The sequence below is a fragment of the Vibrio sp. 10N.286.55.E10 genome (genome assembly GCF_002872555.1).
Classification (GTDB): Bacteria; Pseudomonadota; Gammaproteobacteria; order Enterobacterales; family Vibrionaceae; genus Vibrio; species Vibrio crassostreae.
On record NZ_MCSD01000023.1, the window covers coordinates 1 to 57,671 of the forward strand.

53 protein-coding genes (1 of these 53 running past the window's edge) are annotated in these 57,671 nt (G+C 45.8%); 33 read left to right on the forward strand and 20 right to left on the reverse strand.

Going from position 1 to position 57,671, the window contains the following annotated elements; genetic code table 11:
* Positions 1 to 79: 79 nt before the first annotated feature.
* From hemG to BCV39_RS13560, 3 genes are read right to left on the reverse strand one after another with little or no spacing between them, the layout of a single operon-like run.
* On the reverse strand, positions 80 to 607 hold the full coding sequence (gene hemG / locus BCV39_RS13550) for a menaquinone-dependent protoporphyrinogen IX dehydrogenase (protein ID WP_102432948.1): 528 nt from the start codon (positions 605 to 607) through the stop codon (positions 80 to 82).
* 9 nt (positions 608 to 616) lie between these two features.
* Positions 617 to 2,074, reverse strand: a complete 1,458-nt coding sequence (locus tag BCV39_RS13555; protein ID WP_012602960.1) for a TrkH family potassium uptake protein — start codon at positions 2,072 to 2,074, stop codon at positions 617 to 619.
* Between the two features lie 34 nt (positions 2,075 to 2,108).
* Positions 2,109 to 2,732 carry a YigZ family protein gene (locus tag BCV39_RS13560; RefSeq protein WP_102432947.1) on the reverse strand — a complete coding sequence of 208 codons (624 nt, stop codon included), beginning with the start codon at positions 2,730 to 2,732 and terminating at the stop codon, positions 2,109 to 2,111.
* A 227-nt stretch (positions 2,733 to 2,959) separates the two neighbouring features.
* Between BCV39_RS13560 and fadB the strand changes: the two genes are divergently transcribed.
* From fadB to BCV39_RS13575, 3 genes are all read left to right on the forward strand, one after another.
* On the forward strand, positions 2,960 to 5,131 hold the full coding sequence (gene fadB / locus BCV39_RS13565; protein WP_102432946.1) for a fatty acid oxidation complex subunit alpha FadB: 2,172 nt from the start codon (positions 2,960 to 2,962) through the stop codon (positions 5,129 to 5,131).
* Positions 5,132 to 5,157: 26 nt separating this feature from the next.
* The gene (gene fadA, locus BCV39_RS13570; RefSeq protein ID WP_017058821.1) at positions 5,158 to 6,321 is read left to right on the forward strand and encodes an acetyl-CoA C-acyltransferase FadA; all 1,164 of its coding nucleotides are present in this window, start codon (positions 5,158 to 5,160) and stop codon (positions 6,319 to 6,321) included.
* Positions 6,322 to 6,561: 240 nt separating this feature from the next.
* Positions 6,562 to 7,542 (forward strand): MDR family oxidoreductase, encoded by a 981-nt coding sequence (locus BCV39_RS13575; RefSeq protein WP_019825590.1) that lies wholly within the window; start codon positions 6,562 to 6,564, stop codon positions 7,540 to 7,542.
* Between the two features lie 135 nt (positions 7,543 to 7,677).
* On the opposite strand, the gene BCV39_RS13580 is transcribed toward BCV39_RS13575, so the two are convergent.
* Positions 7,678 to 8,619, reverse strand: coding sequence for a LysR family transcriptional regulator (locus BCV39_RS13580; protein WP_102432945.1), 942 nt, complete (start codon positions 8,617 to 8,619; stop codon positions 7,678 to 7,680).
* 156 nt (positions 8,620 to 8,775) lie between these two features.
* Positions 8,776 to 8,961, reverse strand: a complete 186-nt coding sequence (locus tag BCV39_RS13585) for a hypothetical protein (RefSeq protein ID WP_048657791.1) — start codon at positions 8,959 to 8,961, stop codon at positions 8,776 to 8,778.
* Between the two features lie 149 nt (positions 8,962 to 9,110).
* On the opposite strand from BCV39_RS13585, the gene tusA reads away from it, so the two are divergent.
* Positions 9,111 to 9,362 carry a sulfurtransferase TusA gene (tusA, locus tag BCV39_RS13590; RefSeq protein ID WP_004736675.1) on the forward strand — a complete coding sequence of 84 codons (252 nt, stop codon included), beginning with the start codon at positions 9,111 to 9,113 and terminating at the stop codon, positions 9,360 to 9,362.
* Positions 9,363 to 9,445: 83 nt separating this feature from the next.
* On the opposite strand, the gene BCV39_RS13595 is transcribed toward tusA, so the two are convergent.
* Together BCV39_RS13595 and BCV39_RS13600 are read right to left on the reverse strand one after the other, a co-directional pair.
* Positions 9,446 to 9,700 (reverse strand): hypothetical protein, encoded by a 255-nt coding sequence (locus tag BCV39_RS13595; protein WP_017058818.1) that lies wholly within the window; start codon positions 9,698 to 9,700, stop codon positions 9,446 to 9,448.
* 151 nt (positions 9,701 to 9,851) lie between these two features.
* Positions 9,852 to 10,406, reverse strand: coding sequence for a TMEM165/GDT1 family protein (locus BCV39_RS13600; RefSeq protein WP_017058817.1), 555 nt, complete (start codon positions 10,404 to 10,406; stop codon positions 9,852 to 9,854).
* Between the two features lie 420 nt (positions 10,407 to 10,826).
* Between BCV39_RS13600 and glyQ the strand changes: the two genes are divergently transcribed.
* The 4 genes from glyQ (at position 10,827) to BCV39_RS13620 (ending at position 17,604) form a co-directional block, all read left to right on the forward strand.
* Positions 10,827 to 11,741, forward strand: coding sequence for a glycine--tRNA ligase subunit alpha (gene glyQ / locus BCV39_RS13605; RefSeq protein WP_017632669.1), 915 nt, complete (start codon positions 10,827 to 10,829; stop codon positions 11,739 to 11,741).
* 2 nt (positions 11,742 to 11,743) lie between these two features.
* A complete protein-coding gene (glyS, locus tag BCV39_RS13610) occupies positions 11,744 to 13,810 on the forward strand; it encodes a glycine--tRNA ligase subunit beta (RefSeq protein ID WP_102432944.1) in 2,067 nt (688 codons plus the stop codon).
* A gap of 202 nt (positions 13,811 to 14,012) precedes the next feature.
* Complete coding sequence (locus tag BCV39_RS13615; RefSeq protein WP_102432943.1) at positions 14,013 to 16,100, forward strand: alpha-amylase; 2,088 nt, start codon at positions 14,013 to 14,015, stop codon at positions 16,098 to 16,100.
* 253 nt (positions 16,101 to 16,353) lie between these two features.
* Positions 16,354 to 17,604, forward strand: a complete 1,251-nt coding sequence (locus BCV39_RS13620) for a valine--pyruvate transaminase (protein ID WP_102432942.1) — start codon at positions 16,354 to 16,356, stop codon at positions 17,602 to 17,604.
* A 106-nt stretch (positions 17,605 to 17,710) separates the two neighbouring features.
* Here the strand turns inward: BCV39_RS13620 and BCV39_RS13625 are convergent, their stop codons facing one another.
* The 5 genes from BCV39_RS13625 to dnaA form a co-directional block, all read right to left on the reverse strand.
* Positions 17,711 to 18,145 carry an Hsp20 family protein gene (locus tag BCV39_RS13625; protein WP_009848140.1) on the reverse strand — a complete coding sequence of 145 codons (435 nt, stop codon included), beginning with the start codon at positions 18,143 to 18,145 and terminating at the stop codon, positions 17,711 to 17,713.
* A 403-nt stretch (positions 18,146 to 18,548) separates the two neighbouring features.
* Positions 18,549 to 20,966: a DNA topoisomerase (ATP-hydrolyzing) subunit B gene (gene gyrB, locus BCV39_RS13630; RefSeq protein WP_017058811.1), complete on the reverse strand. Its 2,418-nt coding sequence runs from the start codon at positions 20,964 to 20,966 to the stop codon at positions 18,549 to 18,551.
* A gap of 17 nt (positions 20,967 to 20,983) precedes the next feature.
* Positions 20,984 to 22,063, reverse strand: coding sequence for a DNA replication/repair protein RecF (recF, locus tag BCV39_RS13635; RefSeq protein WP_019825571.1), 1,080 nt, complete (start codon positions 22,061 to 22,063; stop codon positions 20,984 to 20,986).
* Between the two features lie 53 nt (positions 22,064 to 22,116).
* On the reverse strand, positions 22,117 to 23,217 hold the full coding sequence (gene dnaN / locus BCV39_RS13640) for a DNA polymerase III subunit beta (RefSeq protein WP_017058809.1): 1,101 nt from the start codon (positions 23,215 to 23,217) through the stop codon (positions 22,117 to 22,119).
* 81 nt (positions 23,218 to 23,298) lie between these two features.
* Positions 23,299 to 24,720 (reverse strand): chromosomal replication initiator protein DnaA, encoded by a 1,422-nt coding sequence (gene dnaA, locus BCV39_RS13645; protein ID WP_019825569.1) that lies wholly within the window; start codon positions 24,718 to 24,720, stop codon positions 23,299 to 23,301.
* Between the two features lie 310 nt (positions 24,721 to 25,030).
* Between dnaA and BCV39_RS13650 the strand changes: the two genes are divergently transcribed.
* The 23 genes from BCV39_RS13650 (at position 25,031) to glmU (ending at position 45,230) form a co-directional block, all read left to right on the forward strand.
* Entirely contained in the window at positions 25,031 to 25,780 is a 750-nt protein-coding gene (locus BCV39_RS13650) for an amino acid ABC transporter substrate-binding protein (protein WP_009848135.1), read from the forward strand.
* A 135-nt stretch (positions 25,781 to 25,915) separates the two neighbouring features.
* A complete protein-coding gene (locus BCV39_RS13655) occupies positions 25,916 to 26,587 on the forward strand; it encodes an amino acid ABC transporter permease (RefSeq protein ID WP_009848134.1) in 672 nt (223 codons plus the stop codon).
* Positions 26,584 to 27,321: an amino acid ABC transporter ATP-binding protein gene (locus BCV39_RS13660; protein WP_048657813.1), complete on the forward strand. Its 738-nt coding sequence runs from the start codon at positions 26,584 to 26,586 to the stop codon at positions 27,319 to 27,321. The genes BCV39_RS13655 and BCV39_RS13660 overlap by 4 nt, the downstream gene beginning before the upstream one ends.
* Before the next feature lie 207 nt (positions 27,322 to 27,528).
* Positions 27,529 to 27,663 (forward strand): 50S ribosomal protein L34, encoded by a 135-nt coding sequence (gene rpmH / locus BCV39_RS13665; RefSeq protein WP_004735800.1) that lies wholly within the window; start codon positions 27,529 to 27,531, stop codon positions 27,661 to 27,663.
* 45 nt (positions 27,664 to 27,708) lie between these two features.
* Positions 27,709 to 28,032 (forward strand): ribonuclease P protein component, encoded by a 324-nt coding sequence (gene rnpA / locus BCV39_RS13670; RefSeq protein ID WP_017055478.1) that lies wholly within the window; start codon positions 27,709 to 27,711, stop codon positions 28,030 to 28,032.
* Complete coding sequence (gene yidD, locus BCV39_RS13675) at positions 27,999 to 28,256, forward strand: membrane protein insertion efficiency factor YidD (RefSeq protein ID WP_004735802.1); 258 nt, start codon at positions 27,999 to 28,001, stop codon at positions 28,254 to 28,256. The genes rnpA and yidD overlap by 34 nt, the downstream gene beginning before the upstream one ends.
* Before the next feature lie 2 nt (positions 28,257 to 28,258).
* On the forward strand, positions 28,259 to 29,881 hold the full coding sequence (yidC, locus tag BCV39_RS13680; protein ID WP_048657814.1) for a membrane protein insertase YidC: 1,623 nt from the start codon (positions 28,259 to 28,261) through the stop codon (positions 29,879 to 29,881).
* Positions 29,882 to 30,011: 130 nt separating this feature from the next.
* Positions 30,012 to 31,373: a tRNA uridine-5-carboxymethylaminomethyl(34) synthesis GTPase MnmE gene (gene mnmE / locus BCV39_RS13685; RefSeq protein ID WP_048657844.1), complete on the forward strand. Its 1,362-nt coding sequence runs from the start codon at positions 30,012 to 30,014 to the stop codon at positions 31,371 to 31,373.
* A 50-nt stretch (positions 31,374 to 31,423) separates the two neighbouring features.
* A complete protein-coding gene (gene mioC / locus BCV39_RS13690; RefSeq protein WP_102432941.1) occupies positions 31,424 to 31,858 on the forward strand; it encodes an FMN-binding protein MioC in 435 nt (144 codons plus the stop codon).
* Between the two features lie 482 nt (positions 31,859 to 32,340).
* Positions 32,341 to 34,236 carry a tRNA uridine-5-carboxymethylaminomethyl(34) synthesis enzyme MnmG gene (gene mnmG, locus BCV39_RS13700; RefSeq protein ID WP_102432389.1) on the forward strand — a complete coding sequence of 632 codons (1,896 nt, stop codon included), beginning with the start codon at positions 32,341 to 32,343 and terminating at the stop codon, positions 34,234 to 34,236.
* Positions 34,236 to 34,868 carry a 16S rRNA (guanine(527)-N(7))-methyltransferase RsmG gene (rsmG, locus tag BCV39_RS13705; protein WP_017107525.1) on the forward strand — a complete coding sequence of 211 codons (633 nt, stop codon included), beginning with the start codon at positions 34,236 to 34,238 and terminating at the stop codon, positions 34,866 to 34,868. The genes mnmG and rsmG overlap by 1 nt, the downstream gene beginning before the upstream one ends.
* Positions 34,869 to 34,882: 14 nt before the next feature.
* Positions 34,883 to 35,656 carry a ParA family protein gene (locus BCV39_RS13710; RefSeq protein WP_019825554.1) on the forward strand — a complete coding sequence of 258 codons (774 nt, stop codon included), beginning with the start codon at positions 34,883 to 34,885 and terminating at the stop codon, positions 35,654 to 35,656.
* Positions 35,657 to 35,679: 23 nt separating this feature from the next.
* Positions 35,680 to 36,561: a ParB/RepB/Spo0J family partition protein gene (locus tag BCV39_RS13715; protein WP_048662696.1), complete on the forward strand. Its 882-nt coding sequence runs from the start codon at positions 35,680 to 35,682 to the stop codon at positions 36,559 to 36,561.
* Between the two features lie 192 nt (positions 36,562 to 36,753).
* Positions 36,754 to 37,143 (forward strand): F0F1 ATP synthase subunit I, encoded by a 390-nt coding sequence (locus tag BCV39_RS13720; protein WP_017058798.1) that lies wholly within the window; start codon positions 36,754 to 36,756, stop codon positions 37,141 to 37,143.
* Between the two features lie 8 nt (positions 37,144 to 37,151).
* Complete coding sequence (gene atpB / locus BCV39_RS13725) at positions 37,152 to 37,949, forward strand: F0F1 ATP synthase subunit A (RefSeq protein WP_017632650.1); 798 nt, start codon at positions 37,152 to 37,154, stop codon at positions 37,947 to 37,949.
* Positions 37,950 to 38,000: 51 nt separating this feature from the next.
* Complete coding sequence (atpE, locus tag BCV39_RS13730; protein WP_004411110.1) at positions 38,001 to 38,258, forward strand: F0F1 ATP synthase subunit C; 258 nt, start codon at positions 38,001 to 38,003, stop codon at positions 38,256 to 38,258.
* A 58-nt stretch (positions 38,259 to 38,316) separates the two neighbouring features.
* Positions 38,317 to 38,787 carry a F0F1 ATP synthase subunit B gene (gene atpF / locus BCV39_RS13735; RefSeq protein ID WP_010433231.1) on the forward strand — a complete coding sequence of 157 codons (471 nt, stop codon included), beginning with the start codon at positions 38,317 to 38,319 and terminating at the stop codon, positions 38,785 to 38,787.
* A gap of 15 nt (positions 38,788 to 38,802) precedes the next feature.
* The gene (atpH, locus tag BCV39_RS13740) at positions 38,803 to 39,336 is read left to right on the forward strand and encodes a F0F1 ATP synthase subunit delta (RefSeq protein ID WP_048618352.1); all 534 of its coding nucleotides are present in this window, start codon (positions 38,803 to 38,805) and stop codon (positions 39,334 to 39,336) included.
* Positions 39,337 to 39,349: 13 nt separating this feature from the next.
* Positions 39,350 to 40,891 (forward strand): F0F1 ATP synthase subunit alpha, encoded by a 1,542-nt coding sequence (atpA, locus tag BCV39_RS13745; RefSeq protein ID WP_010433235.1) that lies wholly within the window; start codon positions 39,350 to 39,352, stop codon positions 40,889 to 40,891.
* A gap of 48 nt (positions 40,892 to 40,939) precedes the next feature.
* Positions 40,940 to 41,806 carry a F0F1 ATP synthase subunit gamma gene (atpG, locus tag BCV39_RS13750; protein ID WP_016794171.1) on the forward strand — a complete coding sequence of 289 codons (867 nt, stop codon included), beginning with the start codon at positions 40,940 to 40,942 and terminating at the stop codon, positions 41,804 to 41,806.
* A 34-nt stretch (positions 41,807 to 41,840) separates the two neighbouring features.
* Positions 41,841 to 43,244: a F0F1 ATP synthase subunit beta gene (gene atpD / locus BCV39_RS13755; protein WP_048610850.1), complete on the forward strand. Its 1,404-nt coding sequence runs from the start codon at positions 41,841 to 41,843 to the stop codon at positions 43,242 to 43,244.
* A gap of 18 nt (positions 43,245 to 43,262) precedes the next feature.
* Complete coding sequence (locus tag BCV39_RS13760) at positions 43,263 to 43,685, forward strand: F0F1 ATP synthase subunit epsilon (RefSeq protein ID WP_004735742.1); 423 nt, start codon at positions 43,263 to 43,265, stop codon at positions 43,683 to 43,685.
* A gap of 183 nt (positions 43,686 to 43,868) precedes the next feature.
* Positions 43,869 to 45,230 (forward strand): bifunctional UDP-N-acetylglucosamine diphosphorylase/glucosamine-1-phosphate N-acetyltransferase GlmU, encoded by a 1,362-nt coding sequence (gene glmU / locus BCV39_RS13765; RefSeq protein ID WP_048662695.1) that lies wholly within the window; start codon positions 43,869 to 43,871, stop codon positions 45,228 to 45,230.
* A gap of 112 nt (positions 45,231 to 45,342) precedes the next feature.
* On the opposite strand, the gene punC is transcribed toward glmU, so the two are convergent.
* Positions 45,343 to 46,554 (reverse strand): purine nucleoside transporter PunC, encoded by a 1,212-nt coding sequence (gene punC, locus BCV39_RS13770; protein ID WP_102432388.1) that lies wholly within the window; start codon positions 46,552 to 46,554, stop codon positions 45,343 to 45,345.
* A gap of 163 nt (positions 46,555 to 46,717) precedes the next feature.
* Between punC and punR the strand changes: the two genes are divergently transcribed.
* Positions 46,718 to 47,632 (forward strand): DNA-binding transcriptional activator PunR, encoded by a 915-nt coding sequence (punR, locus tag BCV39_RS13775; RefSeq protein WP_048657821.1) that lies wholly within the window; start codon positions 46,718 to 46,720, stop codon positions 47,630 to 47,632.
* Between the two features lie 99 nt (positions 47,633 to 47,731).
* On the opposite strand, the gene ilvA is transcribed toward punR, so the two are convergent.
* From ilvA to ilvG, 5 genes are read right to left on the reverse strand one after another with little or no spacing between them, the layout of a single operon-like run.
* Complete coding sequence (gene ilvA / locus BCV39_RS13780; protein WP_102432387.1) at positions 47,732 to 49,276, reverse strand: threonine ammonia-lyase, biosynthetic; 1,545 nt, start codon at positions 49,274 to 49,276, stop codon at positions 47,732 to 47,734.
* Between the two features lie 2 nt (positions 49,277 to 49,278).
* Positions 49,279 to 51,120, reverse strand: coding sequence for a dihydroxy-acid dehydratase (ilvD, locus tag BCV39_RS13785; protein ID WP_048610861.1), 1,842 nt, complete (start codon positions 51,118 to 51,120; stop codon positions 49,279 to 49,281).
* A gap of 33 nt (positions 51,121 to 51,153) precedes the next feature.
* Positions 51,154 to 52,122, reverse strand: coding sequence for a branched-chain amino acid transaminase (locus BCV39_RS13790; RefSeq protein WP_102432386.1), 969 nt, complete (start codon positions 52,120 to 52,122; stop codon positions 51,154 to 51,156).
* Positions 52,123 to 52,134: 12 nt separating this feature from the next.
* Positions 52,135 to 52,419, reverse strand: coding sequence for an acetolactate synthase 2 small subunit (gene ilvM, locus BCV39_RS13795; protein WP_017055442.1), 285 nt, complete (start codon positions 52,417 to 52,419; stop codon positions 52,135 to 52,137).
* A 1-nt stretch (position 52,420) separates the two neighbouring features.
* Positions 52,421 to 54,067, reverse strand: coding sequence for an acetolactate synthase 2 catalytic subunit (gene ilvG, locus BCV39_RS13800; RefSeq protein ID WP_102432385.1), 1,647 nt, complete (start codon positions 54,065 to 54,067; stop codon positions 52,421 to 52,423).
* A 472-nt stretch (positions 54,068 to 54,539) separates the two neighbouring features.
* Between ilvG and BCV39_RS13805 the strand changes: the two genes are divergently transcribed.
* Entirely contained in the window at positions 54,540 to 56,063 is a 1,524-nt protein-coding gene (locus BCV39_RS13805) for a YifB family Mg chelatase-like AAA ATPase (protein WP_048657825.1), read from the forward strand.
* Positions 56,064 to 56,178: 115 nt separating this feature from the next.
* Here the strand turns inward: BCV39_RS13805 and BCV39_RS13810 are convergent, their stop codons facing one another.
* Together BCV39_RS13810 and BCV39_RS13815 are read right to left on the reverse strand one after the other, a co-directional pair.
* The gene (locus tag BCV39_RS13810) at positions 56,179 to 57,132 is read right to left on the reverse strand and encodes a DUF2860 domain-containing protein (protein ID WP_102432384.1); all 954 of its coding nucleotides are present in this window, start codon (positions 57,130 to 57,132) and stop codon (positions 56,179 to 56,181) included.
* Between the two features lie 137 nt (positions 57,133 to 57,269).
* Positions 57,270 to 57,671, reverse strand: the 3' portion of a protein-coding gene (locus tag BCV39_RS13815; RefSeq protein ID WP_048657827.1) for a thiol:disulfide interchange protein DsbA/DsbL. Its footprint extends 198 nt past the window's final position; the window shows 402 of its 600 coding nt (coding positions 199-600); its start codon lies off the right edge, out of view — the gene reads right to left on this strand; the stop codon is at positions 57,270 to 57,272.

Sequence of the window (57,671 nt, forward strand, 5' to 3'; positions counted from 1 at the left end):
GCCCTTTTTGAAGTTTTTCTCGTTTTTTTATTCGTTCGATTAAAAAGAGCACAAAACGCCTCAAAAGTAGGCTTTTCTCTTACATCTCTTGCAGTTTCTTAGAGAATAAAGAGACTTTTTCCCAGTTCGTGTACTCAACTTCCTTGGTTGTATCCGTTTCTCCACCTGTCATATTCATAATGAAGCGAATCATGGTTTTATCGAACCAGTTATAACGAGGGTAATAGAGGGCGCCAGCAAACACACCAATCAAAGTAGGTTGCCACGGGGACTTAAGAAGGAACTTCTTAATGTAAGCACTTCCTTCTGGCGTATCTTTTCCTTGGTCTTCTTTACGCGCTGTTAAGTTAACGCAAAAGAAAGCAACCTTGTTTGATTGCAGATGAGCAAGGTTGGCATCAATAAACTGATATAGCTTCTTATTAAGGTGGCCGTAACGAATAGATGCACCAATCAAAACTCGGTCGTATTGAGCAAAGTCAACATTACCAACAGTGTGTAAATCTTGAAGCTCACATTCGAACCCATTCATTTCTTCTTTTATATAGTTCAAGATTTTCTTGGTCTGCCCTTCACGGCTTGAATACAAAAATAGAGCTTTTGCCACAATATGTCCTTAGCTACGCCAAAACGTAGGGGTCAATAAAATTAATAAGGTGAATATCTCTAAACGGCCAAACAGCATAGATACGATCAACACCCATTTAGCCTTGTCATTCACATCGCCGAAGTGCATTGCCACTTCACCTAAGCCTGGACCAAGGTTATTCAATGTTGCCGCCACAGCAGAGAAAGCACTCAGCTCATCCATCCCCGTAGCAATAAGAGCCAACATACAAACTACAAAAACTAATGCGTATGCAGAGAAGAAGCCCCAAACCGCATCAACGACACGTTGTGGTAGCGCCGAACCACCAACCTTGATGGTATAGACAGCACGCGGGTGGACAAGACGCTTCATTTCACGAGCACCCTGTAAAGTAAGCAGTAATATTCGAATGACTTTCATACCGCCACCCGTTGAACCTGCACAACCCCCTATAAAAGAAGAGAACAGAAGCAGCACAGGTAAGAATAACGGCCATTCAGAAAAACCGGTGGTGGTGAAGCCTGCGGTTGTTGAAATAGATACTGTCTGGAACAACGCCTGATCGAAAGCATCATAATACGAATCGTAAGAGTGGTGATTCAGCAATAATAAGAAACAAACTAAGAACAGCACTACTTGAATAAAGATAAAAGCGCGGAACTCAGGATCTTTCCAGTAATACTTAGGATGCACACCGCCTGAAGCAAATGCCGCAAAGTGCAGAGAATAGTTACATGCAGATATAAGAAGGAACACGACCGTAATCATATTGATCGCCGGGCTATTGAAATAACCCATACTCGCATCGTGAGTCGAGAAACCACCAATCGCAATAGTAGAGAAGCTATGGCTGATCGCATCAAAGAAACTCATCCCTGCTAGCCAGAACGCCACTGCACAAGCAATCGTTAGACTCAAATAGATGTACCAAAGTGCTTTTGCCGTTTCAGCAATACGCGGGGTCATCTTGCTGTCTTTTACTGGACCCGGGATTTCAGCACGATATAGCTGCATACCACCGATACCCAGAACAGGAAGGATGGCTACCGCCAATACGATGATACCCATACCACCAAACCACTGCAGGAATTGGCGGTAAAATAGAATTGCTTTAGGTAGATCATCGAGGCCAACAATTACGGTTGCACCTGTCGTCGTTAATGCAGAAAACGATTCAAAAAAGGCATCAGTAACGGAAACACTCGGATTATCTGCGATCAAAAACGGCAGCGCACCAGCACTACCGATTACCGTCCAGAACAACACCACAATGAGAAAGCCATCTCGCGCCTTCAATTCATGTTTATAACGTCGGTTTGGAAACCAGCAAGTTGCTCCACAAAATAATAGAACGAAGAAAGTCGTCACAAATGGCACACCCGCACCATCTCTATAGATCAGTGCGACGAGCGCAGGTGCGAGCATTGATACACTAAAAAGTGCTAATAATAATCCGACGATTCGAATAATTGAGCGAAATTGCATGAGCTATTGAACGAAGCGAAATGCTTCACACTTCCTAGTTGTCTTTGACTTTCGTTACCAGTGCCTTGGCACCGCTTTTATTGATCATGGTTTGGGTAAACGAATCTACCTGAAGGAGCTCGATTTCAATAATAAGCTCAACTTGAACACCATAATCCGCTTGGACTTCAACAGCCTGATGCTGAGCCATAATGGATTGCGCGATTGGCACAAAGCCATAGTCTAACTCTAGCCGTAATTTTGTGGTTATTTTTTTCTCGATAGTTTGAAGCAGCTTAAGAGCTTGTTGTACTCCACCACCATATGCCTTTACTAGGCCACCCGTTCCAAGCTTGATTCCGCCAGAATAACGAGTAACAACAGCCGTCAGTTCACCAACACCAGAACCAGACAGTTGCGCCAAGATAGGCTTACCCGCAGTACCCGAGGGTTCGCCATCATCACTAAAGCCCCACTTCATCGAGTCTTCAGGTCGCCCTACAGCAAAGCCCCAACAATTATGTCGCGCTGATGAATGCTCTTTTTTTACCTGTTCTACGAACTGTTTAGCAGCTTCTACACTTGGAGTATGAGCAAGATGAGTAATGAAGACGCTCTTCTTGATCTCTTCTTCAAACCGAGCCGACGCTGACGGTATTAAATAGGGCTGTTCATTCATATCGTTAACTTAATTAATAAGAGCGGCGAAGTGTATCACGCGTGAATAATAAGGGTTAGAGGATCTGTGCCATCGCACAATGTTAAACAATTGTTTAAAAAATGTATTGAAATTCACCAAGCAGAGGTACAGACTAGAATGACTGGTCTTACCAGGTATTCTACAATAATAGAAAGATAACAAGATTCTCTCAAACAATCGTGGATTGTATGTCATGGAGATAGACAATGATTTACCAAGCTAACACCTTACAGGTAAAGGAATTACAAGATGGTATTGCAGAACTTAGCTTCTGTGCTCCGGCCTCTGTAAACAAACTCGACCTTGCTACTTTAGAATCACTAGACAAAGCGTTAGATGCTCTTAATGCTCACGCTGGATTACGTGGTTTAATCTTAACTTCAAACAAAGACGCGTTCATCGTAGGCGCAGACATCACTGAATTTCTTGGCCTATTTGCTAAGCCAGAAGCAGAACTTGATGAATGGTTAAGATTCGCTAATTCAATCTTCAGCAAGCTAGAAGACCTTCCTGTCCCAACTCTTTCAATGATGCGTGGCCATGCCCTTGGCGGCGGCTGTGAATGTGTACTCGCTACCGATTTCCGTATCGGTGACAAGACCACCAGCATAGGCCTACCAGAAACCAAACTTGGCATCATGCCTGGCTTTGGTGGTTGTGTGCGTCTGCCACGTGTTATCGGTGCTGACAGTGCAATGGAAATTATCACGCAAGGCAAAGCATGCCGTGCAGATGAAGCACTTAAAGTTGGCTTGTTAGATGCGATTGTTGAAACAGACCAACTATTAGAATCAGCGATTAACACTGTTTCTCTAGCAGCCAATGAAAAACTCGATTGGCAGCTACGTCGTAAACAAAAAACATCAGCGCTTTCATTAAGCAAACTAGAAGCGATGATGAGCTTTACCATGGCGAAAGGCTTAGTTGCTCAAAAAGCCGGACCTCATTATCCAGCGCCAATCACTTCTGTGATTGCAATTGAAGAAGCGGCACGAAGCGATCGTGATGCTGCACTCGATACCGAACGTAAGCACTTCGTCAAGCTAGCGAAATCAGAAGAAGCTAAAGCACTAGTCGGCTTATTCCTAAATGACCAATACATCAAAGGCCTAGCGAAGCAAGCGGGTAAGTCTGCAAACAAAGCAACTGAGCGTGCAGCCGTACTCGGCGCAGGCATCATGGGCGGCGGTATTGCTTACCAATCAGCGTTAAAAGGCGTGCCCGTGATGATGAAAGACATCGCACAAGCGTCTCTTGACCTTGGTATGAACGAAGCTTCTAAGCTGTTGAATAAACGCTTATCACGCGGTCGCCTAGATGGATTCAAGATGGCAGGCATTCTGTCTTCTATTACTCCAAGTCTGCATTATGCAGGTGTTGAACAATCAGATGTGATTGTGGAAGCGGTTGTAGAAAATCCTAAAGTAAAAGCAGCAGTGCTGAGTGAAGTTGAAGGTCTCGTGGGTGAAGACACAGTTCTTACATCAAACACCTCAACGATTCCGATCAACCTGTTAGCGAAATCTTTGAAGCGCCCAGAAAACTTCTGTGGCATGCACTTCTTTAACCCAGTGCATCGCATGCCTTTGGTTGAGATCATCCGTGGCGAGCATACTTCAGAAGAAACCATTAATCGCGTAGTCGCTTACGCAGCGAAGATGGGCAAATCCCCTATCGTTGTTAACGACTGCCCAGGCTTCTTCGTAAACCGTGTACTTTTCCCTTACTTTGGCGGTTTCAGCATGTTGCTACGTGACGGTGCTGATTTCACTAAGATCGATAAAGTGATGGAGCGTAAGTTCGGTTGGCCAATGGGCCCAGCTTACTTGCTAGACGTTGTGGGTCTAGACACAGCACACCACGCACAAGCTGTAATGGCACAAGGTTTCCCTGAGCGTATGGGTAAAGAAGGTCGTGATGCGATCGACGCACTTTACGTTGCTGAAAAATACGGTCAGAAGAACGGCAGCGGTTTCTACACATACAGCGTAGACAAACGCGGTCGTCCTAAGAAGACCTTCTCTGAAGACATTCTTCCTATCTTGGCTGACGTATGCCAACAGCCGCAAGACTTTGATGACCAAACAATTATCCAGCGCGTGATGATTCCAATGATCAACGAAGTGGTGCTTTGTCTAGAAGAAGGCATTATCGCGACACCGCAAGAAGCGGATATGGCACTGGTTTACGGTTTAGGCTTCCCTCCATTCAGAGGCGGCGTATTCCGCTACTTAGACAGTGTGGGCATTGGTAACTTCGTTGAAATGGCGAAAGGCTACCAAGACTTAGGTGCAATGTACCAAGTTCCTCAGCTATTGCTTGATATGGCAGCGAAGGGCGAAAGCTTTTACGACAGCCAACAAGCCAGTTCTCTGTAACCCACATTTGGAAAAGGAATAGCAAAATGAAAAATGTAGTTGTTGTTGATTGCCTTCGTACCCCAATGGGACGTTCCAAAGGTGGAGCTTTCCGTCACACTCGTGCTGAAGATCTGTCGGCACATTTGATGAAAGGCATTTTAGAGCGCAACCCAGAAGTAAACCCTGTCGAAATTGAAGATATTTACTGGGGTTGTGTACAACAAACGCTAGAGCAAGGCTTCAACGTTGCACGTAACGCTGCCTTGCTTGCTGGCCTACCGATTGAGATTGGTGCGGTGACGGTCAACCGTTTATGTGGTTCATCTATGCAAGCTCTGCATGATGCAACCCGCTCTATCATGGTTGGTGATGCTGAAATCTGCCTGATCGGTGGTGTGGAGCACATGGGCCACGTACCAATGAACCACGGTGTTGATTTTCACCCTGGCATGTCGAAACACGTAGCGAAAGCTGCCGGTATGATGGGCCTAACCGCTGAGATGCTAGGTAAAATGCACGGTATTAGCCGTGAAGACCAAGATGCATTCGCAGCACGATCACATGCTCGCGCTCAAGCAGCAACAGTTGAAGGTCGTTTCAAAAATGAAATCCTGCCAACAGAAGCTCACGCAGCAGACGGTTCACTGTTCACTCTGGATTACGATGAAGTCATTCGCCCAGAAACTACGGTTGAAGGCTTATCTCAGCTTCGCCCGGTATTTGACCCAGCAAACGGTACGGTGACAGCAGGTACTTCATCAGCATTGTCTGATGGTGCTTCTGCAATGCTTATCATGAGCGAAGAGAAAGCCAACGCACTTGGCCTTAAGATTCGTGCTCGCGTGAAGTCGATGGCTATCGCAGGCTGTGATCCTTCAATCATGGGTTACGGCCCAGTACCAGCAACCCAAAAAGCACTAAAACGTGCAGGCCTAACCATTGAAGATATGGGTGTAATTGAGCTAAACGAAGCGTTCGCGGCGCAATCTCTTCCATGTGCGAAAGACCTAGGTCTACTGGATGTGGTTGATGAGAAAGTAAACCTTAACGGCGGTGCGATTGCTCTTGGTCACCCACTAGGCTGTTCTGGTTCTCGTATCTCGACGACCCTAATCAACCTGATGGAAGCACAAGATGTGAAATACGGCTTAGCGACCATGTGTATTGGTTTAGGCCAAGGTATTGCAACGGTATTTGAACGCCCATAGCGATCACTGACGGTAATACTTGAAGGGTAATTTTTTGTGCAGCTATATTTATATAGCTGCACTTTTTATTACTCGACATCCTACAATACATAGATTCGTTCAGCGAACTTAACGAAAGAAAATCACTACTTACATCTATGCACAAAACGCATAGATTCAATGTTGATGTTTCATTATTTTTTCTCGGATGATTCAACTAAAGTTACTTCAGTTTCCTAATATTCCTCCACGGAGCAGATCATGTTTAAAGCACTTGTACTAAACCAAGAAGACAAAAAAACTATCGCGTCAGTTTCTCAAATTGAAGAATCTCAATTACCAGAAGGTAACGTGAAGATTGATGTTAGCTACTCTTCTTTGAACTACAAAGATGGTTTGGCGATTACAGGTAAAGGGCGCATTGTTCGCAACTTCCCTATGGTTCCTGGTATCGACCTTTCTGGTGTGGTTTCACAATCTGATGACCCACGCTACAAAGCGGGCGACGAAGTTGTTCTAACTGGTTGGGGTGTTGGTGAAGGTCACTGGGGCGGCATGGCTGAGAAAGCAAGCCTAAACGGTGATTGGTTAGTACCAATGCCTGCAGGTCTTGACGCTAAGAAAGTAATGGCGATTGGCACAGCTGGCTTCACTGCGATGCTTTGTGTGCAAGCTATCGTAGATGCAGGCATCAAACCTGAAGACGGTGAAATCCTAGTAACAGGTGCAAGTGGCGGTGTAGGCAGTGTATCTATCACTCTACTAAACCAACTGGGTTACAAAGTAGCAGCAGTTACTGGCCGTGCTTCTGTAAACGGTGAACTACTGAAATCATTAGGCGCAACACGTATTGTAGAGCGTGCTGAACTAGAAGAACCAGCGAAACCACTAGAGAAACAACTGTGGGCTGGCGCTATCGATACCGTAGGCAGCAAAGTGCTTGCGAAAGTATTGGCGCAAATTGATTACAACGGTGCGGTTGCGATGTGTGGTCTAGCAGGCGGTTTTGACTTACCAACAACGGTAATGCCATTCATTCTGCGTAACGTTCGCCTACAAGGTGTGGATTCAGTAATGTGCCCTCGTGAAAAACGTATTAAAGCGTGGGAGCAACTGGCTGAGCTACTACCAGAATCTTTCTACGCTCAAGCAACCAAAGAAGTGTCTTTAGACGGTGCTATTCAAGCTGCAGAAGACATCACTAACGGTCAAATCACTGGTCGCGTAGTCATTAAACTATAGATTCTCAAACACAAGGTTATCAAACCTTAAGCGCCACCTTTAAGCTTGGATAACCCAAAACAACAAAGGGCTGATTTGTATCAGCCCTTTTGCGTTTTTGTCATTCGGGTCAAGTGAACCCAGACTCATTCCTAGTTAACCCAAACCGACATCCGCAATCCGTTTTTGAATCAGCTCACCACACTCTTCTTTGACCACTCTTCTCAACCATTGTTGTGAAGCAGAGGAATCGCAGCGCGAGTGCCAGATCAGTGAGTAATCAAACGGCATAAACTCGAATGGCAGCGGCTTGACGACTAAGTCATAACGCTCAGCGACCAAATAAGCCAAATCAGCAGGTACAGTGATCACCAACGGCATTCTATCAACAATCGCCAATGCGGCTTCAAGGTGATAAGCACGCAACACCATTTTTCGAGGCTGTTGATTAGCTAACGCGTTGTCTAATAAAGCCTTAACACCATCACTGATCGCAATCATCGCATGCGGGAGTGATACATAGTCTTCAAGGCTTAAAGGCTGGTCCGCCAATGGATGGTTTTTAGATAACAGACACGACACACCAACCGGCCCTAAGACCTCTTGATAAAGTGGTGCAATGCTGCCACTCGGACGACAGATCGCCATATCAACGCGTTCGGTGCTGAGTTGCTTAAACAAATGTTCATGCTGCAGCGGTGCAAACTCCAAAGAGATGTTCGGCGCTTGCTCATAAATCTTCGGCAGGGCATAAGGCAAGATGGTTTGCATCGCGTAGTCAGTGGTCGCAATCAGGAAACGCTCGCTACAATAATAAGGGTCGAAATCACTCGGGCTAAGCAGTTGACGGAATGATTCTAAAGGCTGATCAATGCGTTGGCTGATCTCAAGTGCTTTTTTGGTGGGGATAAGGTGCTGACCTTGTCGCGTAAACAAGGGATCGTTGAGTAACTCTCTTAAGCGCCCTAATACTCGGCTGGTTGCCGACTGACTTAAGTTAAGACGAATCGCGGCCTGGCTAACACTGCCCTCTTCAATCAATACCTTTAAAGCGACCAATAAATTCAGGTCTCTACGATAGATATCTTCTAATTCCACACCACTTACCTAGCTGTATACGATTGTCATTGATCACTAAGTTGTTTATAGCATGCTTTAGATAAAAAAAATCCCGCAATTACGCGGGGAAGCCCAAGAAAATCTGGGGATAGTGTCGGAATGTTGTCGTATCGGAATTTGCTTGTTGTATTCGGGTTAGTGCTCTCGCTCTTCGGCTATACCTTGCCAACGGCGCATCTCCACCCAAATACCAATAATCGTTGCTACTATGCCAAAAATAGGCATCAGTGAGGTCTCTGTCGATGAACGTAGTACTAACGCACAAAAAGAAATAAAACAGAGAACCGAATAAATTGTTAATCTATCTAATCCTGTCAACATCGCCACTCCTTAGCTAGTTGCCTTTGTTTCGAGTTGTTATCAACTTGTTAACTAAGTTATAGGAAATGATTCTGTTTGCCAAGCACTTATTGCATATTTTTTCTGCAGACGTATTATTCACTCGTTAGATAGATATAGAGATACAAACCATGACATTCAAACCTGAACTGGCAACCCATACTTTAGAAGCTGAAGGCCTGCGTTGCCCAGAACCAGTAATGATGGTCAGGAAGACAATTAGAAACATGCAGGATGGCGATGTGTTACTGGTAAAAGCTGACGATCCTTCGACAACTCGAGATATTCCGAGCTTTTGCCGATTCATGGATCACCAGTTGGTAGGCCAAGCAACAGAAACGTTGCCTTACCAGTATTTGATCAGAAAGGGATTGGAGGCGTAGCGCCCCACCGACTATCAAGTATCAAAAAAGCCGCTGGTACCTTATGTTCTTAAATAGAACTCAGAGTACCAGCGGCTTTTTGTTTATTCGCTTCTAGACTTGTTTTGCAGATGCTCCAGCTGATGCTGAATTTCTCGGATATCTTTGCGCATCGGAATAATATGCGCGACCCGAATCCAAGCCTCTACCGCAAGCGCAGTCATGATGATGGCACCCGCGACCATTGGTAGCCACATGTCCGTCAACACCATGCCTAATAGTGTAAGTGCAAGACCAAAGGTAAATAGATAACTTTGGCTTTGTGGAGTAATACCCATATAACGCGTCAACATAATCATGCCCTCGTGTTCTTAACTCACAAGATTAAAATATCATGACAAGTATGACAGTTATATGTCCGTTCGCTCGATAAACCCCACAATACTGTAAGAGTATGACCTACAACACATTACTCTACTAATTGAGTATGATTAGCCTCAATACCACCTATTAATAGAAAGCCGCAGCAATAGCCAAACCAACGAACAACAAGGCCGTGATCTTACGAATCAGGTCAAGCGGCATCTTGTCTGCCGACAATTTACCGATGATCACCACAGGCACATTCGCCAATAACATACCAATGGTAGTACCCAAAATCACCCACGCTAATGCATCCGCATATTGAGCCCCTAGGATAGAGGTCGCAATCTGGGTTTTATCACCGATCTCTGCAATAAAGAAAGCGATAAAACTGGCGACAAACGGGCCTCGGTTTGAGATCTGTTCATCGTCATCTAACTTATCCGGAATCAGAATCCACCCCGCCATCGCAATGAAACTGACCACCAGCACCCACTTTAAGACTTCAGGAGATAAGTAATCTGCGACCACAACCCCGAGCCATGCTGCAAGGGCATGATTGGCAATGGTGGCAAAGAAGATAGCCGCGATGATAGGTATCGGCTTGCGATATCGACTGGCTAATAAAAGAGATAGCAACTGAGTCTTATCACCGATCTCGGCTAAGGCGACAGTTGTAATTGAAATTGCTAAAACGCTCACGACATGCTCATTTGGGATGGAGATTATTATATTTAACCATAGACAAACCTCGCGCCCCATCCCGGTTCACGATGCTTGTCTAAGGTCTTGCTAAGCGCCACCAAGGTGGTGGTTGCCTCGAACGCCATGATGATTTTGCATCAATTATGTTGACGGACGAACTCATTCAATAGGATATGAATAAGTAAGCTACTCCCCAAAGACCGCGAGATTTTAATCACCCACGCTTTCAAACACAAGTGTCAAACTTATCAAAATATCCACTTGTGCCGAAAAACAAACATTAAAGGCAAAAAAATCCACTAAACGACATTTTAGACCACTAATTAAACAAGATTACCCCTACTCGCTTTACGAATATCTCGGTATACTCAGAGGTTATTTTTCTCATTCATTTAAAAGAATCGCGCGAACCTGACTATGCAAAAATACGATATCAAAACCTTCCAGGGAATGATCCTCGCGCTGCAGGATTACTGGGCTCAAAACGGTTGTACCATTGTTCAACCTCTAGATATGGAGGTAGGTGCAGGCACCTCTCACCCAATGACATGTCTACGAGCACTTGGCCCAGAGCCAATGTCTACAGCTTACGTTCAACCTTCTCGTCGTCCGACCGATGGCCGTTACGGTGAAAACCCTAACCGTCTGCAGCACTACTACCAATTCCAAGTAGCGCTAAAACCATCGCCAGACAATATCCAAGAGTTGTACCTAGGCTCCCTAGAGGTTCTTGGTGTTGACCCACTTGTTCACGACATTCGCTTCGTTGAAGATAACTGGGAAAACCCAACACTAGGCGCATGGGGCCTTGGTTGGGAAGTATGGCTAAACGGCATGGAAGTAACACAGTTTACTTACTTCCAACAGGTTGGCGGCCTTGAGTGTAAGCCTGTAACAGGTGAGATCACTTACGGTATCGAGCGTCTAGCAATGTACATCCAGGAAGTAGATTCTGTTTACGACCTAGTATGGAACGTAGCACCAGACGGTTCTAACGTGACTTACGGTGACATCTTCCACCAAAACGAAGTTGAGCAATCAACATACAACTTCGAGCACGCAGACGTAGATTTCTTATTCACTTTCTTCGATCAGTGCGAGAAAGAGTGTAAAGAGCTACTTGAGCTTGAGAAGCCACTTCCGCTTCCAGCTTACGAGCGCATTCTAAAAGCAGGTCACGCATTCAACATCCTTGATGCGCGCAAAGCTATCTCTGTAACAGAGCGTCAACGTTACATCCTTCGTATCCGCAACCTGACTAAATCAGTTGCTGAGGCGTACTACGCGTCACGTGAAGCGCTTGGCTTCCCAATGTGTAAGAAGGACAAATAATCATGGCGAAGAATTTTCTAATTGAACTGGGTACGGAAGAGCTTCCACCAACAGCACTTCGTTCTCTAGCAGAAGCCTTTGCTTCTAACTTTGAAGCAGGTCTTAAAACGGCTGAGCTTTCTCACGAAGGCATCAAGTGGTACGCAGCGCCTCGTCGTCTAGCACTTAAAGTAACTGCACTGGCTGAAGGCCAAGCGGACAAAGTGGTTGAGAAACGTGGTCCTGCTGTTTCTGTGGCATTCGATGCTGAAGGCAACGCGACCAAAGCGGCACAAGGCTGGGCTCGTGGTAACGGTATTACTGTTGAGCAAGCTGACCGCCTGAAAACAGACAAAGGCGAGTGGCTTCTTTTCAAACAAGAAGTGGCTGGCAAACCTGTTCAAGAATTGGTGATGGACATTGCTGCGAAAGCACTGGCTGGCCTACCAATCCCTAAAGCAATGCGCTGGGGTAACTCAGACATTCAATTTATCCGTCCAGTAAAAACATTGACAGTACTACTAGGTGATGAGCTTGTTGAAGGCGAAATCCTAGGCGTAGCATCTGCTCGTACTATCCGTGGCCACCGTTTCATGGGCGAACAAGAATTCACAATTGACTCTGCTGACCAATACCCTGCGATCCTAGAAGAGCGCGGTAAAGTAATGGCAGATTACGAAGCGCGTAAAGCGATCATCCTTGCTGATTCGCAAAAAGCGGCAGCTGCGGTTGGCGGTACAGCTGACCTAGAAGATGACCTTGTTGAAGAAGTAACGTCTCTGGTTGAATGGCCAGTAGTACTTACAGCGAAGTTTGAAGAAGAGTTCCTAAAAGTACCTTCTGAAGCTTTGGTTTACACCATGAAGGGTGACCAAAAGTACTTCCCTGTTTACGACGAAAACAAGAAGCTACTTCCTAACTTTATCTTCGTATCAAACATCGAGTCTAAAGAGCCTCGCCACGTTATCGAAGGTAACGAAAAAGTTGTACGTCCACGTCTTGCTGATGCTGAATTCTTCTTCAACACAGACCGTAAGCGTCCGCTTATCGACCGTCTTGCTGAGTTAGACCAAGCTATCTTCCAGAAGCAGCTTGGTACTATCAAAGACAAAACAGACCGCATCACAGAACTTGCTGGCTACATCGCTGAGCAAATCGATGCTGACGTTGAGAAATCTAAGCGCGCAGGCCTACTGGCTAAGTGTGACCTAATGACATCTATGGTATTCGAATTCACGGATACACAAGGTGTAATGGGTATGCACTACGCGACTCACGATGGTGAAGACGAGCAAGTTGCACTAGCACTTTACGAGCAGTACATGCCTCGTTTCGCTGGTGACGACCTACCAAGCACGGGTATCTCTTCAGCAGTTGCAATGGCAGACAAGCTAGACACTATCGTAGGTATCTTCGGTATTGGCCAAGCACCAAAAGGTTCTGACCCATTCGCTCTACGTCGTGCATCACTAGGTGTGCTACGTATCATCGTTGAAAACGGCTACAACCTAGACCTAACGGATCTGATCGGTAAAGCGAAAGAATTACTAGGCGACAAGCTTACTAACGAAAACGTAGAAGCTGACGTTATCGACTTCATGCTAGGTCGTTTCCGCGCATGGTACCAAGATGCTGGTTTCAGCGTTGATATCATCCAAGCGGTACTAGCACGTCGTCCAACTAAGCCAGCTGACTTTGACCAACGTGTTAAAGCGGTTTCTCACTTCCGTGAACTGGAAGCAGCAGAAGCACTAGCAGCAGCGAACAAGCGTGTAGGTAACATCCTTGCGAAATTCGATGGCGAGCTACCAGCTGAAATCGACCTAACGCTTCTTCAAGAAGACGCAGAGAAAGCACTGGCTGAAAACGTTGAAGTAATGACGGAAGCACTAGAACCAGCATTCGCGACAGGCAACTACCAAGAAGCCCTAAGTAAGCTTGCTGATCTACGTGAACCGGTTGATGCATTCTTCGATAACGTAATGGTTATGGCTGATGACGAAGCGCTTAAGAAGAACCGTCTAACGCTACTGAACAACCTACGTAACCTGTTCCTACAGATTGCTGACATCTCTCTACTGCAAAAATAAGCACGAGTGAGACAGTTGCTCTCAGTCATACTCTGAGCAACCAAAGGTAAATACCCAAAGGGAAGCGAAAGCTTCCCTTTTTGTTTTTGTGAACCAAGCATTTGTTTGTAGAGGTGTTATTGATTATCTGAATGAATCAGCGCTCAGACTGTAGAGGGCATTGTTTGCTATAACTGACCTGTTTATTCAGGGGAAGGGAACAATGAAAAAAACAGTACTCGCGCTTTCAATACTCGCACTCAGCGCATGCAGCCAAACCAGTGATGACAGCTTATTGCTGACGATCGATAACAACACTGTCGTATTTGAATCGACAGGAAAAGGCACTGTTATCGCTGAACAGGAACTCGCTAAAGGTAGCTATACCTTCTCTATCAGCGATACTCAAAATACCTGTGGCACTAACTATGCGCTGGCCGAAGAGAGTCGTATCAAGTTCAATAAACCCCTTCGCCTAGACGACTGCACCGATAAATCTGAAATCGCTATTAAAGTCTTTCGCGCTAACACCTATCAATTTACGCTCAACCCACAGACCAATGAACTCACGGTTCAGGTAAAGCCAAAGCAGAAGCAAGTACAAAGCTTTGCCTGTCCAGTACCCAGTGACCAACCAACCACCATAGATGTTACTCAAACCTTTGATGATGGCACCGTGGTAAGAGACGCTCTTTCAGGCAAACAAGTCACAGTGACTAATGGCAGCGTCACCATGCAACCTGCAGAAAACAGCCAAGGTGTTCTGCTGCTGGAGAGAGTAGAACCAGAAACCAAGGCTGACTTTAGTTGGGACAACGCTACGGTCTACTTCGTCATGACCGACCGTTTCCACAACGGCAACCCTGATAACGACAACAGCTATGGTCGCAGCCAAGACGGACAAGACGAAATCGGCACCTTCCACGGTGGTGACTTGGCAGGCTTAACCGAAAAACTCGATTACATAGAATCACTCGGTGCTAATGCTATCTGGATAACGTCTCCGTTAGAGCAAATTCACGGCTGGGTTGGCGGCGGTGATCGCGGTGATTTCAAACACTATGGCTACCATGGTTACTACCACCAAGATTGGACCAAGCTTGATGACAACATGGGTACCGAAGACGAGCTGAAAACCTTCATCGATACCGCGCACAGCAAAGGCATTCGTGTTGTTTGGGACGTGGTAATGAACCACACGGGATACGCGACGCTTGCCGACATGCAAGAGTTCGACTTTGGCAAACTCAACCTAACTGATGAAGAAGCCAAACAAACGCTTGGCGAAAACTGGACGGACTGGCAACCAGAAGCTGGCCAGAACTGGCACTACTTCAACAACTACATATCTTACAGCGACAAAGAAGCGTGGGAAAAGTGGTGGGGCAAAGCTTGGCTGCGCAGCGATATTGGCGCTTATGACTCTCCAGGTTACAACAACCTCACCATGTCTTTGGCGCACCTGCCCGATTTCAAAACAGAATCGACAGAGACAACCGGGCTGCCTAACTTCTATCGCAATAAACCCACCAGCGCGACTGATGAACTCAAAACACCTCGTGAACATCTGATCACTTGGTTGTCTGACTGGGTGCGCGAATATGGTGTTGATGGATTTAGGGTCGATACTGCCAAGCACGTTGAACTGGACGCCTGGGCAGAGCTTAAAGAGAGCACTAACCAAGCACTAGCTGAGTGGAAACAGAACAACCCAGACAAAGCCTTAGATGATTTACCTTTCTGGATGACTGGCGAAGTGTGGGCACACAGTGTAGTCAAATCAGATTACTTTGCTAACGGCTTTGATTCGATCATCAACTTTGAATTCCAGAGCGACATCGCCCCTAAGGCGCTGAAGTGTCTATCCGATCTTGATGCTGATTACCTTCGCTACGCAGACAAGATCAACAGTGACAGCGAGTTCAATGTGTTGAGTTATCTCTCGTCTCACGACACCTCACTATTCTGGACACAGCACGGCAGCGACTTTGCCAAGCAGACCAAAGCCGCGAATGCACTGATGCTTGCTCCGGGCGCGGTACAGATCTATTACGGTGATGAGATAGCCCGTGACTTTGGCCCAACAGGTTCCGATCCAATGCAAGGCACCCGTTCAGACATGCCTTGGGATCAAATCTCCGGCGAACGTGCAGAGTTGCTAGAACATTGGCAAGCGCTTGGCCAATTCCGCCAACGCCACCCAGCTGTCGCGCAAGGTAAGCACATCATCCGTAACAGCAAGGGTTATTACGCCTTCGAACGCCAATACCAAGATGACAAGGTGTTGGTTGTGTATACAGGTTCGAAGTAAACACGCACGGTTCTCAAACGAATTTAATCAAAGGGAAACTTCGGCTTCCCTTTTTTGATCACTAAAAGCGCGTTCAATAAGCAAGCTGTCACTCATTAGCCAAACTTTATAGAAGTTTTTTTCGTGTTAGAGCATTTGGCGCTATGCGTCGCAAAAACATTGCGGTATGTTCAAGGAATACACTGATGGCAGGCATAAGGTCTGCCTTACTGACACATAACAAGCAATCACAATGAATTAGGTAAAATAAGTAATGCAGTTCTCTAAGTTTGGTGAAAAGTTTAATCGATACTCTGGAATCACTCGTTTAATGGATGATTTGAATGATGGCCTGCGCACTCCAGGCGCAATAATGCTCGGTGGTGGTAACCCAGCCGCTATCCCAGCCATGCTCGATTACTTTAACCAAGCCAGTGCCGACATGCTCGCCAATGGAGAACTCATCGCCGCCCTCGCCAACTACGATGGTCCGCAGGGCAAAGACAGCTTCATCAAGTCGTTAGCGGCAATGCTGAAAGAGACCTATGGTTGGGACATCAGCGAAAAGAACATCAGCCTGACTAACGGCAGTCAAAGTGGCTTCTTTTACCTATTCAACCTTTTAGCAGGTCAACAGCCTGACGGCTCACATAAGAAAATCCTACTGCCGATCGCACCGGAATACATCGGCTACGGCGACGCGGGTATTGATGACGATATATTTATCTCTTACCACCCAGAGATCGAGCTGCTAGAAAACCGGCAGTTCAAATACCACGTCGATTTTGAACAACTAAAGGTTGATGACTCAGTCGCGGCTATCTGTGCATCTCGTCCAACCAATCCAACAGGCAACGTACTGACCGACGATGAAGTACGTAAACTGGATAAGCTCGCGCGTGAAAACAATATCCCGCTACTGATCGACAATGCTTACGGCCTGCCGTTTCCAAACATCATCTTTGAAGATGTCGAACCGTTCTGGAATGAAAATACGATTCTGTGCATGAGTTTATCTAAGCTTGGTTTGCCGGGTGTGCGTTGCGGTATCGTGATTGCGAGTGAAGAAGTAACCCAAGCACTAACCAACATGAATGGCATCATCAGCTTAGCACCAAGCAGTGTTGGGCCCGCTATCGCCAACCACATGATTGAGAACGGTGACCTGCTGCGCTTGAGCAGTGAAGTGATTAAGCCTTTCTATAAAGAGAAATCTTTACGTGCAGTAAAACTACTACAAGACGCTATCGATGACCCACGCTTCCGTATCCATAAACCTGAAGGCGCTATCTTCTTATGGTTATGGTTTGATGAGCTACCAATCACCACAATGGAACTGTACGACCGCCTTAAAGCTCGCGGCGTATTGATTGTTCCGGGCGAATACTTCTTTATCGGCCAAGAAGATGAGTGGGATCATGCTCACCAGTGCTTACGCATGAACTACGTACAAGATGATGAAGCGATGCAGAAAGGTATTGCGATCATTGCTGAAGAAGTGAAAAAGGCTTACTCAGAGCAGTAATAAGAGCTTTTAGCTTACTGTAGGCCAAATACAAAAAGAGCACCTCATGAGGTGCTCTTTCACTTTTACTTCCCGATATTTTTTAGCTCTAAGGAGCTAACAGTAATTAACCTTCTAGTAGGCTATTACCATTAATAGCAATCTTACGTGGTTGCATCGCTTCTGGGATTTCGCGTTCTAGGTCGATGTGAAGAAGACCATTTTCCATGCTTGCACCTACCACTTTTACGTAGTCAGCCAGTTGGAATTTACGCTCAAAATCGCGCTCTGCAATACCTTGATATACGAAGGTTTTCTCTGCTTCTGCTTTACGCTCACCTTTCACAATTAGCATGTTCTCTTTCTGAGTCAGATCTAATTGATCATCAGCAAAACCAGCAACGGCCATAGTAATACGGTAGTTGTTCTCGTCTTTTTGCTCGATGTTGTATGGAGGGTAACCGCCAGAAGAGTTCTTCGATGTGTTCGCTTCCATCATGTTGAATAGACGATCGAAGCCGATTGCGTTGCGGTAAAGTGGAGTGAAATCTACAGTTCTCATAATGCTATCCTTTTAGTAAGCAATAGTCTTAGCTGCGAATTTTACTGAGATCGAACCTGTGTGTGACCCAGTAAACAGCTAAGAGATTCAATTCGCATTCCTCGGGTTTCACCTCTATTGGCAACAACGCTGGGACATGACAATGAATCAATTTTTAAGTTGTGTGCTGCTAAAGTTATCCTCTGTTGAGCGATACTTCGTCAGCGGTAATGAAGGTTCTGTTTCTTCTCTTTTGAGCAAGACAGTCATCCTCTTCATAAATAGATATATGGATTGAACAAAATAGTTTCAAGGGATTATTTTCAATAATTTTTCCAATTTAATACTTTTCAATACCTTACAGACACAAAAAAGCACCGCCAATAGGCAGTGCTTTTCATAATTTTAATCATTTAGATTTGGACTACACATCCAAATTGGCAACTTTAAGCGCATTCTCTTCGATGAAGTTACGACGCGGTTCTACTTGGTCGCCCATCAACGTTGTAAACAACAGATCAGCACCAACAGCATCTTCAATCGTTACTTGCATCATACGACGAGTTTCAGGATCCATTGTCGTTTCCCAAAGCTGATCCGGGTTCATCTCACCTAGACCTTTGTATCGCTGTAGGCTTAGACCACGACGAGACTCTTTCACTAACCAGTTCAGAGCATCAACGAAGCTAGAAACTTCTTGAGTACGCTCACCACGCTTAATGTAAGCGCCTTCTTCAATCAAGCCATCAAGTGCTTCAGAAAGATCCGCTAGCTTACCAAACTCTTTAGAGTTAATAAGATCGATGCTCAGTAGGTGTTCATGAGTCACACCATGAGTACGAACCACAATCTTAGGAACGCTTAAGCCTAGCTCTTCGTGTTTTTCAACTTCAAGGCTGTATTGGCTCGCACCTACTTCTTTCGCGTTTAGCTGCTCAACAAGCTGCTTACCCCAAGCTTCAACTGCCGCATCATCATGACACTGCTCAGCCGTTAGACGAGGAACGTAAATCAGTTCGTGAACCAATGCACGTGGGTAACGGCGGCTCATACGATCAACAAGCTTGATGCCTGCATTGTATTGCTGAACAAGCTTCTCTAAACCTTCACCTGCAAATGCTGGCGCTTCAGGGTTAACGTGCAGTTCTGCATTGTCTAGAGCCAAAGATACTTGATACTGGTTCATTGCATCTTCATCTTTAATATACTGCTCTTGCTTACCCTTCTTCACCTTGTAAAGTGGCGGTTGAGCAATGTAGATGTAGCCACGTTCAATCAGCTCTGGCATTTGACGGTAGAAGAACGTCAGTAGCAGAGTACGGATGTGAGAACCATCGACATCGGCATCGGTCATGATGATGATGTTGTGGTAACGCAGTTTATCTGGGTTGTATTCGTCACGGCCAATACCACAACCAAGAGCTGTGATTAGCGTTGCTACTTCTTGAGAAGACAGCATTTTATCGAAACGTGCTTTCTCTACGTTAAGGATTTTACCTTTCAGCGGTAGGATTGCTTGGTTCTTACGGTTACGACCCTGCTTAGCTGAACCGCCAGCAGAGTCTCCTTCCACAATATATAGTTCAGACAGTGCAGGATCTTTTTCCTGACAGTCAGCAAGCTTACCTGGAAGACCCGCTAAATCTAATGCGCCTTTACGACGAGTCATTTCACGAGCTTTACGCGCTGCATCACGAGCACGTGCTGCATCAATAATTTTAGAACAAACTGTTTTCGCTTCACCTGGGTTCTCAATCAGGAACTCAGACAACTTCTCACCCATTGTAGATTCAACGGCAGACTTCACTTCTGAAGAAACCAGCTTATCTTTAGTTTGGCTTGAGAACTTAGGATCAGGCACTTTAACAGAAACAATCGCTGTCAAACCTTCACGAGCATCATCACCAGAGGTCGCAGTCTTCGCTTTCTTAGAGAAGCCTTCCTTGTCCATGAAGCTGTTCAGAGTACGCGTTAGCGCCGCACGGAAACCAGCTAAGTGAGCACCACCATCGCGTTGAGGGATGTTGTTGGTGAAACAGTAGATATTTTCTTGGTAGCCGTCATTCCACTGCATCGCAACTTCAACGGTAATACCGTCTTCACGCTCAGAGTTGAAGTGGAAGATTTTTTGGATGATTGGCGTTTTGTTGGTATTAAGGTGCTCAACAAACGCTTGGATACCGCCTTCGTATTCGAAGTGATCCATTTTGTCTTCTTCGCGCTCATCAATTAGCTTAATTGATACACCTGAGTTCAAGAATGATAGCTCACGTAGACGCTTAGCTAAAATGTCGTAATGGAACTCGATGTTAGTGAAGGTTTCTTCACTCGGCCAGAAACGAATCTCTGTACCTGTTTTATCCGTGTCACCGATAACCGCTAGTGGCGCTTGAGGCTCACCGTGGCTGTAGGTTTGAGTGTGGATTTTGCCACCACGGTGGATAGTAAGAGTAACTTGCTTAGAAAGTGCGTTAACTACTGAAACACCAACACCGTGCAGACCACCAGATACCTTGTACGAGTTATCATCGAACTTACCACCAGCGTGAAGAACCGTCATGATTACTTCTGCTGCTGATACGTTTTCTTCTGGGTGCAATTCTGTTGGAATACCACGGCCGTCATCGCTTACAGACACAGAACTATCTTCATGGATAGTTACAATGATGTCATTACAGTGACCAGCTAGCGCTTCATCAATAGAGTTATCTACCACCTCAAAAACCATGTGGTGCAGACCGGTACCATCATCCGTGTCGCCAATGTACATTCCAGGACGCTTACGTACCGCATCCAGACCCTTCAGTACTTTAATACTCGATGAATCGTAATTATCTGACATAGTTACTCTCTGACTAATTATCCTTGCTCTATTTTGCCATGTTCCACATGAAACATCCTGCTATTTTCGTCATGCATATCTGCAATCTGATCAGCGGTAATAGAGCTTACAAAAACTTGAGCCTGGGTCGCCTTCAAACACTCAGCAAGACGTGCTCGGCGTTGGCTATCTAATTCGGAAGCGAAGTCATCTATTAAATAGATGCACTGCTTACCTGTCATTTGAGTGAGGTGTTGCCCTTGTGCTACTCGTAGCGCGCACACCATCAACTTCAATTGACCTCGTGACAAGACATCTTCCACTGGAGTGCCGTTCACTTTTATCTTCAGATCCGCTTTGTTGGGTCCACTAAAGGTGTAACCAAGTTGCTGATCCCTTTCAAAATTCTTTTCTAATATCTCGGCGTATGGGGTGTCTTTGTCCCAGCCACGATAATAGTTAATCTTTATCTCAAACTCAGGAAGGAAGGTCGCACAGATCTCTTCGGCGACTTCTTTGAGCTGATCAACGTAGGTGGCACGCCACTGACTGATGCTTTCAGCTAAACGGGCCAGTTCTTGGTCCCAATAGCTCAGCTCTCGATAGTGGGTTGCCGTTTTCAATAAGGCGTTTCGCTGCTTATTGAGGCGCTTTACCCTACCCCACGCATCATAAAAGCCCGACTCACTGTGGAAGACTCCCCAATCAATGAATGCTCGGCGATGCTTAGGTCCATCTGTCAGTAAATCAAACCCTTCGGGGTGAATCAACTGCAAAGGTAAGACTTGAGCTAACTGAGCCAACTTTTGCCCAGTTTGACCGCTTATTTTAACCTCTGTCGTGCCATCGCGCTGCTTATTAATGCCAATTGGCAGCTCAAATTGATCCGAGGTCATAAAACGGCCGTGTACAAACAGCTCACTACACTCGTTTTGTATGATACGACCGGTAAGTGAACTCTTGAATGAGCGACCGTGTCCGAGCAGATACACCGCTTCAAGGACGCTGGTTTTGCCGCTTCCGTTAGCCCCTATAAGAAAGTTAAAGCCTGATGACGGTTGAATGTCACAGGCTTCAATATTTCTAAACTGCTTAACGATTAAGCGCGATAAAGGCATAACGTCTTCATATTAATCTTCAATCACGACTCGGTAGGTCAACATGGGGCAGCTTATAAGCGAATTGGCATAACAACGTACATCGCGCTGTCATCTTGTGCGTTCTCAATAAGAGCACTCGCATTGGCGTCTGACATTGAGATACGAACCTGTTCACAACGCAGTGTGTTCAGAACATCCAATACGTAGCTTACGTTAAAGCCAATCTCTAGAGCATCACCGTCGAAGTTAACATCGAGTACTTCTTCTGCTTCTTCTTGCTCTGGGTTGTTCGCGGTAATACGCATCTCGCTATCTGCAAGATTAACGCGAACACCACGGAATTTTTCATTCGATAGAATCGCAGCACGAGAAAATGCTGAACGTAATTCATCACAGCCAGCTTCAAGTGTCTTGGTGGTATTTTGCGGCATTACGCGGCGATAATCAGGGAAACGACCATCTACTAACTTAGAAGTGAAGACATAGTTGTTCACTTCCGCACGCACGTTAGAGTTACCGATTTGTAGTGTTACTGGCTGTTCAGGTGCATCCAATAGCTTCACTAGCTCTTGCACACCTTTACGAGGAACAATGATCTGCTTCTGAGCAAAATCCGCACCCAGTTGTGCTTGAGATACTGCCATACGGTGACCATCGGTCGCCACGCTGCGCAGGATAGAGCCTTCAATCTCAAACAACATACCGTTGAGGTAGTAACGAACATCTTGGTTCGCCATTGAGAATTGCGTTTTCTCGATAAGACCGCGAAGTTCAGCTTGTGTCACTGACACTTCAACTTCACTGCTCCAGTCTTCAATATTAGGAAAATCTGCCGCAGGTAATGTTGCTAATGAGAAGCGGCTACGACCAGAGCGAACCTGAATACGGTCACCATCCAATACCACAGTGATCACTGAGTTATCTGGTAATCCACGGCAGATATCTAGGAATTTACGTGAAGGTACGGTAATGCTGCCCGCTTCGAAATCACCTTCAAGCGTTACACGGCTGATCAGTTCAACTTCTAGATCCGTCGCTGTCATCGACAACACGTTATCTTCTACTTTAATCAGTAGGTTTCCTAGAATTGGAAGCGTTGGCCTGCCACCGAGTGCGCCAGATACTTGTTGTAATGGCTTAATCAGGTGACTACGTTCAATGGTAAATTTCATATCTTGCTCTTACGGTCTAAATGGCACTGCGTAATAGTACGTGGCCAAGATTCTGCTTATTAAGGTTAAGAATACTGTGTATTAAGAAGAAAGGGTACGAATCAGGTTCGAATAATCTTCTTTAATGTCGTGGCTCTCTTCACGCAGCTGAGCAATCTTACGACAAGCATGCAGTACCGTCGTGTGGTCACGACCACCGAATGCATCGCCAATCTCAGGCAAGCTGTGGTTTGTTAGCTCTTTCGCCAGTGCCATCGCCAATTGGCGTGGACGAGCAACAGAACGAGAACGACGCTTAGACAATAGATCAGCGACTTTGATTTTGTAGTACTCGGCTACTGTCTTTTGAATGTTATCAATAGTGACCAGTTTTTCTTGCAGTGCAAGTAGGTCACGCAGTGCTTCACGCACGAAGTCAATCGTGATCGGACGGCCAGTGAAGTTTGCATTGGCAATAACACGGTTCAATGCGCCTTCCAGCTCACGAACGTTAGAGCGCAGGCGCTTGGCAATAAAGAACGCCACTTCATCCGCAAGGTGAATTTGGTGGTCTTCTGCTTTCTTCATCAAGATCGCAACACGCGTCTCAAGCTCTGGTGGCTCAATCGCAACCGTCAAACCCCAGCCGAAGCGAGATTTAAGACGATCCTCTACCCCGTTGATCTCTTTTGGATAACGGTCAGACGTTAGGATGATCTGTTGGTTACCTTCAAGCAGCGCGTTAAAGGTATGGAAGAACTCTTCTTGAGAACGCTCTTTATTGGCAAAGAATTGGATGTCATCTATAAGCAATGCGTCAACACTACGGTAGTAGCGCTTAAATTCTTCGATCGCGTTGTTTTGCAGGGCCTTTACCATATCCTGAACAAAACGTTCTGAGTGCATGTAAACCACTTTCGCATTTGGCTTATTATCAACAATGGCGTTACCCACCGCATGCAACAAGTGCGTTTTACCTAAACCAGTGCCGCCGTATAGGAACAACGGGTTGTAGGCTGTTCCTGGGTTATCAGAAACCTGACGTGCCGCAGCCAAACCCAGTTGGTTCGACTTACCTTCAACAAAGTTATTGAACTTATGTTTTGGGTTCACATTTGAGCGGTGATTCAAATCAACCGCGACAGGCTCTTCATCACGCCAAATATTATGGACAGGCTTGCGAGCTTGTAATTGCGCAGGTGCTGATGACTCAGCGGCCACATCGGCTGCAGTACGAGTCTGAGTCGGTGCTGGTGTCGCAGGCTTTGGTGCAATCACACGCTTGCTTCCCACTTCAAAATGAAGATGTGGGATATCGTTGCCGCAATATTCTTGCAGCAAACGGTTAATGCTATTTAGATACTTATCACGAACCCAATCGAGTACGAAACGGTTCGGTGCAAATAGAGTTAGAGTATTGTCATTGAGCTCCGCTTGTAACGGACGAACCCACATACTGAATTCTGTAGCTGGTAACTCTTCTTGAAGCTGTTGCAAACACTGCAACCAAAGCGAAGATGACACGGTGCCCCCACTCTATTTAAGTAATATGAAATGACTGCTAATTTTACCTGTTGATAAGTCAGATCACCAGCAATTGATCACAGATCCAGTGAATAAGATCCAAGTTATTCACAATAAATTTGTAATTAATCGGTGGATCCACACATCTTGCCCCTAATTTACTCACACAATGATCCACTTATGCCCGGATCCTTGCTAGTTATCCCCAAATTGGGAATTCAATCTGGTTATGGTTAATAACATCTGGTTATTTATTCTATTGAGCATTTTCCCAGTAACATCCAACCCTATAAATATAAGGAGTTACCAAATGAATAACTGGATTAAGGCTGCAATTGCGGCTATCGCACTCTCTGCTGCTACTGTTCAAGCTGCGACTGAAGTTAAAGTCGGCATGTCTGGTCGCTACTTCCCGTTTACGTTCGTTAAGCAAGACCAGCTACAAGGTTTTGAAGTAGATTTATGGGATGAGATCGGTAAGCGTAACGATTACAAGGTTGAATACGTAACGGCAAACTTCTCTGGTCTGTTTGGTCTTCTTGAAACGGGTCGCATCGATACTATTTCAAACCAAATTACAATGACAGATGCACGTAAAGCGAAATACCTATTCGCAGACCCATACGTAGTAGACGGCGCACAAATTACCGTTCGTAAAGGTAATGACAGCATTAAAGGTATCGAAGACCTAGATGGTAAGACGGTTGCGGTAAACCTAGGCTCAAACTTTGAACAACTGCTTCGCAGCTACGACAAAGATGGCAAGATCAATGTGAAAACCTACGATACAGGTATTGAACATGATGTCGCATTGGGTCGTGCAGATGCATTCGTAATGGATCGCCTATCAGCATTAGAGCTTATCAAGAAGACAGGTCTACCATTACAACTAGCTGGTCAGCCATTCGAAACCATTGAAAACGCTTGGCCTTTCGTGGACAACGATAACGGCAAAAAACTGCAAGCAGAAGTAAATGAAGCATTAGCAGCAATGCGCGCAGATGGTACGCTAGAAAGTATCTCTCAGAAATGGTTTGGTGCGGACATTACTCAGAAGTAATTACTCACTTTCTCCATTCAAGGCCCACTGCTTTATACAGCGGTGGGCTTTTTGCTTTTGTGCACTGATTAAAAAACCTGATAGAACAGTACTTACATATAGAACAACACTTCCAATAAAAATACGAGATAGATTATGGGATTTGACTTTAATTACATGCTAGAGCTGTTGCCGATACTACTAAAGTATTTAGGCACCACGATGGAGATGGCGACTTGGGGCTTGTTCTTTGCTCTGATCCTGTCTCTGATACTGGCGAATATTCGTGTATTCAAAATCCCAGTACTCGACCAACTGAGCCAGCTTTACATTAGCTTCTTCCGAGGCACACCACTGTTGGTGCAGCTGTTTCTCCTTTATTACGGCTTACCACAAGTCTTCCCGTGGATGGTTGGATTGGATGCCTTCAGCGCCGCTGTGATTGGCTTAACCCTGCACTTTGCCGCGTATATGGCAGAAAGTATTCGTGCCGCGATTATCGGTATTGATCGCAGCCAGATGGAAGCCAGCCTTTCGGTCGGTATGACAACCAGCCAAGCGATGCGCCGAGTGATCTTACCGCAAGCAACTCGCGTGGCACTGCCATCATTGATGAACTACTTCATCGACATGATCAAGTCGACTTCACTAGCCTTCACCCTAGGTGTCGCCGAAATCATGGCTAAAGCTCAGATGGAGGCTTCTTCTAGTTTCCGCTTCTTCGAGGCTTTCTTAGCGGTAGCGCTGATTTACTGGGGCGTGGTGGTTATCCTCACTCGTATTCAAATTTGGGCCGAAGTGAAACTGAATAAGGCGTATGTACGATGATCAAATTACAAAATATCCACAAGCAGTTTGGTGACACCGAAGTTTTGAAAGGGATCGACCTAGAAATCAAGCAAGGTGAGATAATTGTCATCATAGGTTCAAGTGGGACTGGTAAATCTACTTTACTGCGTTGTGTGAACTTTCTAGAGCAAGCCGATCAAGGCACTATTTCGATTGATGATATTAATGTCGATGCTCAGAAACACACCAAAGCAGAGGTGCTGGCACTGCGTCGTAAGACCGGTTTTGTGTTCCAAAACTATGCCCTGTTCGCTCACCAAACCGCGAGACAGAATATTGCTGAAGGTTTAATTACCGTTCGTGGTTGGAAAAAGCAGCAAGCCCATGAAAAAGCACAACAAATACTTGATGATATTGGCTTGGGAGACAAAGGTGAGAGCTACCCAGCCGCGCTCTCTGGTGGCCAGCAACAACGGGTGGGTATTGGCCGTGCAATGGCACTACAACCCGAGCTTTTACTGTTTGATGAGCCGACTTCAGCGCTCGATCCTGAGTGGGTTGGCGAAGTTCTTAACCTAATGAAAAAACTGGCAAATCAGCATCAAACCATGCTGGTGGTTACCCATGAAATGCAGTTCGCTAGAGAGGTCGCAGACCGAGTTATCTTCATGGCTGACGGCCATATTGTTGAGCAGGGATCTCCACAGGATATTTTTGGTAATCCACAGGATCCTAAATTAAAAAAATTCTTAAATAAGGTTGGGATCGACTAAGGATCCTTGTGATTTTAGTTATTCTACGTATAATCCCCCGACCGGAATTTTAGTTAACCCAATCATTGACACTTTTTGTGACAGTGATTACAATTCCGCCTCTTTGTTGAGAGGCGTCGGTTTTCCTTTCTTATATAAAGAAGAGAAAAAATGCCCACGCCGGGTTTAACAAAAACCTAAAACTACTGATCAGTAAGGTAATTACAAATGAAACGCACTTTTCAACCTACAGTTCTAAAGCGTAAGCGTACTCACGGTTTCCGTGCTCGCATGGCTACTAAGAACGGTCGCGCAACAATCAATGCACGTCGTGCAAAAGGCCGTAAGCGTCTTTCTAAGTAATCTTTGATTATTTTGAATAAGCTAGCCTTCGGTCGGGAGTTACGCTTGTTAACTCCCGAACATTATCAAAATGTCTTCAAGCAAGCTCATCGAGCTGGCTCCCCTCATTTCACCATCATTGCCCGAAATAACTCTCTTTCAAATCCTCGTCTTGGATTAGCCGTTCCGAAAAAGCAGATTAAAACCGCCGTGGGTCGTAATCGATTCAAGCGTCTTACTCGTGAAAGCTTTCGTAACACTCAACACAAACTTCCTAACAAAGATTTTGTTGTAATCGCTAAGAAGAGCGCGCAAGATTTAAGCAATGAAGAAATGTTCAAGCTACTCGACAAATTATGGCTTCGCCTGTCTCGCCCTTCGCGTGGATAGCGCTAATACCCATCTATTTTTATAGATGGTTTATTAGTCCACTCATCGGCCCACGCTGCCGATTTACTCCAACCTGCTCTTTATATGCGATAGAAGCGTTGAAAGCTCACGGTTTTGTAAAAGGGTGTTGGTTATCAGGCAAACGTCTATTAAAATGCCATCCTTTGAACGAAGGGGGCTTTGACCCCGTTCCACCAGTCCAAAAACAAGACAGAGATAAATAACGATGGATTCTCAACGTAATATCCTGTTAATCGCATTGGCTTTGGTTTCTTTCCTACTGTTCCAACAATGGAACGTAGCTCAGAATCCAGCACCACAAGCGGTTGAGCAGGCACAATCTGGCAGCACCCTACCAGCGCCATCTTATGCAGATGATCTAGACCCGGCTCCTGGTCAAGTTTCTTCTTCTGCTAAAACTATCACAGTAACAACTGATGTACTGACTCTGTCAATTGATACGGTTGGTGGTGATGTCGTTAAAGCAAACCTAAACGATTACTCTGCTGAGTTCGATTCTGAAGACACTTTTGTTCTTCTTAAAAACGAACCTGGTCACCAATTTATCGCTCAAAGCGGTCTAGTGGGTCCTCAAGGTATCGATTTAAGCAGCACAAACCGCCCAAGCTATACAGTTTCAGCAGACAGCTTCACGCTTGCTGATGGTCAGGATGAACTACGCATCCCAATGACTTACCAAGCGAACGGCCTTGATTACACAAAAACATTCGTACTTAAACGCGGAAGCTACGCGATTGACGTTGAATACGATGTAATTAACAACTCTGGCAATAACGCAACATTCGGCATGTACGCTCACCTACGTCAAAACGTTATGGATGACGGTGGTAGCCTAACAATGCCAACTTACCGTGGTGGTGCTTACTCTACGGAAGATACGCGTTACAAAAAATACAGCTTCGACGATATGCAAGATCGCAACCTGTCTCTTAACCTAGCAAACGGTCAAGGTTGGGCAGCGATGATTCAGCACTACTTTGCAAGTGCTTGGATTCCACGCGACGAAGCAGGCAGCAACCTTTACACTCGTGTCATTGGTAACCTTGGCGACATCGGTGTTCGCATGCCGAACAAAACCATTGCTACTGGCGACGAAGCAAGCTTCAAAGCAACGCTTTGGGTTGGTCCTAAACTTCAAGACCAAATGGCTGCTGTTGCACCAAACCTAGACCTAGTAGTTGACTACGGTTGGTTATGGTTCATTGCTAAACCACTTCATACTCTGCTTTCATTCATTCAAGGCATCGTTGTGAACTGGGGTCTGGCAATCATCTGTCTAACTTTCATCGTTCGTGGTGCTATGTACCCACTAACGAAAGCTCAGTACACGTCTATGGCGAAAATGCGTATGCTTCAGCCTAAGCTGACTGCAATGCGTGAGCGTATTGGCGACGACCGCCAACGCATGAGCCAAGAAATGATGGAGCTTTACAAGAAAGAGAAAGTAAACCCACTAGGTGGCTGTTTACCTATCCTTCTGCAAATGCCTATCTTCATTTCGCTATACTGGGCACTAATGGAGTCTGTTGAACTGCGTCACTCACCGTTCTTCGGTTGGATTACTGACCTTTCTGCACAAGACCCATACTACATCTTGCCACTTCTGATGGGTGCTTCAATGTTCCTAATCCAGAAGATGAGCCCGACAACTGTAACGGATCCAATGCAGCAGAAGATCATGACCTTTATGCCGGTTATGTTCACATTCTTCTTCCTGTTCTTCCCTTCAGGTCTAGTTCTATACTGGCTAGTATCGAACATCGTAACTCTGATTCAGCAAACGCTTATCTACCGCGCGCTGGAAAAGAAAGGCTTACATTCTAAGTAAGTTCGATAATAGAAAGAGATAAAGAAAGGCGACCAAAAGGTCGCCTTTTTGTTTTTAGCTGATTACAATTCAGCTAATTGATTAATCGTGAGCGCCCCTTTTTGGCTTTCACATGCTAGCAGGCACAACTATGACTACAGATACGATTGTTGCTCAAGCGACTGCACCCGGCCGTGGCGGCGTCGGTATTATTCGCGTTTCAGGCCCACAAGCAGCCCAAGTTGCGCTTGAAGTTACCGGCAAAGTACTGAAACCACGTTACGCTGAGTACACCCCTTTTAAATCTCACGATGGTTTAGAGCTAGACCAAGGTATCGCGCTTTACTTTCCTAACCCGCACTCGTTTACTGGCGAAGACGTATTAGAGCTACAAGGCCACGGTGGTCCTGTGGTAATGGATATGCTCATCAAACGCATCCTTGCGATTCCAGGGCTACGCGCAGCACGCCCAGGTGAGTTCTCGGAGCGTGCCTTCTTGAACGATAAGATGGATCTAACCCAAGCAGAAGCGATTGCCGACCTCATTGATGCCAGTTCAGAAGAAGCGGCGAAATCAGCCCTGCAATCGCTGCAAGGTGAGTTCTCAAAACGCATTAATACGCTGGTGGACTCTCTGATTCACTTACGCATCTATGTTGAAGCCGCTATCGACTTCCCAGAAGAAGAGATTGATTTCCTTGCTGACGGTAAAGTAAGTGCTGACTTACAAGCTATCATCGACAATCTCGAAGCGGTTCGCCAAGAAGCCAATCAAGGTGCCATTATGCGTGAAGGCATGAAGGTGGTGATTGCAGGTCGTCCTAATGCCGGTAAGTCGAGCTTACTGAATGCATTATCGGGTAAAGACTCCGCGATTGTGACTGATATTGCTGGTACCACCCGTGATGTACTGCGTGAACATATCCATATTGATGGTATGCCACTGCACATTATTGATACCGCAGGCCTGCGTGAAGCCTCGGATGAAGTCGAAAAAATCGGTATTGAACGCGCTTGGGAAGAAATTACTCAAGCCGATCGCGTTTTATTTATGGTCGATGGCACCACTACCGATGCAACCGACCCGAAAGATATCTGGCCCGATTTCGTTGATCGTCTGCCGAATAATATCGGAATGACCGTGATTCGTAACAAAGCCGATCAAACAGGTGAAGATCTCGGAATTTGCCATGTTAATGATCCAACTCTGATTCGACTATCAGCAAAGACTGGGCAAGGCGTTGATGCACTGCGTAATCATTTAAAAGATTGCATGGGCTTTGCGGGTGGCAATGAAGGTGGCTTCATGGCACGTCGTCGCCACTTAGATGCCCTAGAACGCGCATCTGAGCACCTAGATATTGGTCAGCAACAGTTAGAAGGCTATATGGCAGGTGAAATCTTGGCAGAGGAGCTGCGTATAACGCAGCAACACCTTAATGAGATTACGGGTGAGTTCAGCTCCGATGACCTACTCGGCCGTATCTTCACCTCTTTCTGTATTGGTAAATAACCCTTAAAGGCCGGCTCATGCTGGCCTTTTTCTTTAGTAAGGACAGCTTAATGATCCACATTATTACAGGTAGCACCTTAGGTGGTGCTGAGTACGTTGGCGATCACCTTAATGATCTTCTTGAAGAACAAGGTCATGAGATAACCCTTCATAATCAGCCTGAATACGATGATATCCCCCAACAAGGCTTTTGGTTGCTGGTGACTTCAACTCATGGTGCGGGTGAATTTCCAGATAATATTAAGCCGTTTATTGACGCATTGACCCAGCAATCTCCAGATTTAAGCCAGATTCGCTTTGCTGTCGTGGCGCTGGGTGATTCGAGTTACGATACCTTCTGTTTAGCGGGAAAATCAGTCCACAGCCAGATGAAAGAGCTCGGTGCTCAGCCTATTTCTGACTGTTTTACTATCGATGTATTGGAAACTCCGGTACCAGAAGACGCAGCAGAAGCCTGGTTTAACGATCATAGCGACCAGTTTTAACCTCTCTCTTTTCTCAAAAAGCGGCTTATGCCGCTTTTTTTGTCTCTGAACATCGCGATTGTGAATAACTTTTTTTCAAAAACATCGAAAATTAGCGATCTATTTTCAATTTCTGCTGTGGATAAGATCATACATATACGGTGATTAACCTATAGTTATCCAAATAACAAGTTTTAGGTTAATTTCCTCCTGTGAATAAGTAGCCATTTTGATCCCAGCTAATCCTCATCCTGATCAAAGTTAGATCACATCATTTGATCCAAAAAAGATCCATGATCTCGTTGATCATTTTCGACTTATCCACAGATACCCTCGATCCTAATAATAAATCTAATAAAAGATCTCCTTAAAGATCTTATCTATATTAATTAAAAACAGCTTTTTCGAAAAATCCCAAAAACGTTTTCTCAGGCTATGAAAACAGGTAGAATATCGCTCCTTTTTATCAATCTAGAAAACGTTTGAATACCTGAGGTCGGTTCATGCTTTATCACGAAAAATTTGACGTCATCGTTGTTGGTGGTGGCCATGCAGGAACGGAAGCCGCACTCGCATCTGCACGTACTGGTCAAAGTACGTTATTACTTACTCATAATATCGATACACTAGGACAAATGTCTTGTAACCCAGCCATTGGCGGGATCGGTAAGGGCCACTTGGTAAAAGAGGTCGATGCAATGGGTGGATTAATGGCGCAAGCTATTGATCATGCAGGTATTCAGTTCAGAACATTGAATGCATCAAAAGGCCCTGCGGTTCGTGCTACTCGTGCACAAGCTGACCGCGCACTTTACAAAGCCTTTGTTCGCAACGTTCTTGAAAACACGCCAAACCTGACTTTGTTCCAACAGTCGGTTGATGACTTGATCGTTGAACAGGATCAAGTGGTAGGTGTGGTTACACAAATGGGCCTTAAGTTCCGCGCAAGCGCTGTGGTTCTGACTGTGGGCACATTCCTAGGCGGCAAGATCCATATTGGTATGGAAAGTTCTTCGGGCGGCCGTGCTGGCGATCCACCATCGATCGCACTGGCTGACCGTCTTCGTGATCTTCCATTCCGAGTTGATCGCCTGAAAACAGGTACACCTCCTCGTATCGATGCGCGTAGCGTTGATTTTTCTGAGCTTGAGGTTCAGCACGGTGATAACCCGACACCTGTTTTCTCGTTCATGGGTAGCCGAGCTCAACAACCTCGTCAAATTCCATGTTACATCACGCATACCAATGAAAATACGCATGACGTGATTCGCGCCAACCTTGAGCGCAGCCCGATGTACGCAGGTGTGATTGAAGGAATTGGTCCTCGTTACTGTCCTTCGATTGAAGACAAAGTAATGCGTTTTGCTGACAAGAACAGTCACCAAATTTTTATTGAGCCCGAAGGTCTAACGACTCATGAGCTATACCCGAATGGTATCTCTACCAGTCTGCCGTTTGATGTACAGGTTCAAATTGTTCGTTCGATGAAGGGTTTTGAAAATGCTCATATCGTTCGCCCTGGCTATGCGATTGAGTACGATTTCTTTGATCCTCGCGACCTTAAGCTGACTTACGAAACTAAGTTTATCAAAGGTCTATTCTTCGCGGGTCAAATCAACGGTACCACTGGCTACGAAGAAGCAGCAGCACAAGGCCTGATGGCGGGTCTGAACGCAAGTTTGTTTACTCAAGGCAAAGAAGGCTGGAGTCCGCGTCGTGACCAAGCTTACATGGGCGTGCTTATTGACGACTTATCTACCATGGGTACCAAAGAACCTTACCGCATGTTTACGTCTCGTGCGGAATACCGTTTGCTGCTTCGTGAAGACAATGCCGATATCCGCTTGACTGAAAAGTCGCGTGAACTTGGCCTAGTCGACGATGCTCGTTGGGCTCGTTTCAACGAGAAGATGGAAAACATGGAGAAAGAGCGTCAACGTCTGAAAGAGACTTGGATTAACCCAAAATCTGAAGATATTGATCAACTGAACCAAATTCTTAAAACACCAATGTCTCGTGAAGCGAGCGGTGAAGATCTTCTTCGTCGTCCTGAAATGACTTATTCACAGTTAACTGCATTGGATCGTTTTGGTCCTGCACTGGAAGATCAACAAGCATCTGAGCAAGTTGAGATCCAAGTGAAGTACGATGGTTACATTCAGCGCCAACAAGACGAAATTGAAAAATCACTGCGTCATGAAAACACCAAACTGCCTGCTGATATCGATTACAGCAAGGTAAAAGGACTTTCTAACGAAGTGGTTCTTAAATTAACGACAGCTAAGCCTGACTCAATTGGTATTGCTTCGCGAATTTCAGGTATCACACCTGCAGCAATCTCAATTCTATTGGTTTACTTGAAAAAACACGGCCTGTTGAAAAAAGGTGAGGAAGCATAATGAGCGTATTACGCGAAAAACTGGATCACCTGATTGGCCAGACTGAACTTGAAGTATCTGAAAAGCAACGTGGCCAGTTGGTTGGCTACGTTGAGTTACTGAATAAGTGGAACAAAGCTTATAACCTAACGTCAGTTCGTGACCCGCAAGAAATGATGGTGAAACATATCTTAGATAGCATCATTGTTAGCACTCACTTACAAGGTAAGCGCTTTATCGATGTTGGCACGGGGCCTGGTCTTCCTGGGATTCCGCTCTCAATCATGAATCCAGACTGCGAGTTTTACTTGCTAGACAGCTTAGGTAAGCGTATTCGTTTTATCAAACAGGTGATTCATGAGCTGGGTATCGACAACGTGGTACCGGTTCAAAGTCGCGTTGAAGAATTTCAACCAGAAGAAAAGTTTGATGCAGTGCTCAGTCGTGCATTTGCGTCAATGACAGACATGGTAGAGTGGTGTCACCATTTACCTAAAGAGCAATCCGGTGTATTTTTGGCTCTTAAGGGACAACATCCTAGAGACGAAATCGACCTGTTACCTGAATGGTGTTCAGTGACAGACATTAAAGCTTTGCAAGTGCCAGAGCTTGATGGAGAGCGTCATCTAGTTACTTTATCGCGTCAGGGATAATCAGCGAGGCCATAGTGGGTAGAATCGTAGCAATTGCCAACCAAAAGGGCGGCGTAGGAAAAACAACAACTTGCATTAATTTAGCAGCATCAATGGCGGCAACAAAACGCAAGATATTGGTTGTTGACCTCGATCCTCAAGGTAATGCCACTATGGCGAGCGGTGTCGACAAGTATCAAGTTGAAGCAACTGCTTACGATTTGTTGGTTGAAGACACCCCATTTGATGAGGTAGTTTGCCGGAGTACATCTGGCAATTATGACCTCATCGCCGCTAACGGTGATGTTACTGCGGCAGAAATCAAGCTGATGGAAGTGTTTGCTCGTGAAGTTCGTTTAAAAAATGCACTCGAATCCATTCGCAATAACTATGATTTCATCTTTATTGATTGCCCACCCTCATTAAACCTTCTTACAATCAACGCGATGGCTGCGGCCGACTCCGTATTGGTTCCTATGCAATGTGAATACTTTGCTTTGGAAGGTTTGACTGCATTGATGGATACCATCAGTAAGCTAGCGGCTGTTGTAAACGAGAACCTGAAGATCGAAGGTCTTCTGCGTACTATGTACGATCCTCGCAACCGCTTATCGAACGAAGTATCTGATCAACTCAAAAAACACTTTGGTAGCAAAGTCTACCGAACTGTGATCCCTAGAAATGTGCGTCTGGCAGAAGCCCCGAGTCACGGCAAGCCAGCAATGTACTACGACAAATATTCCGCAGGAGCTAAGGCTTACCTTGCTCTTGCTGGCGAAATGTTGCGTCGTGAAGAAGTCCCAGTATAGGTCCAACCAAAGGAATTCGCTCAATGTCTAAGCGTGGTTTAGGAAAAGGGCTAGATGCATTGCTTGCAACTAGCTCATTGGCTCGTGAAAAACAGCAAGTTGCTTCTCATAGTCAGGCGTTGTCGGCTGATGGTGAGCTTATTGAACTGGCTGTTGGTTGCTTGAAGCCTGGTGTATATCAACCGCGTAAGGATATTGCGCCTGAAGCGCTAGAAGAGCTGGCAGCATCAATTCAATCTCAAGGCATTATCCAACCGATCGTAGTTCGCCCATTGGCGCACGACCAGTTCGAGATTATTGCTGGTGAACGTCGTTGGAGAGCGGCTCGTCAAGCTGGCCTTAAACAAGTGCCATGTTTGGTCAAGAGAGTCGAAGACAAAGCCGCTATCGCGATGGCGTTGATTGAGAATATTCAGCGTGAAGATCTGAATGTTATCGAAGAAGCACAAGCGCTAGAGCGCCTACAGAACGAATTTGAGCTGACACACCAACAAGTCGCTGATGTGATCGGTAAATCGAGAGCAACGGTGAGTAACTTATTACGTCTAAATCAGCTCGAAAATGAAGTGAAAGGTTTAGTTTCCAATAAACAACTGGAAATGGGGCATGCTCGAGCACTGCTTGCGCTTGAAGGTGATACCCAGGTTGAAGCAGCAAATACTGCGGCAACCAAAAAAATGACCGTGCGTCAAACTGAGCAACTTGTCAAAAAGTGTTTAAAACCAGACGTTGAAGCTGAATCGAAGCCTGAAGACACAGAAGCTATCGAACTTTCACGAAGACTCACGGAAAAATTGCAAGCAAACGTTTCAGTTACTCGTTCTGTTAGTGGTAAGTCAAAAGTGACGATTACTCTTGATGAGCCTCACAAATTAGAGCAACTTATTGCTAAACTAGAGTACTAAATGAGATAATTGATTTAGGTCAATTATGTAATAAACAAGTAATTTCGTACAAAAGTTGTCGGTTTGTATGCAAAAATGTAAATGATTGCTGCGTTGTTATTGCAATCAATTTGGCTGAACGTATAATTTTCGCCAATTTCTCAGCACGCTTTTAAGCGAGTAGTAAAGAAGGCTTAAAAGAGGAACGAATACATGGTAGCGGCGTTAGCAAGACCAGGACGAGTGCTTGCAAAGCAAATGTTATTGATCGAGCTTAGCGCGGTTATATTAGTGGCGATAGGGTTAGGTTTAGCTGTTAATCCTGATTGGGGTTTTGCTGCATTAATCGGTGGCGGTATTTTTGTCATCGCAAATGCAGTTTTTTGTGTGTGTGCTTTCCTATTTAGTGGAGCTCGTGCAACTAAGTTAGTTGCGGCGTCGTTCTATGCAGGCGAAGCGCTAAAAATCCTTATCACAGTTTTACTATTCTCTATTGTCTACATGTATATGCAGGTGGAATTAGTTCCCCTCAAACTGACCTATTTACTGGTTCTAGGTATTAATATCTTTGCGCCAGTGCTTTTCATTAACAATAAAAAATAGGATGAGTTATGGCTGCGCCAACAGCATCCGGATACATTGAACACCACTTACAAAACCTTTCTTTAGCTAAGTTTGGTCTTGTAGAGGAGACAAGTTTCTGGAACGTACATATAGACAGTCTGTTTTTTTCGGTGTTGACAGGGATGTTATTCCTTTGGGTTTTTCGCTCAGTCGCTAAGAAAGCAACAGTAGGTGTACCTGGTAAGCTTCAGTGTTTTGTTGAAATGGTAGTGGAATTCGTTGGTGACAACGTTAAAGAAACTTTCCATGGCCGCAACCCTCTGATTGCCCCACTAGCACTGACTATATTCTGCTGGATTATCTTAATGAACTTGATGGACCTAGTGCCTATCGATTTCTTACCATATCCTGCAGAGCATTGGCTAGGTATCCCTTACTTGAAAGTGGTTCCTACAGCTGATGTAAATATAACAATGGCAATGGCTTTAGGTGTTTTTGCTCTGATGATCTACTACAGCATCAAAGTGAAAGGTCTAGGCGGATTTGCTAAAGAATTGGCACTGCATCCATTTAATCACCCAATCATGATTCCATTTAACTTGGTACTTGAGGTAATTTCGTTATTAGCGAAGCCACTATCTCTAGGTATGCGTTTATTTGGTAATATGTTTGCGGGTGAGGTGGTGTTTATTCTTATCGCGGCAATGCTACCGTGGTACTTACAATGGGTAGGTGCACTACCTTGGGCTATCTTCCATATCTTGGTTATTTTGATTCAAGCGTTTGTTTTCATGATGTTGACAATCGTTTACTTATCAATGGCTCATGAAGATAGTGATCACTAAAAAAAATTTTTAAGCTTTATTCTAACTATTAATGTTAATCGGAGAACGTAAATGGAAACTGTACTAAGTTTTTCAGCAATCGCTGTTGCTATTATTGTTGGTCTTTGTGCCGTAGGTACTGCAATTGGTTTTGCTATTCTTGGTGGTAAATTCCTAGAAGGCGCTGCGCGTCAACCTGAAATGGCTCCAATGCTACAAGTTAAGATGTTCATCATCGCTGGTCTACTGGATGCTGTTCCAATGATCGGTATCGTAATCGCACTACTATTCACGTTTGCTAACCCATTTGTTGGTCAACTAGCAGGCTAATTAACTCTCAATAGTTAATTAAATTTTTGTAGTTGATTCTTAACGAGGGGTAGCTGTTGTGAATATGAACGCAACTCTGTTAGGTCAAGCAATTGCTTTTTCATTGTTTGTTTGGTTCTGCATGAAATATGTATGGCCACCAATCATGCAAGCAATTGAAGAACGTCAGAAAAAAATTGCTGACGGTCTAGTAGCCGCTGAACGCGCTGCTAAAGACTTGAACCTGGCACAAGCCAACGCTTCTGAGCAAATGAAAGAAGCAAAGCGCACTGCAACTGAGGTTATTGATCAGGCAAACAAACGTAAAGCTCAAATTATTGATGAAGCACGCGAAGAAGCTCAGGCAGAACGCCAGAAAATCTTAGCGCAAGCTGAAGCAGAAATTGAAGCAGAGCGTACACGTGCCCGTGATGACCTGCGCAAACAAGTCGCAACTCTGGCTATAGCTGGTGCTGAGAAAATCCTTGAACGTACAATCGATAAAGATGTACACGATGATCTTCTTAACAACATTACTGCAAAACTTTAAAGCAAGGGGCTGTATATGTCTGATTTGACTACAATCGCACGCCCCTATGCTAAAGCAGCGTTTGACTTTGCGGTAGATAAAGGTGAGCTAGACCAATGGGGTCAGATGCTTACTTTTGCTGCCGAAGTGGCACAAAATGATGATGTTCATAATTTATTAAGCGGTTCTATGACTGCTGAAAAATTAGCTGAAGTATTCATTGTAATTTGTGGCGAACAATTTGATGAATTCGGTCAGAACTTAATTAAAGTGATGGCAGAGAATGGCCGCTTAATGGCTTTTCCTGATGTTTGTAAAGAGTTCTTTATACTCAAAAAAGAGTATGAGAAAGAGATCGACGTTGAAGTTACTTCAGCGGTAGAACTTTCTGAAGAACAATGCGCAGAGATCAGCAGCAAATTGGAACAGCGCTTAGCGCGCAAAGTTCAGCTGAATTGCAGTATAGATGAGACTCTACTTAGTGGAGTTATTATTCGAGCCGGAGACCTAGTCATCGATAACTCAGCGCGCAGTCGTTTAGACCGCCTGAGCGATGCATTGCAGTCTTAATGGGGATTGGAGCATGCAACTTAATTCCACTGAAATTAGCGATCTAATTAAACAACGTATTGAATCTTTCGACGTTGTTAGTGAAGCTCGCAATGAAGGTACTATCGTTTCTGTAAGCGATGGCATCCTTAGCATCCACGGCCTAGCGGACGTGATGCAAGGTGAAATGATCGAACTACCGGGTGGCCGTTACGCTCTAGCACTAAACTTGAACCGTGATTCGGTTGGTGCTGTTGTAATGGGCCCGTATGCTGACCTACAGGAAGGCATGAAAGTTACAGGTACTGGTCGTATTCTAGAAGTACCAGTAGGTCCTGAAATGCTTGGTCGTGTTGTAAACACGCTAGGTGAGCCAATTGATGGTAAAGGTCCAATCGAAGCTAAATTGACTTCGCCTGTAGAAATTATCGCACCAGGTGTAATCGACCGTAAATCGGTAGATCAACCTGTTCAAACTGGTTACAAGTCTGTTGACTCAATGATCCCTATCGGTCGTGGTCAACGTGAACTAGTAATCGGTGACCGTCAGACTGGTAAAACAGCAATGGCGATCGATGCGATTATTAACCAAAAAGATTCTGGTATTTTCTCTATCTACGTAGCTATCGGCCAAAAAGCGTCGACTATTGCTAACGTAGTTCGCAAACTAGAAGAGCACGGCGCACTAGCAAACACTGTTGTTGTTGTTGCATCTGCTTCTGAATCTGCAGCGCTGCAATACCTTGCACCGTATGCTGGTTGTGCGATGGGCGAATACTTCCGTGATCGCGGTGAAGATGCACTGATTGTTTATGATGATCTATCTAAGCAAGCTGTAGCTTACCGTCAAATCTCGCTACTACTTAAGCGTCCACCAGGTCGTGAAGCGTTCCCAGGTGATGTTTTCTACCTTCACTCTCGTCTACTAGAGCGTGCTGCTCGTGTAAGCGAAGCATACGTAGAAAAATTCACTAACGGCGAAGTGACAGGCAAGACTGGTTCTTTAACTGCTCTTCCTATCATCGAAACGCAAGCTGGTGACGTATCTGCATTCGTACCAACGAACGTAATCTCGATTACTGATGGTCAGATCTTCCTACAAACTGAGCTATTCAACGCGGGCGTACGTCCAGCTGTTGATCCAGGTATCTCAGTTTCTCGTGTAGGTGGTTCGGCGCAGACTAAAATCATCAAGAAGCTATCTGGCGGTATCCGTACTGCTCTAGCTCAATACCGTGAACTTGCAGCATTTGCTCAGTTCTCTTCGGATCTTGATGAAGCGACTAAGAAGCAGCTAGACCACGGTCAAAAAGTTACAGAACTGATGAAGCAGAAGCAATACGCTCCTATGTCTGTATTTGACCAAGCTCTAGTAATCTTCGCTGCAGAGCGTGGATACCTTCAAGACGTTGAACTTTCTAAAGTTCTAGATTTTGAAGCTGCTTTACTGTCGTTTGCTCGTGGTCAATATGCCGATCTAGCAACACAGATCGACACAACGGGTGCTTTCAATAAAGAAATCGAAGCTGAGCTGAAGAAGCTTGTTGACGATTTCAAGGCAACCCAGACCTGGTAATTGGTAGGTGGTCTTAGGGCCACCTCATACCATTAACGGAGAGTAACGATGGCCGGCGCAAAAGAGATACGTAATAAAATCGGTAGTGTTAAAAGCACACAGAAGATTACGAAAGCAATGGAAATGGTAGCAGCTTCAAAAATGCGTCGTTCTCAAGACGCAATGGAAGCTACTCGTCCATATGCAGAAACAATGCGTAAAGTGATCGGTCATTTGGCTAATGGTAGCCTCGAGTATAAGCATCCTTATCTTGAGGAACGTGAAGCCAAACGTGTTGGTTACATCATCGTTTCTACAGACCGTGGTCTTTGTGGTGGTTTGAACATTAACTTGTTCAAGAAAGCCATGAACGACATGAAAGATTGGTCTGAGAAAGGTGCTGACGTTGAACTTGCAATTGTAGGTTCTAAAGCGACAGCATTTTTCAATAACAGCGGCGCGAAAGTAGCAGCTCAAGTTTCTGGTCTGGGCGATCGTCCAAGCCTTGAAGACTTGATTGGCTCTGTAAGCGTTATGCTGAAGAAATATGATGAAGGCGAATTAGATCGCCTGTTCGTAGTGTTCAACAAGTTTGAAAACACTATGGTTCAAGAACCAACGATCGATCAATTACTTCCTTTGCCTAAATCAGATAGCGAAGAAATGAAACGCAGTCATTCTTGGGACTACATTTATGAGCCCGAGCCAAAACCACTACTAGATGCACTATTGGTTCGCTATGTCGAATCTCAAGTGTACCAAGGTGTGGTAGAGAACCTTGCTTGTGAGCAAGCGGCTCGAATGATTGCAATGAAATCAGCAACAGATAACGCTGGTGACATTATTGATGACTTAGAACTTGTGTATAACAAAGCGCGTCAAGCGGCGATTACACAAGAACTTTCTGAGATCGTTTCAGGCGCAGCTGCGGTTTAAGCTTAGGTAAAACTAAATAGTTAGAGGATTAACGATGGCTACAGGTAAGATCGTACAGATCATCGGTGCGGTAGTCGACGTAGAGTTCCCACAGGGTGAAGTACCTCGTGTATACGACGCTCTGAATGTTAATGAAGTACAAGAACGTCTAGTTCTTGAAGTTCAGCAACAACTTGGCGGTGGCGTAGTTCGCGCAATCGTAATGGGTAGCTCTGATGGTTTACGTCGTGGTTTGACAGTTGAAAATACTGGCGCTCCAATCTCAGTACCAGTAGGTACTAAGACATTGGGTCGTATCATGAACGTCCTAGGTGACGCGATTGATGAGTGTGGTGAAATCGGTGCTGAAGAGCATTACGCAATTCACCGTGAAGCTCCAAGCTACGAAGAGCAGTCTAACGAGACAGCTCTTCTAGAAACTGGTGTTAAAGTAATCGACTTGATTTGTCCATTTGCTAAGGGTGGTAAAATCGGTCTATTCGGTGGTGCTGGTGTAGGTAAGACCGTTAACATGATGGAACTTATCAACAACATCGCACTTCAACACTCAGGCCTATCTGTATTTGCAGGTGTAGGTGAGCGTACTCGTGAAGGTAACGATTTCTACTTTGAGATGCAGGAAGCAGGTGTTGTAAACATCGAAAAACCTGAAGAATCAAAAGTAGCGATGGTTTACGGTCAGATGAACGAGCCACCAGGTAACCGTCTACGTGTTGCACTGACTGGTCTAACAATGGCAGAGCGCTTCCGTGACGAAGGTCGTGACGTTCTACTGTTCGTTGATAACATCTACCGTTACACACTAGCAGGTACTGAAGTATCAGCACTTCTAGGTCGTATGCCTTCTGCGGTAGGTTACCAACCTACACTAGCTGAAGAAATGGGTGTTCTACAAGAGCGTATCACGTCAACTAAATCTGGTTCTATCACGTCTGTACAGGCGGTATACGTACCAGCGGATGACTTGACTGACCCGTCTCCAGCAACAACGTTCGCTCACTTGGATGCAACGGTTGTACTTAACCGTAACATCGCATCTATGGGTCTTTACCCAGCGATCGACCCGCTAGATTCTACTTCACGTCAACTGGATCCATTGGTAGTTGGACAAGAGCACTACGACATCGCTCGTGGCGTTCAGTCTACTCTTCAGCGCTATAAAGAGCTGAAAGATATCATTGCTATCCTAGGTATGGACGAGCTATCTGAAGAAGATAAGCAAGTTGTATCTCGTGCTCGTAAGATTGAGAAGTTCCTAACTCAGCCTTACCACGTAGCGGAAGTATTTACAGGTGACCCAGGCGTTTACGTACCTCTTAAAGAGACTCTACGTGGCTTCCAAGGTCTTCTATCTGGTGAATACGATGACATTCCAGAGCAAGCGTTCATGTACTGTGGTGCAATTGACGAAGCTATCGAGAATGCTAAGAAGCTATAAGGCTAACTAGGAGGCGATATGGCAGCAATAACCTTTCACCTAGACGTTGTAAGCGCAGAGAAACAAATTTTCTCAGGCCTTGTTGAGACGTTTCAGGTGACCGGTAGTGAGGGTGAGCTTGGTATTTTCCATGGTCATACTCCACTGCTGACCGCTATCAAGCCTGGTATGGTGCGTATTGTTAAGCAGCACGGCCACGAAGAAATCATTTATGTTTCTGGTGGTATGGTAGAAGTTCAGCCTGGTACAGCGACTGTACTGGCTGATACAGCTATCCGTGGTGAAGAGCTAGACGCAGCAAAGGCGGAAGAAGCTAAACGCAAGGCTGTGGAGAATATCCAAAATCAGCATGGCGACATAGACTTCGCACAAGCGGCCGGTGAACTGGCTAAAGCCATTGCTCAGTTACGAGTTATCGAACTGACAAAACAGCGTCGTTAATCTTTTTTAAGATTATAGACTCTGAGATAAAGGCGACCTAAGGGTCGCCTTTTTGCATTTTTAGATTCTCAAAAATGCTTCTTTTACGTATCACTACTGGTTAAATGGTTATTGCGATTTAATTTTTTGGCCAAAAACGGTTACAATATCGGCTTAATAAAAATAACGTTGGATAGGTTTACAATGAAGTTTAGCGCGGTAATTCTCGCGGCGGGCAAAGGCACTCGCATGTATTCAAACACACCAAAGGTTCTGCACACACTTGCAGGTAAGCCAATGGTGAAGCATGTTATTGATACCTGTAATGGTTTAGGCGCTCAAAATATCAACCTGGTTTACGGCCACGGTGGTGATCAGATGAAGGCTACTCTAGCTGAAGAATCTGTAAATTGGGCACTGCAAGCTGAACAGCTAGGTACAGGCCACGCGGTGGATCAAGCATCTGCACATTTCGCTGATGATGAAAAAGTATTGGTACTGTACGGTGATGTTCCACTGATCTCACCTGAAACCATTGAAAACCTATTAGACGCCCAACCAAACGGTGGCATCGCGCTACTTACGGTCGTGTTAGACAACCCAATGGGCTACGGACGTATTATTCGTCGTAATGGCCCTGTTGTGGCTATCGTTGAGCAGAAAGATGCAACCGATGAGCAGAAGCTTATCAAAGAGATCAACACCGGCGTTATGGTTGCTACTGGTGGTGATCTGAAGCGTTGGTTGTCTGGCCTAAGTAACGACAACGCACAAGGCGAATACTACCTGACTGACGTTATTGCTGCGGCTCACGATGAAGGTCGTGCAGTTGAAGCTGTACACCCAGTAAGCCCAATTGAAGTGGAAGGCGTGAACGACCGCTCTCAACTTGCTCGTCTAGAGCGCGCTTACCAAGCTGAGCAAGCTGATAAGCTATTGAAGCAAGGCGTAATGCTTCGCGACCCAAGCCGTTTTGATCTGCGTGGTGAACTGCAGTGCGGTATGGATGTTGAGATTGATACTAATGTTATCATCGAAGGCAGCGTAAGCATTGGCGACAACGTGGTTATCGGCACCGGTTGTGTCTTGAAAGACTGTGAGATCGATGACAACACCATCGTGCGTCCATACAGCGTAATTGAAGGTGCAACGGTCGGTGAAGACTGTACGGTTGGTCCTTTTACTCGTCTACGTCCTGGCGCTGACATGCGTAATAACTCGCACGTCGGTAACTTCGTAGAAGTGAAAAATACTTGTCTTGGTGAGGGTTCGAAAGCGAACCACTTAACGTATCTAGGCGATGCTGAAATTGGCCAGCGTGTAAACGTGGGTGCGGGTGCAATTACTTGTAACTACGATGGCGCGAATAAGTTTAAGACCATCATTGGCGACGACGTATTCGTTGGTTCAGATAGCCAATTAATAGCGCCTGTTACGATTGGTAATGGTGCTACCGTTGGTGCTGGCTCTACAGTAACGCGCGATGTTTCTGAAAATGAGTTAGTTATCAGCCGTGCTAAAGAACGTAAGATTGCTGATTGGAAACGTCCAACTAAGAAAAAGTAGTCCCGTAATAAACAAGATGATTTAGTTAGAGCTACTGGTTTCTTTCTAAATAGCCATCGATATAAAAAAAGAGCGAGTAATCTCGCTCTTTTTGTTTTCGTTAACTTAGGAACTAGTCTTGTTTCTCGTCAGCGACCACTCGAGAGTTGTCTGGTGTCGCGAAGTGTTCAGAAAGCTCTTTGTTCGAAACAATATAGCCAACCCACAATGCACCTAAACAAATCACAACTGCAATACCCGTTGCGCTTAGTGCTTGGCTAGCCATTGCCGCGACCAATGCACTTGATAGGCCACTGATACTGATTTGCAGACTATTTTGTAGACCAGCAGCTGTTGCTGGGCTTTGCTTGGCACTTGATAGGGCACGGTTTACTACGATTGGGTAAAGTGCGCCATTTGCTACAGCAATCAAACAGAAAGGTGCAAGTAGAGGCCAGATTGACGTTAGTTCCCACTGTGATGCGATGAAGATAAGCATTGCAGCAACACTGAACAAACCAATCAGATTTCTTAGCACCACGCCATCTCCATACTTCTTCACCGCTTGCTTACCGAAGTAACCACCCGCCATGAATGCGATCGTTTGTGGGATGAAGCTCAAACCGATGTCTTTTGCTTCATAACCTAGCTGAGCCATGATTTCTGGCATACCGGTTAGGTAAGCGAAGAACGCTGCTGAAGCTGATGCAAACATCAATACATTACCCATGTAAGGCTTTGATTTAATAAGTGTCTTAATGTCTGTTTTGATCGATGTTTGTTTTACCTCTGGCGCTTCTTTCGGTTGAGCCATCGTTGTTGCTACCAACAGTGCACCCATCAAGGTCAATGTGATGAAGATACTGTGCCAGCCAAAGCTATCCGCCAGTAATACACCTAATTGAGGTGCTAGTGCAGGAGATAACGCAACCAAAGGCATGATGGTTGCAAAAATTTGCTGGCTGCTACTTTGCGAATAACGCTTGATAACCATCGCTTGCCAGATTACCGCAGGCGCACATACACCGATTGCTTGAATGAATCGTAGTGTCAGTAGGTGCCATACCTCGGTGCTGAATGCTAAGCCGAATGAAGCTGCCGTAAAGATCACAAGACCAACCGCCAGCGTATTGCGGTGACCATACTTGTCACTTGCCAGACCCCAAAGAAGCTGACCCATTGCCATACCGCCAAGGAATACGGTTAGAGATAGAGCAATCTGCTCCGGGCCGGTTGCGAAATCAACTTCCATTGCCTTAAATGCAGGAAGGTACATATCGGTCGCAATAAAGCCAAGCATTGAAAGAACAGCAAGGTAGACCAATTGAAATTTAGAAATATTCATAAGATGCCATTAAGCTAAAGGTAGTGATGTTTTTATCATCAAAAAAATTGTTTGATATACAGAAGTGAAAGCCCCTGTTTATTTATGCTGACATTCTATTTTTCAGACCTGATAAAATAAAACGCTAAAATATGTGGTTATCAATCAAAAAATTTGAAGGCTTATGTTCTCTAAATCCTCTTTAGAAATGCTCGACACAGTGGCGCGCTTGGGTAGTTTTACCGCAGCTGCTGAACAATTGCACAAAGTACCGTCGGCGATCAGCTACGGTGTTAGACAGGTTGAGCAAGAACTGGATGTTTTACTTTTCAGACGTTTACCAAGAAAGGTAGAGCTGACACCAGCTGGTGAGTTGTTCATTGAAGAGGCTCGTGCATTGCTGAGACAGATGGAAGAGGTCAGTGCTCAGACTCGACGAGCAGCGCGTGGTTGGAAGAAAACTTTGCGTCTAACGCTCGATAACGTGGTTAAGCTCGATAAGATGAAGCCGATGATTGAAGAGTTCTACCAAACCTTTGAGTTTGCAGAGCTCCAGATCAACATGGAGGTGTTCAACGGCTCTTGGGAAGCCATTGCACAGGGCAGAGCGGATATTGTGATTGGTGCTACTTCTGCGATTCCAGTTGGTGGTGACTTTGAGGTAAAAGACATGGGGCGCTTAGATTGGGCGTTTGTGATGTCGCCAAGTCACCCATGTGTACGAGAGCAAAACCTCAATGAAGAATTCGTGAGTCAGTTCCCTGCAATCTGTTTGGATGACACCTCTAGCGTACTGCCTAAACGCCACACCGGCCATTATGGCAACCAAAGGCGCTTGTTGTTACCTAACTGGTATAGTGCGATTGAGTGCCTTAAGAATGGTGTTGGAGTGGGCTACATGCCAAGACATATCGCTGCTCCTATTATTGAGCAGGGTTTGCTGGTGGAGAAAATCTTGCCTGAACCAAGCCCGCAGAGCCATTGTTGTTTGGTGTGGCGAAAAGACGATAACCATAAATTGATCGAATGGATGGTGAAGTACCTAGGATCGAGTGAGCAACTTCACCAAGATTGGTTGGATCATCGTAAGGCGATCTAATGATCGATTTGAAAGTGATCTTTTGGGTGCTTGGCCTGAATTGTCGCCAATAAAAAGAGCGAGTAAAAACTCGCTCTTTTTGGTTCGATAGCTTAACTCTTAAGACAAGAAGAACTTGTAAGAAGGGTTATCGGTTTCGTCTTTACACTGATAGCCAAGCTCTCGTAGGTGTGTCGAGAACTGAGCCAAATCATCATCACCAAGTTCGAAGCCACACAATACGCGACCGTAATCGGCGCCGTGGTTACGATAATTGAACAGGCTGATATTCCAGTGAGTACCTAAGGTATCAAGGAATTTAATCAATGCACCTGGATATTCTGGAAACTCGAAGCTGTACAGACGTTCTTGCAGTGGCTTCGATGGTTTGCCGCCAATCATGTAGCGAATGTGCAGTTTTGCCATCTCATCATCAGACAGATCGACAACTGGGTAGCCGCCTTCACGTAGGTCATTAATGATGTGATCGAGCTCTTCTTGACCACCTTGCAGACGTACACCAACGAAGATATTCGCTAGGCTTTCGTCGTTGTGGCGGTAGTTAAACTCCGTCACCGCTCGGCCGCCAATAATATTACAGAACTCTAGGAATGCACCTTGTCGCTCTGGAATAGTCACCGCAAGTAGACCTTCTCGTTTTTCGCCCAACTCACAACGTTCAGACACATAGCGCAAACCGTGGAAGTTGGTGTTAGCACCAGACAGTACCGTTGCCAGTTGCTTGCTTTGCAGTTGGTTCTGCTCAGCAAACTTCTTGAGACCAGCCAGAGCCAGCGCTCCCGAAGGTTCAGCAATCGCACGAGTGTCTTCAAAGATGTCTTTTACCGCAGAGCAGATCTCATCGCTAGACACGGCAATATGACCATCGATGTACTGTTGGCATAGGCGGAAGGTCTCTTCGCCAATGCGCTTAACCGCAACGCCATCTGCAAACATGCTGACCTGATCCAGTACCACTGGCTCACCGGCATCGAGAGCTGCTTTCAAGCAAGATGAGTCTTCTGGTTCAACCGCGATGACTTTAATTTCTGGCATCAGCTGTTTAACCAGCACAGCAACACCAGCAGCTAAACCACCGCCACCAACAGGCACAAAGATGTAATCCATGTGACCATTCTGCTGCAGCATCTCCATGCCCATAGTGCCTTGTCCAGCGATCACCAATGGGTGATCAAATGGAGGCACAAAGGTGTAGCCGTGTTCAGCAGAAAGGCGTTCAGCCTCTGCCTTCGCTTCATCAAAGTTGCTGCCGTGCAGAACCACGTTACCGCCAAAGCCACGTACCGCATCAACCTTGATATCAGGAGTGGTTTTTGGCATCACAATCGTGGTTTGAATACCAAGTTTAGAACCGGACAGCGCCATACCTTGAGCGTGGTTACCCGCCGATGCAGCAATCACACCAGCAGCTTTCTGTTGCTCTGAAAGGCTTGATACCATGTTGTAGGCACCACGTAGCTTGAACGAGTGGACCGGCTGACGGTCTTCTCGTTTAAGCTGAACCTGATTACCAATGCGCGCGCTTAAACGCGGCATCTCTTGCAGAGGTGTTACGATTGCCGCTTCGTAAACCGGCGCTCTCAGGATCTGACGCAGATAGTCTGCGCCAGTTTGTTTTTTGGGGCTGGAGGTGTCATCACTCATAGTTAGCCCTCAAGCTTAGACTTATCACGCACGGCGCCTTTGTCGGCACTGGTTGCCATGCTTGCGTAAGCTTTCAGTGCGAATGAAACTTCACGCTGACGGTTTTCTGGTTTCCAGCCTAGTGCGTCTTGCTTAACACGACGCGCTTCTAGCTCAGCTTCAGGCACATCAAGTGTGATTGAGCGGCTAGGGATGTCGATAGTGATGATGTCGCCAGTATTCACTAGACCAATAACACCGCCACTTGCTGCTTCTGGAGAAGCGTGACCGATAGACAGACCCGAAGTACCACCAGAGAAACGTCCGTCCGTTAGAAGCGCACAAGACTTACCTAGACCCATAGATTTTAGGTAAGTAGTTGGGTAGAGCATTTCTTGCATGCCCGGACCACCTTTAGGACCTTCGTAACGAATAACAACCACTTCGCCGGCTTTTACTTTACCCGCTAAGATACCGTCTACTGCCGTGTCTTGGCTTTCAAATACGATTGCAGGACCTTGGAATTTCAGGTTCTCCTCATCAACACCCGCGGTCTTGACGATACAACCATCAACGGCGATGTTACCTGAAAGTACCGCTAGGCCACCTTCTTGGCTGAATGCGTTCTCTTTGGTACGAATACAACCATCGACACGGTCATCATCAAGGCGATCCCAACGACAATCTTGTGAGAAGGCTTTAGTCGTACGAATGCCCGCAGGGCCTGCACGGAAGAACTTAAGCACGGCTTCGTCTTCGGTCTGCATGATGTCGTATTGAGCTAGCTGCTCTTGCATGCTTAGGCCAAGTACAGTGCGTGTTTGGTTGTTTAACAGGCCAGCACGGTCTAGTTCACCTAGGATAGCCATTACGCCACCAGCACGGTGAACGTCTTCCATGTGGTATTTAGGTGTTGAAGGAGCAACCTTACATAGGTGTGGAACACGGCGAGACATCTCGTCGATATCACCCATATCAAAGTCAATCTCACCTTCTTGAGCCGCCGCTAAAAGGTGAAGAACTGTGTTACTTGAACCACCCATTGCGATATCTAGCGCCATTGCATTATCAAAGGCTGCGCGGTTAGCGATGTTGCGTGGCAGTGCTGATTCGTCATCTTGCTCGTAGTAGCGCTTAGTTAGGTCAACGATGCGCTTACCTGCATTGATGAATAGCTCTTCACGGTCAGCGTGAGTTGCTAGCATAGAGCCGTTACCTGGTTGAGATAGGCCAAGCGCTTCAGTTAGACAGTTCATTGAGTTAGCCGTGAACATACCTGAACATGAACCACATGTTGGACATGCAGAGCGCTCTACTTGCTCACTTTGCTCATCAGAAATGGTTGGATCGGCACCCTGAATCATCGCGTCAACAAGGTCTAGCTTGATGATTTGATCGGAAAGCTTGGTTTTACCTGCTTCCATAGGGCCGCCAGATACAAAGATCACTGGGATGTTTAGGCGCATTGCAGCCATCATCATTCCCGGAGTGATTTTGTCACAGTTAGAGATACACACCATTGCATCCGCACAGTGTGCATTGACCATGTACTCTACTGAATCCGCGATAAGCTCACGTGATGGCAGTGAGTACAGCATGCCGCCGTGGCCCATTGCGATACCATCATCCACTGCGATGGTGTTGAATTCTTTAGCGATACCACCCGCTTTCTCGATTTCACCCGCAACCAATTGACCCATGTCTTTAAGGTGAACGTGGCCTGGAACGAATTGAGTGAACGAGTTTACAACCGCGATGATTGGCTTCCCGAAGTCATCATCTTTAACGCCAGTTGCACGCCATAAAGCGCGCGCACCAGCCATGTTGCGTCCGTGGGTAGTCGTTGCTGAACGATAGATTGGCATTGCTTAAATCCTTATAAAATATTTGGCTGTTGCTTACTTAGTTGTTTGCGTTTGGTTTTCTGAAGCTTGGTTTACTGGGTACACATAGTCTAACCAGCCCCACTTATCTTCAGTGGTTCCATTGAAGAGACCAAAGTAAGCCGCTTGAACTTTTTCAGTGATAGGACCGCGTTTGCCTTCACCTACTGTAATTTTGTCTACACTGCGAACCGGAACGATTTCCGCTGCTGTGCCTGTCATGAAGACTTCGTCAGCAAGGTATAGTGCTTCACGAGCAATGTTCTCTTCACGGATCTCATAACCCATGTCTTTTGCTAGTGTCATGATCGAATCACGAGTGATACCCGGTAGAATTGCGCTGGTCGCTGGTGGCGTTGATAGCACGCCATTACGTACTACAAAAATGTTTTCGCCAGCACCTTCAGAAAGGTAGCCATCAACACTCAGAGCGATACCTTCATCGTAACCATGACGGCGAGCTTCGCCACCAACCAGTAGTGAAGATAGGTAGTTACCACCGGCTTTTGCTGCGGTTGGGATCGTGTTTGGAGCTGCACGGTTCCAACTAGAAATCATTGCATCAACGCCGTTTTCTAGCGCTTCTTCGCCTAGGTACGAACCCCAAGGGAAAGCAGCGATGATCAATTCCATCTCGGTATTTTCTGGCGGGCAGACACCTAAACCAACGTTACCTACGAAACCTAGAGGGCGGATGTACGCTGACTCTAGCTTATTTTGGCGTAGCGTTTCGCGAGTTGCTTCCATAATTTCTTCCTCAGTGTAAGGAATAGGGAAGCGGTAGATTTTTGCTGAGTCTTTTAGGCGCTTAGCATGCTCAGGGTGACGGAAGATAACCGGCCCCTTTGGTGTGTTGTAGCAACGAACACCTTCAAACACAGAAGTACCGTAGTGCATTGCGTGAGTCAGGACGTGAACGTTCGCCTCTGCCCAAGGAACCATCTCACCGTTAAACCAAATATAGTCTGCTGTTTTAGCTGTCATGTTTGCGGTTCCCTATGCGTTTATCTTTTGTTGTAAGTTGTTGTTTGGCAGTTCATTACGGCTGATAGAGATAACGTCAACGGTACGCACATCCCACAGCTTTTCGATTTGATTGACCAAGAAAGAGATCGGACGGTCACTGTCTACGATGATCTCAACACTCGCCACTTTGCTTTCGTGGTTTTGAGTGCCCGCAACTTGCTTAACAATGAAGCCACGGTGGCGGATAACACGAAGAACACGCTCTAGTAGTACAGGCTTATCATCGGCTTTGATGTCTAATAGGTATCTTTTCATGTTATGTGTTCTCCAACATCTCACTGTTTGAAGCACCTGGCGGTACTAGTGGCCATACGTTTTCTTCTTCATCGATAAGAACATGAAGTAGGTAAGCGGTTTTGCTCTCTAGCATCTCTTTCAATGCTGGTTCTACTTCTTCTTTACGAGTGATGGTTTTGCCCGGGATGTCGAACGCTTTCGCGAGCATCACGAAATCAGGGTTGTCATCCAAGATAGTTTCACTGTGGCGGCCATCAAAGAACAGCGATTGCCATTGGCGAACCATGCCCAAGCGAGAGTTATTAAGCAGTACCATCTTCACTGGGACCTGACGACGCTTTAAGGTGCCAAGCTCTTGAATGTTCATCATGAACGAACCGTCACCAGAGATAAGTATAGATTGGTCATCAGGACGTCCAACCGATGCACCCATTGCAGCTGGTAAGCCAAAGCCCATGGTGCCTAAACCGGCAGAGGTGATGAAGTTTTGTGGATCGCGAGGCTGAATGTGCTGAGCTGCCCACATTTGGTGTTGGCCGACATCGGTCGAAACCATAGAACTTGCTGGCATCATATCTGATAGTTGCTTCAACAACAGTGGGGCAAAGATCAGATCGCCAGGGTGGTCGTAACGCCATTTGAATGAGCTACGAAGCCCTTCTGAGTGGTGAACCCAAGAGGAGATGTCTTGGCTTAGCTCTAGTTGAGGCATGATCTTGTTGATGTCACCGCGAATTGGCGCATTGGCAAGACGCAGTTTGCTGAACTCTGCTGCATCGATATCGATATGGATAACCTTCGCGTGTGGCGCAAAGGTATCGAGTTTGCCTGTTACTCGGTCATCAAAACGGGCACCGACAACAATCAGTAGGTCACTCTCTTGAACTACAAGGTTAGCGGCTTTGGTGCCGTGCATACCCAGCATGCCAAGGTAGTGTGGGTCATCACGTTCGATAGTTCCCAAGCCTTTTAGTGTGCTTACGGCTGGCATTGGGTTAAGGCGTAAAAACTCACGAACCGCATCGGTTGCTTTAGCAAGTTGAACACCACCACCTACGTATAAAACAGGACGGGTTGCTTGAGATAAGAAGTACTGCGCCTGTTCAATGGCATCAGTTGTTGAAACAGGAATTGCGGGTGGAGTAAATTCAGGAAGAGAGTTAACTGGAGCTTCTGCCAGTTGAACATCTTTAGCGATATCGACGATAACCGGGCCAGGACGACCAGACTTCGCAACCACAAACGCTTCAGCGAGGGTTGGAGCAAGATCTTCAATATCAGTCACTAGGTAGCTGTGTTTAGTACATGACAGAGACATACCAATCACATCCATTTCTTGGAATGCATCGGTACCAATGTGGGAACTTGCAACCTGACCTGTGATTGCAACCATTGGGATAGAGTCCATAAAGGCATCAGCAAGGCCAGTGACTAGGTTGGTTGCACCTGGGCCAGACGTTGCCATACAAACAGCGACATCTTGTGTTGCTCGAGCCATGCCGATCGCGGCCATAGCAGCGCCTTGCTCATGGCGACATAGGATATGTTCAACCCCGCCGTCATAGAGTGCATCGTAGATTGGCATGATGGCACCACCTGGGTAACCAAATACGGTCTCAATTCCTTGTTGCTTGAGTGCGGATACGACTAGTTCTGCGCCTTTCATCGGAATTCTCCCGTATTACCTTTATTTTGGTAACTGTTTCCTTTGTCTCTGCACATCTTGTGCTCCCATTCTTCCTGTAAATCGGCAAAGCCGAAAATGCTCAAAAATATAAAAATCGAATGTTTAAATTAGAAAAAACCCCCGGACTTGTCAGTGCGGGGGTTTTTTCTAATTCGTGGTTACTTTCTTCCCACTCGCCCCCGCGCAGTCTTAATAATGACTACGATAATCAGGTTAATCAGTGCGTAAATGCGAGCGTTAAAAATCATAATATTCGAGTTTTCTCGTTTATTGTCTTCAGTAAATGTCTACATCTCTAGTGTTATCACACAAATCTGCCGCATGACAAGGAAAATGTCATTCTTTTTTCACATTAAAACACCATTCCACCAAGCTATATAACAACCTTATAGCTTTGGTGAGCAACGAATATCCAGAGTGAATACTTTTAAATCAAAGACAAAGGAAAGTTATGGGACTCGCGATAATTCATAGTCGAGCTAGTGTGGGTGTAGAGGCGCCAGAAGTGACCGTTGAGGTGCATATAAGCAACGGAATGCCTGGCTTTACGCTGGTGGGGCTACCTGAAACAACGGTCAAGGAATCTAAAGATCGAGTGAGAAGCGCGATCATCAATTCCCGCTTTGAGTTTCCATCCAAAAGAATCACGGTCAACCTCGCCCCTGCCGATTTACCCAAGGAAGGAGGTCGTTTCGACCTGCCAATCGCGCTTGGGATTTTAGTGGCATCGGATCAGCTACCGACATCAAAAATAGCTCAGCATGAATTCATCGGTGAGTTGGCGTTGTCAGGAGAGCTACGTTCAGTAAAGGGTGTGTTGCCAGCGACGTTAGCCGCCGATAGCGTCGAACGATGCTTAGTTGTCCCACATCATAACGGTGATCAGGCAGCGTTGGTGGGCAAGGGAGCCCATAAATCAGCGCAAACCTTGTTGGAGGTTTGCGCTGACATGTGTGGACAGGCTCAGCTTGGCCTATATCGAACGGAGCATCATCAGGCTGATGTTTCAGTGCTTCGCGACCTTCAAGATATTATCGGTCAACAACAAGGCAAGCGAGCTCTGGAGATAGCAGCCGCTGGCAACCATAACTTACTGTTCCTTGGCCCTCCGGGAACCGGAAAAACCATGCTCGCCTCTCGGTTACGCGATTTGTTACCGGAGATGAGTGATGACGAGGCGATGGAAACCGCATCGGTGGCCTCGCTAACGCAGCAAGAGATCAATCAATACAATTGGAAGCAGAGGCCATTTCGTTCACCTCACCATTCGAGTTCGATGGCTGCATTAGTGGGAGGTGGGTCAGTCCCTCGCCCCGGTGAGATCTCTCTGGCGCATAATGGATTACTGTTTCTAGATGAGATGCCGGAGTTTGAACGCAAGGTGCTCGATTCACTGCGCGAGCCGCTAGAGTCGGGCGAGATTATTATTTCACGCGCGGCAGGTAAGACTCGTTTCCCTGCTCGCTTTCAGTTGGTCGGCGCCTTGAATCCAAGCCCGACTGGTTATTACGAAGGCAATCAAGCACGCGCTAATCCGCAGATCATTTTGCGTTATCTTAATCGATTGTCTGGGCCATTGCTTGATCGCTTTGATATGTCGTTAGAGATCCCACTACTGCCTAAAGGGATGTTGGCTGAAGGTGGCGATCGTGGTGAAACCACCCAAGTCGTAAAACAAAGGGTCAAACAGGCTCGTCAAACCATGCTATCTAGAAACCATAAATCGAATGCACTGCTCGGTAGTCGAGAAATAGAGAAGTATTGCCCATTGCGACGTGAAGATGCGGAGTTTCTCGAGACTGCACTGCATCGATTGGGTCTGTCGATTCGTGCTTATCATCGAATCATTAAGGTAGCACGAACCATTGCCGACCTTGACGGTAACGAGCAGATCGAAAAGAAACACCTATCAGAAGCGTTGGGCTATCGAGCTATGGATAGATTATTGAAGCAACTCACGGCACAAGCTGTGTAGTCATGCTAATGGTAGTAAACAACTGGCCATTTATTTACTGTGATTGGTATACAAACAAAAAAGCCTGCTTCAGTGAGCAGGCTTTGGTTTGATAATTTATTGGCGCTGGCTGGAGTTAGAATTTGTAGTTCAAGCCAACTGAAACGATGTATTGAGACTCGTCGTAGAAGGTGATATTGGAATCGCTAGTGCCGTAACCCGCAAGAGATACGAACGACCAGTTTTCCCAATCCATGAATTGATCATATTCATAGGCGGCGAATAGATTGATGTTGTCGTCGCTGCGTTTCTTTTGGAAAGTGATGCTGCTTGCATCATAAGAGCGTTGGTTGTAACCCGCCGTTAGTGCGTATTGGTGACGTCCCATACCACCAAATAAGCTGACCTCACCACCGAACTGCTCGAACGATGCTGCATCGCCGTCCGCATCACTTGATTGATAAATCAAAGACGGTACCAGCATCATAGTACGGCTAATCGGCTGGCGATATTGACCTTTCAGGTAGAAGGTATCGGCGTCGCGTTTTAGTGCTTCTTCAACGCGATCTTCTTCCACATCTTTGGTGGCGTAGGCCATGTCTAGCGAGAAAGCTGACCCCACAATGTTGCTTAGCTTCAAACGAAACGCATTGCCAGTTTCATCGGTCTTCGTGCGAGCTGATGTGGTGTTGTACGGATCAGCCCAAGTTTCACCCGACATAATGGTTGGCAGCAGTGAAGCGTCGATCACCATGCCAGACTCAAGCTGGTATTTGTAACCAACCTCTAGCACTACAGTACCTGTCGCTACGTCATCACGAGCGGTACCTGTGTAAACCTGGTGGTTCAGCTTTTCACCAAAGGTGTAAGCAATGCTGCCGAGAGGTGCAACTAAAAACGAGCTCTCAGACGAAGCTTTTTGATTGGTTGAGGCGATCTTACTGTCAGCGTCGGTATTAAAATTTGAGGTCGAAGAAGTGACACCGGTGTTGATAGATATTTCACCACTGAAACCTGGCTCATCAGCAAGCTTGGCAAACGCGGGCGCAGTAGCAACGCTCAATGCCAGGAGAGTTATTTTTATGTTCATTTAAGGGCTCCTTGCCCACCGATTCTTAGGACGGGTTATTAATATCAGTAAAGTACTACGTTTTTTGGCTGATTATTTATCAATGATGATTTTTGAACTAGTAAAAAAGGAAGCCGAAGCTTCCTTTCATCAATGGCTTACTTCTTCAATAAGAAGTTAACGAGCTCGAAGTACTCATCAAGAGAGCTGATACCTTGAGCTTCTACTAGGTAGCGGTTATTCACTATGACTGCTGGTACGCCAGAAAGGCCGCTGTCTTTGAATGCTTTGTCGAAGCGACGAACCATAGAATCTACAGCAAAGCCGTTGTATGCCGCATCGAATTTCTTAGCATCAACGCCTTCATCTAGGAAGATTTGACGCAATTCGGCTTCATCACGTGGTGGCTTGTTCATGGTGTGGATGCGGTTAAACATCACTGGTACCATTTTGTCTTCAACTTTCAGTGCAATCATGGTCGCGTAAGCTTTGCTCATTGGCAGACCCATGTTGCCACCCATGAATGAAACATGGTTCTTCTGTAACTTAGCGTCTTTAGG

What these genes read in the sequence shown, in the direction of transcription:
- ilvD (WP_048610861.1), bottom strand. Translation starts at nt 51,120, where the DNA reads ATGCCAATCTATCGTTCAGCAACGACTACCCACGGACGCAACATGGCT.
- ilvA (WP_102432387.1), bottom strand. Translation starts at nt 49,276, where the DNA reads ATGAGTGATGACACCTCCAGCCCCAAAAAACAAACTGGCGCAGACTAT.
- mioC (WP_102432941.1), top strand. Translation starts at nt 31,424, where the DNA reads ATGATCCACATTATTACAGGTAGCACCTTAGGTGGTGCTGAGTACGTT.
- BCV39_RS13585 (WP_048657791.1), bottom strand. Translation starts at nt 8,961, where the DNA reads ATGTTGACAGGATTAGATAGATTAACAATTTATTCGGTTCTCTGTTTT.
- BCV39_RS13810 (WP_102432384.1), bottom strand. Translation starts at nt 57,132, where the DNA reads ATGAACATAAAAATAACTCTCCTGGCATTGAGCGTTGCTACTGCGCCC.
- mnmG (WP_102432389.1), top strand. Translation starts at nt 32,341, where the DNA reads ATGCTTTATCACGAAAAATTTGACGTCATCGTTGTTGGTGGTGGCCAT.
- BCV39_RS13595 (WP_017058818.1), bottom strand. Translation starts at nt 9,700, where the DNA reads ATGATTATGTTGACGCGTTATATGGGTATTACTCCACAAAGCCAAAGT.
- glmU (WP_048662695.1), top strand. Translation starts at nt 43,869, where the DNA reads ATGAAGTTTAGCGCGGTAATTCTCGCGGCGGGCAAAGGCACTCGCATG.
- mnmE (WP_048657844.1), top strand. Translation starts at nt 30,012, where the DNA reads ATGACTACAGATACGATTGTTGCTCAAGCGACTGCACCCGGCCGTGGC.
- BCV39_RS13760 (WP_004735742.1), top strand. Translation starts at nt 43,263, where the DNA reads ATGGCAGCAATAACCTTTCACCTAGACGTTGTAAGCGCAGAGAAACAA.
- rpmH (WP_004735800.1), top strand. Translation starts at nt 27,529, where the DNA reads ATGAAACGCACTTTTCAACCTACAGTTCTAAAGCGTAAGCGTACTCAC.
- rsmG (WP_017107525.1), top strand. Translation starts at nt 34,236, where the DNA reads ATGAGCGTATTACGCGAAAAACTGGATCACCTGATTGGCCAGACTGAA.
- BCV39_RS13615 (WP_102432943.1), top strand. Translation starts at nt 14,013, where the DNA reads ATGAAAAAAACAGTACTCGCGCTTTCAATACTCGCACTCAGCGCATGC.
- punR (WP_048657821.1), top strand. Translation starts at nt 46,718, where the DNA reads ATGTTCTCTAAATCCTCTTTAGAAATGCTCGACACAGTGGCGCGCTTG.
- tusA (WP_004736675.1), top strand. Translation starts at nt 9,111, where the DNA reads ATGACATTCAAACCTGAACTGGCAACCCATACTTTAGAAGCTGAAGGC.
- yidD (WP_004735802.1), top strand. Translation starts at nt 27,999, where the DNA reads ATGGCTTCGCCTGTCTCGCCCTTCGCGTGGATAGCGCTAATACCCATC.
- BCV39_RS13650 (WP_009848135.1), top strand. Translation starts at nt 25,031, where the DNA reads ATGAATAACTGGATTAAGGCTGCAATTGCGGCTATCGCACTCTCTGCT.
- fadA (WP_017058821.1), top strand. Translation starts at nt 5,158, where the DNA reads ATGAAAAATGTAGTTGTTGTTGATTGCCTTCGTACCCCAATGGGACGT.
- BCV39_RS13715 (WP_048662696.1), top strand. Translation starts at nt 35,680, where the DNA reads ATGTCTAAGCGTGGTTTAGGAAAAGGGCTAGATGCATTGCTTGCAACT.
- BCV39_RS13805 (WP_048657825.1), top strand. Translation starts at nt 54,540, where the DNA reads ATGGGACTCGCGATAATTCATAGTCGAGCTAGTGTGGGTGTAGAGGCG.
- glyQ (WP_017632669.1), top strand. Translation starts at nt 10,827, where the DNA reads ATGCAAAAATACGATATCAAAACCTTCCAGGGAATGATCCTCGCGCTG.
- BCV39_RS13655 (WP_009848134.1), top strand. Translation starts at nt 25,916, where the DNA reads ATGGGATTTGACTTTAATTACATGCTAGAGCTGTTGCCGATACTACTA.
- dnaN (WP_017058809.1), bottom strand. Translation starts at nt 23,217, where the DNA reads ATGAAATTTACCATTGAACGTAGTCACCTGATTAAGCCATTACAACAA.
- ilvG (WP_102432385.1), bottom strand. Translation starts at nt 54,067, where the DNA reads ATGAAAGGCGCAGAACTAGTCGTATCCGCACTCAAGCAACAAGGAATT.
- ilvM (WP_017055442.1), bottom strand. Translation starts at nt 52,419, where the DNA reads ATGAAAAGATACCTATTAGACATCAAAGCCGATGATAAGCCTGTACTA.
- BCV39_RS13575 (WP_019825590.1), top strand. Translation starts at nt 6,562, where the DNA reads ATGTTTAAAGCACTTGTACTAAACCAAGAAGACAAAAAAACTATCGCG.
- punC (WP_102432388.1), bottom strand. Translation starts at nt 46,554, where the DNA reads ATGAATATTTCTAAATTTCAATTGGTCTACCTTGCTGTTCTTTCAATG.
- atpD (WP_048610850.1), top strand. Translation starts at nt 41,841, where the DNA reads ATGGCTACAGGTAAGATCGTACAGATCATCGGTGCGGTAGTCGACGTA.
- atpH (WP_048618352.1), top strand. Translation starts at nt 38,803, where the DNA reads ATGTCTGATTTGACTACAATCGCACGCCCCTATGCTAAAGCAGCGTTT.
- atpB (WP_017632650.1), top strand. Translation starts at nt 37,152, where the DNA reads ATGGCTGCGCCAACAGCATCCGGATACATTGAACACCACTTACAAAAC.
- BCV39_RS13660 (WP_048657813.1), top strand. Translation starts at nt 26,584, where the DNA reads ATGATCAAATTACAAAATATCCACAAGCAGTTTGGTGACACCGAAGTT.
- gyrB (WP_017058811.1), bottom strand. Translation starts at nt 20,966, where the DNA reads ATGTCAGATAATTACGATTCATCGAGTATTAAAGTACTGAAGGGTCTG.
- glyS (WP_102432944.1), top strand. Translation starts at nt 11,744, where the DNA reads ATGGCGAAGAATTTTCTAATTGAACTGGGTACGGAAGAGCTTCCACCA.
- fadB (WP_102432946.1), top strand. Translation starts at nt 2,960, where the DNA reads ATGATTTACCAAGCTAACACCTTACAGGTAAAGGAATTACAAGATGGT.
- BCV39_RS13555 (WP_012602960.1), bottom strand. Translation starts at nt 2,074, where the DNA reads ATGCAATTTCGCTCAATTATTCGAATCGTCGGATTATTATTAGCACTT.
- atpA (WP_010433235.1), top strand. Translation starts at nt 39,350, where the DNA reads ATGCAACTTAATTCCACTGAAATTAGCGATCTAATTAAACAACGTATT.
- recF (WP_019825571.1), bottom strand. Translation starts at nt 22,063, where the DNA reads ATGCCTTTATCGCGCTTAATCGTTAAGCAGTTTAGAAATATTGAAGCC.
- BCV39_RS13720 (WP_017058798.1), top strand. Translation starts at nt 36,754, where the DNA reads ATGGTAGCGGCGTTAGCAAGACCAGGACGAGTGCTTGCAAAGCAAATG.
- BCV39_RS13625 (WP_009848140.1), bottom strand. Translation starts at nt 18,145, where the DNA reads ATGAGAACTGTAGATTTCACTCCACTTTACCGCAACGCAATCGGCTTC.
- atpG (WP_016794171.1), top strand. Translation starts at nt 40,940, where the DNA reads ATGGCCGGCGCAAAAGAGATACGTAATAAAATCGGTAGTGTTAAAAGC.
- BCV39_RS13620 (WP_102432942.1), top strand. Translation starts at nt 16,354, where the DNA reads ATGCAGTTCTCTAAGTTTGGTGAAAAGTTTAATCGATACTCTGGAATC.
- yidC (WP_048657814.1), top strand. Translation starts at nt 28,259, where the DNA reads ATGGATTCTCAACGTAATATCCTGTTAATCGCATTGGCTTTGGTTTCT.
- atpE (WP_004411110.1), top strand. Translation starts at nt 38,001, where the DNA reads ATGGAAACTGTACTAAGTTTTTCAGCAATCGCTGTTGCTATTATTGTT.
- BCV39_RS13560 (WP_102432947.1), bottom strand. Translation starts at nt 2,732, where the DNA reads ATGAATGAACAGCCCTATTTAATACCGTCAGCGTCGGCTCGGTTTGAA.
- BCV39_RS13790 (WP_102432386.1), bottom strand. Translation starts at nt 52,122, where the DNA reads ATGACAGCTAAAACAGCAGACTATATTTGGTTTAACGGTGAGATGGTT.